Here is a 57,671-nt window from a genome sequence, read left to right on the forward strand (position 1 = left end):
TAAAATTTGTTGTAAATCATCTCTTTCGTTGCTGTTAGTTTGCTGTAAAACTGATTTTATTTTTGGATACAAAATATCTAAAACAGCTAGTATCTTCTCTTCTGTATTTTCTAACAATGTATATCACCCTTATATTTATAATTTTATCTGCAGCTTTTTTTATATTTTCTTTATTTTAATTCTAGAAATATAAGTATCTTCAAACATCAAAATCTTTTCTCAATTTCTTGATAGCAGTACTTCTTGTCTTCGAAATAGATTGCCTAGTTACGTTTAATTCATTTGCAATTTCGATGTCTTTCATTTCTTTCATGTAATAGAAATAAAGAACTTTTTTTTGTTGATTAGTGAGTTTATTTATTGCGTTACTTAGTCGTTCATTTTTTACAAAATCATAGAGTGATATATCCATTTCATCTATATTAATTTGAGATTTTTCATCTTCTATATTGTCTAAGAACGTGTTGTTTCCACCCTCAATACTCCTATCTAAAATTAATTGGAATCTTTGTTGAAGTTTTCTGTACTTAATGTCGTGTTTTATAGCTTTAAAATGTAAATACGTATTGAAATAATTTAAAATCCGAACTTTGTAGTAATATTCTTTGAAGCTATCTTCTAGTTGTGTAATGTATAATGGATCTTCAGTTCTGAGGTACTCTTCATATCGTAACTTGTATTTTTTTTCCTTGAAAAATCTCTTTAAAATTGGGTTTTTGATATTATTTAATGTTATTTTCATATAAATTAATCCTTTTTTTTAAAATATAATAAAAATATAGGTTTCATTTAACTAGAGGTATAGAAGCTTATATATGTAAGAAACATACCCTTGTATTAGAAAGTGCATAACATCTATCTAATCAATGTTTTAAAGCAATACTATCTTTGGTCAGATATTTTGTGCTTCCCCCCAATCTGCTTTCCTTAGTAGATGTACAAATTAAATTTGATTTAAATACAAAAAAAGAGAGAAAAGTTTTTCTCCCTTTTTAAAGTCCTTTCATATGTAAATAAAGCAATAAATAAAGAAAAATTTTCTTTATTTAAGAACTTTTTACCTATTTTTTAAACTAATGATAATCATTAACTATGTCCTAGAAGTTGGAAAACAAAGGGGGAAATTGCTGCTCAATACATTCTTCAAATACGTTTGTAAGTGTTTGAATTTTTTATAGACATTTATTAAAATACACACTTTTTAACAAAAGAGTGTAAATACATGAGTGAAATAATATGGTGGGAGTAACCAAAAAACCGATCACGGTTACAGGACTTGAGGATGGACAGATAAACCTGGTATGAAAGCAGTAACAGGGCCGACAGAATGTAGGATTGAAAAATATACATTTCTTCTTCGCCCATGTAGTGTGAATTTCACTACGTTTTATTTGAAAATATCGAATATTCCAATTATAAATAACGGTTCTCCCAAAAAACTCACAAAAGTCTGATTTGAGAGTTCAATCCCTTAGTATTATCACGAAAATTTTATTAAATGGAATTATTTTGTATACCATGATGGAATGTTTTTTGATGGTTTCATGGCACAAAAAAACAGAAAATGATTGCATCATTCCCTGCTTTTTCTAATGGAAATGGATCAATTAAGATTTGTAAATTTGGAAGGTGATCATCCACAACTAGGATTCGGTAGTCACCTTACCACTTCTTTCTTGTTCAGCAGTTTCATTATTCACAGCCGTTACAACATGTAAGCCATTGAATAGGTCGGTGCTGACTTTTCCAAAATCACTAAGCTACTCTTCATGAAGGATCTGAAACATTGTGTATGCAACTTCAACTAAAAATTCACGTGTTGCATATAGCCTATAATTTTCTCGCTCTTTTATAAGCTCCCATTTGATTGCGGCAGCTACGTATTTCTCAGCCCAGCCGCTTACATTTTTAGAATCTACCTTTCCGTTTCCATTGATTTCTAATCCGTTAACAAAGACATATCCTTCTACTAGCATCTTAATAAACTGTTCTATCGTTACTTTTCCAGTAGGGTCGAACTTATGATTACCCACTCCATTTATAATTCCGACTTTAGAAGCTGCTTCGATATATTTATAAGACCATCTACTTTTTGATATATCTGTAAAGTCTGCATCTTCAAATGAGTCTGTTAAATCTAACCCAAACAATAAAGCGATAATTTTTGCTGCTTGTTCTCTTGTCATGTGATCTTCTAAATGGGGTAACCCATCGGTATAACCACTAAAAATGCCTAATGTTTTTAATTCTTCAAATTTTTGATCTGTTGTTTTTTCTACTATAGTTTCATCTTCTGTATCTTGATCCCCAGTATCTTTATCATTTGAACCCCCTCGGTTCTCACTCCTTTTTATCTTAGAGAATGTTATCTCCGAGATGTTACCTGCATGATCCTCAACTATTAACTTATAAGTAGCATTAGTATAAATGGAATCCCCTAATTTAAAACTTACTTCTATACCGTTTTGCAACAAAGTGACCATTGCGATTCCCTCATCTTCTGAATTTGGTATAATGGTTCCGGTATAAGCTCTCCCATCTAATACCCCCGTAATGATTGGCGCGGTTTTATCGATTTTTATCGTGCGAGTTTCTTTTGATTCATTCCCCGCCTCATCTACTGCTCTAAACCCAATTTCATATGTGCCCTCCTTATTAAATATTAAAGGTTCTTTATATTCATTCCAGCTCCAGACTTCTCCAGCAGAACTTTCAAATAAATTAGAAGGGTCTCCCCAGCCAAGCTGACCTAAACCATTAAATCCCCACGAGTACACCATTCCGTCACTCGCTATTACTACCGTATGAAAACCTCCTGCCGATACTTGTTCTACGGTTTTCCCTCCTGGATCAGACACTGCTTGAGGCAATGTACTCTGATCAGTCTTACCGTCTCCCAGCTGACTAAAGTTGTTTTCCCCCCACGTATACAAAGTTCCATCACTCGTTAATGCCGACGTATAATTAGCTCCTGCTGACACTTGGTTCATTGTTTCTGCTTCTATGCTCGTTACAACTTTTGGTGTTCGTTGTGGAATTCCTCCAGATGTTTCATATCCCAGCTGACCAAGTTGGTTTCTCCCCCACGTATACACCTTTCCATCACTATCTATTACTGCAATATGCTCACCGCCTGCCGATACTTGTTCTATGGTTTTTCCTGATAAACTCATTACTTCTTGCGGCGTTGTTTGATTTTCAGTTATAGCGTCTCCCAGTCCTAACTGACCAAATTCGTTATTCCCCCACGTGTACACCGTTCCATCACTCGCTAGTGCTACCGTATAATCAATTCCTACTGACACTTGTTCTATGGTTTTTCCTTCTGGAATAGAGACTTCTTGTGGTATAAGTTCATATTCTTCAGTTGTTTCGTACCCCAGCTGACCAAATTCGTTACTCCCCCACGTATACACTTTTCCGTTACTTGCAATTGCCACTGTGTGTAAACCACCTGCTGATACTTGTTCTATGGTTTTTCCCACTAGACTGGTTAATTCTTGCGGTGAATTATTATTTTCAGTTGCACCATCTCCTAGCTGACCAAATTCGTTATACCCCCACGTATACACCGTCCCATCACTTGACAAGACCGCTGTGTGAAATACTCCTGACGACACTTGTTCTATGGTTTTTCCTTCTGAAATAGAGACTTCTTGTGGTATAAGTCCATATATTTCCGTTGTTTCGTATCCCAGTTGACCAAATTCGTTGCCACCCCACGTATACACCTTTCCGTTACTCGCTATTGCCACCGTATGCAACCATCCTGCTGACACTTGTACCCCGAGCTCTAACCAAGATATGTCGGAAATACCACTCATTTCATCTGTTCCATTCAAGTTCACGGTAATCGTCTGGTTTGTTGCTGTCCCATCCTCATAAGCTTCCCCATCTGCTTTTAACATTTCCACTTCCAAGGTAGGTGGTGTATGGTCCAGTGAAAAGACTTCTTTAGGAGAAGGTTCTGTTGTCTGAGCACTGTCTCCCAGCCCCAACTGACCCCATGAATTCAATCCCCACATATACACCTTTCCATCACTCGCTAATGCTGCTGTACTATAGCCACTTCCTGCTGACACCTGTGTAATAATTGCTCCTTCATTAACTTCTACAATGATCTTTTGTGGCTCATTTTTTTGTTCAGATGTACCGTCTCCCAGCTGACCATAAAAGTTCCACCCCCACGTATATACCGTTCCATCACTCGCTAGTGCTACAGTATGTAAACCTCCTGCTGACACCTCCTGGATCATTGCTCCTTCATTAACTCCTACCGTAATTTCTTGTGGCTCATTTTTTTGTTCAGTTGTATTATCCCCCAGCTGGCCAGTGCTATTATTCCCCCATGTATACACCGTTCCATCGCTCACTAAGGCTACAGTATGTAAACCTCCTGCTGACACTTTTTCAACAGTTTTTTCCACTAGACTTGTTACTTCTTGAGGTATATCTTGATAATCTCCCGTAGTTTGGTATCCTAACTGACCAGATTCGTTATTCCCCCACGTATACACCGTTCCATCATTCGCTAAGGCGACCGTGTGCAAACCTCCTGCTGACACCTCCTGGATCATTGCTCCGTCATTAACTTCTACCGTAATCTCTTGTGGTTCATTCTTTTGTTCAATTGTATCATCTCCCAGTTGACCATATTCATTTTCCCCCCATGTATACACCGTTCCATCACTCGCTAATACTACCGTGTGATATCGTCCCGTGGTCACTTGTGTGATCATTACGCCATCATTGACTTCTATCGTGATTTCTTGCGGCTCATTTTTTTGTTCAGTTGTATTATCTCCCAGCTGACCAGTGCTGTTATTCCCCCATGTAAACACCGTTCCTTCACTATCTAATGCCACCGTGTGTGAAGCTCCTGCTGACACTTGTATAATTGTTTTTCCTGAAAGATTCTCTACTTTTTGTGGTCTATTTATTTCCTCCCCAACACCGTCTCCTAGCCCCAGTTGGCCAAATTCGTTATTCCCCCATGTATACACCTTTCCTTCACTATCTAATGCTACTGTGTGATTATCTCCGAGCGAAATTTGTGTCATGACATCATAATCGGATTTTAGTAGATCTAACGAACTTGATAAAGCTAAAGGAATAAATACCTTCCCTACTTCAGGAATATCTACTACTTCATTAAAGTCATCCATTGCTTCTTGTAGGGTATTTTCTGCTTCTACTATTTCTTCCGATGCATAGGTTCCTATGTCATCTAATATCTCTTCTGCTGCTGCGATTGCTCCTTGTAATGCAGTTCTTGCTTCTGATGCGGCTTCTCCTTCTTCACTTCCTGTTGGATGAGCTTCTAGCATTTGGTTTGCTTCGTCAATTTTTGTTTGTAAGCTGTTCGTTTCTTCTGTAGATTCTTCCTCGAAGTCTACTTCTTCTAGTAATTCTTCTTCGACTTCGACAAACACTTCTTCCTTAAATGTATCTATTGCTTCCTGCAAGGCCTTTTCTGACTCTGTTATAACTTCAATCACTTCATCTTCTGCAACCGCTTCTGCTGTTTCAATCGCTGCTTGTAATGCTGCTCTTGCTCCTGCTGATGCTTGCCCATCTTCACTTCCTTCTGGATAAGCTTCTAATAATAATTTCGCTATGGTTATCTGTACTTGTAAGTCGCTCTCCTCTTCCAATGCGATTTCTTCATTTTGAACAGAAATCGGGCTTTCATTTCCAAAAGCAATACTGAGATTACTAAAGAGCATCATGAATATAAGTACCCACATTGTCCATTTTTGAGTTCTTCTCTTCTTTAACATCCAAACACTTCCTTATAATCTGTACCATGTTCTACATGTACATCATATTGAGTTTTGTTCATTTCTAGCGCTAGACTTATGTCTTTATTTATTGTTAGTTCACTTAAGTTTGCATTAGCTGTTTAACTCCAACTCCATTTCAACTTCTTGTTTCTGTCTATCGCTTCACCTCCCCGTTTTCTCCTCAAATGTCTTATTAAACCAAGAATTTGTCGATGAGTGACCCATGTAAGTCAAGATCACTGAATTTTAACTCGACTCCATCAGAACCTTTTGTTACAGATAAACGATTATAACAAAAGGTTCTCTCAAAAAACTCTCAAAAAATTAAGTTGAAGCTATTTACCTTCTAAGTCTTGGGAATCTATTATCAATCCAAGGAATACAGTATTAGCGAGATCGTGGAAATGACCGGAATAAGTCAAACAAAATTGTATCGTTACATACGAAAAAACGAAGAGGAACAAACTCATATTGATCTGGTAACACTGCAAATATAAGAATGTGGGTTCGAGTAGAAAATAACAGTGAACTCTCGTTTAAAGTGGAGGTAAGAAGAATTATCGAACAACTCCTAAAAATAATTACAAAACGTAGATCATATCCAACGAGTATATGATCTACGTTCCTTACAATTATCGATGCCTTAGAAAAGACAGTGTATGATATCTTCAGGGAAGTGGATAGTGAAGCTGATATGAGGAATTGTTTTATTTAAATCGTCGCATAAAATGCTGAGTTTCTAATGGAGGGGTTGCACCTAGTTCCTTCTGTAATAATTTAACGTAATCATCATAATAACTTCTTAGAAGATTCAGTTCATCAGGGTCCGAAGAATACAGCTTTAATAACATTAGGTTGAGTTTATCGTGTAGAGGATATAGGGATAGAAATGTTTTTAATATCTTCTCTGCCTCATCGAACTCTCCTTTACTATAATAATAATGTGCAATCTGCTGCGTTAATGAACTGTATTGTTTCTCTAATTGTTCCTCCAAACCTATTTTCCATATATAATCCTTCAATCCAAATAAAGGACCTTTGTATAACTTAAATACTCGTTCACTTTCAACCAAGTTTTCTTCCGATATAGCAGAATGATATTGTAAGTATTCTCGAAATTCATCAACATCACTTTTAACGTTTGACATGTCTAACATATAACCTTCATTAACCTTTTTTAAAGTGATCCATTTACTATGTTCTTTCAAGGTTTTTTTTAATCGGTAAATCGTATTATATAAATTTTGGATCGAACGATGACCATCTATGTCTGCCCATAACAATTCGGTTAATCTCCACTTACTAACGACTTGATTAGGATGAATAAGAAAATAGGCTAACAACTCCTCTGTTTTTCTAGTAGGAAATTTTATGACTATTCGTTTCTCATTCCTAATCTCAAATGTCCCTAAGCAAAAAATCGATTCTTTCTGAATTTGTGATGTTTTATCTTTTATTACACGCATATGGTTATGATTTTTCAATAAACGATTTGTTACTCGTTCAATCTCCTCTGGTGTTATAGGTTTTAGAATATAATCAACCGCAGGGACTTTAAAGGCCTCTATAGCATACTGCTCATATGCAGTTGTAAAAACAATTTGAATATCCTCATCTACTTCAAGTACTTTTTCTGCTAATTCCAAACCCATCATTTCTGGCATCTCAATATCCAGAAAAGCAACATCTGGTTTTAATGATGGCAACTCAGCTAATGCTTGTAGAGGATTAGTAAAACAGCCTACAATGGTTAATTGCTTATTTCTTTCAATAACAATCTTCATTAAGTTTAGAATCAGTTGTTCATCTTCTACAATCATCACTTTCAGCAAAATAGTCACTCCTTAGATCATCACTCTTACATCATTTTAGGTAACCGCAATGTCACCTTCGAACCTTGGTCTATTTCTGAATTCACCTTAATAAATGACCCTGAAATCGATTCTAATCGTTTCTTTATATTCGTCATCCCAATTCCAGCGTTGTTTATTTCACCTTGTTCAAACTGTTTAAGAATATCATCTCGCATCCCCACACCATTATCTTCTATGACTACTTCGATACTTTCATCTTTTTCAAGAATGGTTAAGGTCACCTGACCCTCCCCTTTTTTCCTAAAAAGACCATGGCGGATCGCATTTTCTACAAAAGGTTGGATACACAGAGATGGAACAATAACATCTTCGAGACCTTCATCCATTTGATAACTAAAATCAAAACGATCAAATCTAGCTTTTTCAATTTCAACATACGCTTTTATTAAATCCATTTCTCTATGCAGAGGAATAAACATCGTTTTATGATTCGTACTATAAATCACTCTTAAATATTGACTTAAATGATTTAACAAGTGAGCTGCCTTTTGCCCATCTGTGTAACAACAGGAAATAATATTACTCATTGCATTATATAAAAAATGCGGTTTAATTTGCGCCTGCAAAAAGGCCATTTCATTATGAAACGCATCTTCCATCGAGGCTTTCATTGAAAGCAGCGTTTGCATTCTAGCTAAAATCGTATGACTATCAAACGGTTTGGTAATATAGTCATTCGCTCCAGCTTTAAACCCTAATTCAATGTCTTCTGATCGATCCTTTGCCGTTGCAAATAAGATGGGTAATTCTAACAAGGAATGCGTCTCCCGAATGGTTCGACACAGCTCGATCCCGGACATAACAGGCATCATCACATCCAATATGGCAAGGTCAATATCTTGGTATTTTTCCATCTTTCTTAAGGCTTCTTTCCCAGAAAATGCAGTGATGACGTTATACCCCTGTTTAGATAATAGATTCAATAAGACTTGGATGTTGGTAGATTCATCATCTACGATGAGAATCGTTTGATCATACGTTTTGACGCTATCAAAATCATTTTGTGGTAGTGGAATTGAAGTCGAAGATATATGGGGTTGCACCCGTGTATCTTCACTACCTTTTTGTTCTGAATACTCCGCTTTTGGCAAGGTAAAAGCCACTCTCGTTCCTTGTCCAACTTCAGACCAATCCACCCAGATCTCGCCATTCATTTTGTTAATGAGCTGTCTACTAATATATAAACCTAATCCCATACTTTGATAGCCATCCTGCGGAGAAAGCTGATCCAACTGTTCAAAATAACCAAAGACCTCTTCTTGTTTATCTTCGGGTATTCCGATCCCTGTATCCTCGACATACAAATACACCTTGTCATCTACTCGTTTGGAAGTAACGAAGATTTCCCCATGCTCTGTATGTTTGATCGCATTATGAATCAAATTATATAAAATTTGCCTCAGTCTATTTTCATCTGCGACTACGAAAACTGACTCCTCTATGTTATTTATCAACTGAATAGGTTTACCTTTAATCTCAAAAGCGAGTACATCAATTACGATTTGAGTAGATACTTTGAGATCCACCGTAGTGGATTGCAACCTGAATTCTCCGTTTCTCAAACGAGTAACATCGATTAAATCGTTCACTAGATTGGAGAGTTTGAGCGAAGTATCATGAATGAGCGATAGATTCTCGTTGTATTTCTTTGACATTCTTCCTTCCTCTTCATCAAGCAAAAAGGAAGAGATATTTATAATGCCGTGCAGTGGTGTTCTTAACTCATGAGACGTTTTTGCTAAAAATTCATCCTTTACTTGATCTATTTTCAACAGTTCTTCGGATAATTGTTCATTTCTTTTGAATGCATTTGAAAAACGTAAAGACATTAATAAGGAGAACATTAACAGTAAAATGAAGGGTTCAAAGGGAAAGGAAGTTTTAAAGCTCTGTATCCCTAAAACATATACAAAAGAATTCTTAATAAAATGCACACTCATTGCAATTACCCCTACAATCAAATATATACTACCTTCCATTTTCTTTAAAAAGGCCAAAATCATGACATACACGACGTATGCCATCGAAAAAAACATATATAAATAGACTCCATTCATCATCCAAATTGGAATATATTCAGTAAATAATATTACATATTGAAAAATGATCAAACCTAATGTTACTAGAAACATCATCAACTTTTTCGATGATTCCGTTTTTAATACTGTATAAATATATAATATTAAACATAGACTTGAAGCTATGAGAGATCCAAACTGAAACCTAAGTACAATCCAATCTGGAATGTTAGAAAAGACCATAAAGCCTGCTCCTTCACCATGTGAAGCAATAAATCCCACTGTCGTTAAACAATAAAGTGAAAAGAACAATAAAAAGTGATCCTTCCTTCTTTGAGAATACATGCCAAGGAAGTAAAACCCCATAATAGAGAAAATACTAATGGCAATCCAATCGTTTATCACCAACGTATCCTGATATTGTGAGATTTGCTGTTGCGTACCAAGAATTTGAGAAACAAAAATACCACCAATAGGGAAATTATAATTAGCCACCTGCAACACAATTTCATTGATACCATTATTTATCTTAAAATACCGAATGTAAGGTTCAATACTAGATGAGTAATCATCTGGATCACCACTAGAACCTAATAACTCTCCATTAACGAATAATGTATGTGATCTAAAAATACCACCTATTTGAATTCCAAAAATCTGATCTTCTTCTATTTTAACTTTTAACCGGTAAGTTGCTTTTCCGAAGGCATCCATCGTTTTATCTCCAAGATCATACCTGGTCCAAGATACCTCAGGGACAGAAACAATATGAGGTATTAACTCACCTTGCTCACTTTCATCGAAATCAATAGGCTCTAATAATTGATCGGGATAAAACTCCCACTCCCCACTAAGGGGGACTTTTCCTTCCTCATTAAAATCCCAATCTGACAAATCCAATACTCCATTTTTTGCAATAGGAGTGTCTTGTTTATTTATCGATACAATTAGAGAAATCACTCCAAAGATTGTTAATGATATGAATATTAATAGCAGTATAGCCACTAGTTTAGTTTTCATGTGCCACCTCACAACACCCTATTATACAATAAGGATAGAATCCTATCATACATATATTAATGTTTTTAAAGTTCATTGCATTGTGTTGTTCTCAACCGCTTGAAAGATAGCCTTTTATGCACTTAGCATAGCTAATATAAGTGTTGATGATATCAGGTATAATGTCTAATTAAATGTTTATTATAATGACTTACATCGCTTTAGGGAACAAGATTGTCACTTTCGATCCTTCATCTATTCTTGAACTTACATCAATAGCAGACCCTGAAATCGATTCTAATCGCTTCTTTATATTCGTCATCCCAATTCCAGCGTTGTTTATTTCACCTTGTTCAAACTGTTTAAGAATATCATCTCGCATCCCCACACCATTATCTTCTATGACTACTTCGATACTTTCATCTTTTTCAAGAATGGTTAAGGTCACCTGACCCTCCCCTTTTTTCCTAAAAAGACCATGGCGGATCGCATTTTCTACAAAAGGTTGGATACACAGAGATGGAACAATAACGTCTTCGAGACCTTCATCCATTTGATAACTAAAATCAAAACGATCAAATCTAGCTTTTTCAATTTCAACATACGCTTTTATTAAATCCATTTCTCTATGCAGAGGAATAAACATCGTTTTATGATTCGTACTATAAATCACTCTTAAATATTGACTTAAATGATTTAACAAGTGAGCTGCCTTTTGCCCATCTGTGTAACAACAGGAAATAATATTACTCATTGCATTATATAAAAAATGCGGTTTAATTTGCGCCTGCAAAAAGGCCATTTCATTATGAAAAGCTTCTTCCATCGAGGTTTTCATTGAAAGCAGCGTTTGCATTCTAGCTAAAATCGTATGACTATCAAACGGTTTGGTAATATAGTCATTCGCTCCAGCTTTAAACCCTAATTCAATGTCTTCTGATCGATCCTTTGCCGTTGCAAATAAGATGGGTAATTCTAGCAAGGAATGCGTCTCCCGAATGGCTCGACACAGCTCGATCCCGGACATAACAGGCATCATCACATCCAATATGGCAAGGTCAATGTCTTGGTATTTTTCCATCTTTCTTAAGGCTTCTTTCCCAGAAAATGCAGTGATGACGTTATACCCCTGTTTAGATAATAGATTCAATAAGACTTGGATGTTGGTAGATTCATCATCTACGATGAGAATCGTTTGATCATACGCTTGTACACTATCAAAATCATGTTGTGGTAGTGGGATAGAATTCGAAGAAATATGGGGTTGTACCCGTGTATCTTCACTACCTTTTTGTTCTGAATACTCCGCTTTTGGCAAGGTAAAAGCCACTCTCGTTCCTTGTCCAACTTCAGACCAATCCACCCAGATCTCGCCATTCATTTTGTTAATGAGCTGTCTACTAATATATAACCCTAATCCCATACTTTGATAACTATCCTGCGGAGAAAGCTGATCCAACTGTTCAAAATAACCAAAGACATCTTCTTTTTTATCTTCGGGTATTCCGATCCCTGTATCCTCGACATACAAATACACCTTTTCATCTACTCGTTTGAAAGTAACGATGATTTCCCCATGCTCTGTATGTTTGATCGCATTATGAATCAAATTATATAAAATTTGACGCAGTCTATTTTCATCCGCTACTACGAAGACAGAATCCTCTATGTTGCTTATCAACTGAATAGGTTTCCCTTTGATCTCAAAAGCAAGTACATCAAGTACGATTTGAGTAGATACTTTGAGATCCACCGTAGTGGATTGTAACCTGAATTCTCCATTTCTCAAGCGAGTAACATCAATTAAATCGTTCACTAGATTGGAAAGTTTGAGCGAAGTATCATGAATGAGCGAAAGATTCTCGTTATATTTCTTTGACATTCTCCCTCCTTCTTCATCCAGCAAAAAGGAAGAAATATTTATAATGCCGTGCAGTGGTGTTTTTAACTCATGAGACGTTTTTGCTAAAAATTCATCCTTTATTTGATCTACTTTCAACAGTTCTTCGGATAATTGTTTATTTCTTTTGAACGCATTTGAATAACGCAAAGACATTAATAAGGCGAGCATTAACAATAGAATGAAGGGTTCAAAAGGAAATGACAGGATAAATTTTTCTATCCCTATGCTTACTGAGAAATAATACTGTATCATAGGTATACTCATTGCCACTGATCCAATAATCAAGTATACACTACCTTCCATTTTCTTTAAAAAGGCTAAGCACATGACATACGTTGCATATATCATCGAAAAAAACATATAAACATAAGTCATGATAAGCATCCATGACGGAATATTTCTAGGGAACAATATTTCATAAAGTATAATACCCAAACCTACTGTAATAACAAACCATATCAACCTCTTTGATGATATGTGTTTAAAATATGTATAGATATACAATATTAAGGATAGATGTGCAGCCATAAAACTTACATATCGAAGCCTGGGCATGAGCCAGATTGGAGTGTCAGGAAAGACCATGAACCATACGGCTTCACCGTTAACAGCGTAAAATACCCCCATTGCTAAACAATATATGGAGAAGTACAGTAAGAAGATATCCTTGTTCCATTGACCATACAATCCAATGAAGTAGAGACCCATGATAAGAAAGATACTGATCGTTATCCAATCATTCATCACCAAGGAATCACGCAAGCTTGATATCTGCTCTTGAATGCCAAAATATAAAGAAATGTAGATACCACCACCAAGCGCAAAAGCTTTATTTTCCACCTGCAAAATAATTTCATTGACGCCACTATTCATTGTGGCATAACGAACGTAAGGTAAGCGAGGCGAAGATATAGGACTGTGACCTACTAATTCTCCATTCACGAATAATTTAGTACCATGTAAAATGTCAGTTTTGATACCAAAAGTCTGACTTTTTCCTTCCATTTTGACTTTTAATCGATAGGTTGCTACCCCAATGGCATCCATGGTTTGACCACCAAGATCATAACTGGTCCAATACGCCTCAGGAACAGGAACAATAAAAGGTATTAATTCACCTTGCTTGCTTGCATCAAAATCAATAGGCTCTAATAATTGATAAGGATAAAACTCCCATTCTCCATCAAGGGGAATTTTTCCATCCTCTTTAAAATCCCATTCTGATAAGTCCAATACCCCATTTTCTGCAGTAGGAGTATCTTGTTTACTTGGGGATACAAGTTGAGTCATCACTCCGAAGATGGTTAATGCTATTAATATTAATAGCAGTGCAGCCGCTAGTTTAGTTTTCATGAACTACCTCATAACATCCTAATAATTTTTAACATAAGTTGAGTTCTCTATTATTCTCATATATATATTATAGTTTTTAAGATTCATTGCATAGCGAATGGTATAAAATAACATAATATCATAGAAATCAAAACTTGTATTCGAGATGAAATAGAACAAAAACTCTTATCGGAGTCTCTCGGAGATGTCGTCGTGTTTTCAAGTATATCTCCTAAAGATTGGTGAAAAAGAATCTCAGCATTCAATGCTTTTTTATAGAATTGGATGACCTCATTTCCATTCGTCATCAAATAAGGGCATAGTTGTATTAACATTCATAAATCAACTCCTTTTGTAAGGTGTAATAACATTTAATGATTTGAAGGCTCTATGAATCTATAAATTCTTGTTTTTTTATGCTTCTCTCATATTAATTCTAGGTTTCCATTTTATTCATGAAGGATTTGAACCATTGTGTATGCTGCTTCAACTAAGAATTCACGTGTTGCGATCAACCTATAATTCTCTCGATCTTCAATAAGCTCCCACTGTATCGCTGCAATTACATATTTCTCAGCCCAGTCACTTGCATATCCAGTATTCACTTGTTCAGTCTCGTCTATTTCTAATCCTTTCATAGAAGCATATCCTTCAACTACCATTTTAATAAACTGTTCATAAGTGATATTTCCAGTTGGGTTAAATCGACCGTTGCCTACTCCATGAATAATGCCTGCTTTTGATGCTGCTTCGATATATGGATAAGACCAATGTTCTTTGTCAACATCCGTAAATTGAGCATCTTGGGAGGAGTCTGCCAGATCCAATCCAAATAGTAAAACAATAATTTTAGCTGCTTGTTCTCTTGTCATTTGATCTTCTAGATACGGTAAACCATCTGAATAACCACTAAAGATACCTAATACTTTTAATGCCTCAAACTTTTCTTCTGAGGTTAATTCTTCTTCAATCGTTATTTCTTTTTCAGTCTCATCCTCAGTATTGTCGTCATTGCTGCCACCACTGTTACTTCCCCCACTAGAAGTTGACCGTGGACTCACGGCATTCGACTTCTCTGAAGCTTCACTTTTACCTACGCTATTGATCGCTTTCACTGTAAAAGTGTAAGTTCTACTATTAGAAAGACCCGTAATGGTCATCGGACTCTCTGTTCCAATCACTTTGATATTCCCTGGTGAAGCTGAGACCTCATAACCAGTAATTTCACTTCCTCCATCATCGGTTGGGGCTGTAAATTGAACCGTCGCTTTTCCATTTTTCCCTGCTGTTGCTATGATCTCCGTTGGAGCAGATGGGACGTTTTTTTCTCTTGTGACTGTAATGGTGTATGTTTTTATCGCTATTCCATCTTCTGAGGTGACGATGACTTTGATGGTATTGTCACCTACTTTTAGATCATTAGGACTCCCCTCTATCGTTGCGTTTGCTTTTTCATGATCTATTGTTGGTGTAACCTTAATGGATGTTATTTCGTTGGCTACGAATACTCCATATTCGATGGTGTCCGGATCGAATGTTGGGCTGAGGGTACCTTCACTTACGGTTAAGCCACTTAAGTTTGCATTCATGAAAGCTTCTATTATTGCTCTTGCATTCGCTACTCTTTCTTCTAATGCTGTTTTATCCTCACTATCAGAAAGGGCTAACAATGTATTTTCTGCTTTTTCTAATGCTTCTTCAGCTCTTATCAGATTTGCTTCTTCTGATAAATCTTCCTTCACTGCACTTTCTAACTCCGTGAATACATTATCGTGTAAAATCCATCCAGACACATTCGTTTGGTCAAAATTGTTCCTTCCTACGGCTACCACGGTTCCGTCTGATTTCAATCCTACTGTATGAAACATTCCTGCTGCTACCTGCTCGATATCTTCCCATTCAGTCACATCCGTCTGTCCATGATAGTTATCTCCTACGGCTACCACGGTTCCGTCTGATTTTAATCCTACTGTATGTCCAAACCCTGCTGCTACCTGCTCGATTTCTTCCCATTCAGTCACATCCGTCTGTCCATGATAGTTATCTCCTACGGCTACCACGGTTCCGTCTGATTTTAATCCTACTGTATGAGAACTTCCTGCTGTTACTTGCTCGATATCTTCCCATTCAGACACTTTCGTCTGTCCATCGTCGTCCCATCCTACTGCTACCACGGTTCCGTCTGATTTTAATCCTAATGTATAAAAATATCCTGCTGCTACCTGCTCGATATCTTCCCATTCAGACACATCCGTCTGTCCATCATCGCCCCATCCTACGGCTACCACGGTTCCGTCTGATTTTAATCCTACTGTATGACCCCATCCTACTGCTACCTGCTCGATATCTTCCCATTCAGACACATCCGTCTGTCCATCATCGCCCCATCCTACGGCTACCACGGTTCCGTCTGATTTTAGGCCTACTGTATGAAAGTCTCCTGCTGCTACCTGCTCGATTTCTGTCCATCCAGATACAATCGTCTGTCCATTAGTGTCATTTCCTACAGCTACCACGGTTCCGTCTGATTTCAATCCTAATGTATACATAAAACCTGCTGCAATATTTACGGATGTGGCTCTTGTGACTGTAATGGTGTATTGTTTTGTCGGTCCATTTTCTAAGGTGACAATGACTTTTATGTTATTTTGGCCGACATCTAGATCAATAGCATTGGATTCAAATCCACTTGCCACTGGATCACCATTCACTGTAATCATGGCCCGTTCATTTTCAGCTGTTGGTGTTACTGTAATGGTTTTTGTTACGATTTTTACATTTATATGATAACTATTAGTGAGAACATCAAATGTTGGCTTTAAAGTTCCTTCACTTACGGTTAATTTACTTAAGTATGCACTACCTAATTCGACTCTTGCCTCTACTATCGTCTGTTTTGCATTGTTTACTCTTTCTTCTAATGCTGTTTTATCCTCACTATCAGAAAGGGTCGACAATGTGTTTATTGCTTTCCGTAATGCTTCTTCAGCTATTGTAAGATTTGCTTCTTCTGCTAAATCTTCCTTCATTATATTTTCTAACTCCATGACTACATTATCGTGTAAAATCCATGTTCCCACATTCGTCTGTTTATCACCATTCAATCCTACGGCCACCACGGTTCCATCTGATTTCAAGCCTACTGTATGAGACTCTCCAGCTGCTACCTGCTCGATATCGGTCCAGCCTGACACCTCCGTCTGTCCTTCAGCGTTCAGTCCGACGGCTACCACGGTTCCGTCTGATTTTAATCCTACTGTATGAAACACTCCCGCTGCTATCTGCTCGATATCGGTCCAGCCTGACACCTCCGTCTGCGAATCACCGTTCAATCCTACGGCCACCACGGTTCCATCTGATTTTAATCCTACTGTATGTTGATTTCCTGCTGCTACCTGCTTGATGTCTGTCCAGCCTGACACTTCCACCTGTCTATCGCCGTTCAATCCAACAGCTACCACGGTTCCGTCTGATTTTAATCCTACTGTATGATATCCTCCTCCTGCTATCTGCTTAATTTCTGTCCAGCCTGACACTTCCGTCTGGTAAAAATTATTCAACCCTACGGTCACCACGGTTCCGTCTGATTTTAATCCTACTGTATGATTCCCTCCTCCTGCTACCTCCTCGATTTCTGTCCAGCCTGACACTTCCGTCTGTCTATAATCTTCCCTTCCTACAGCTACCACGGTTCCGTCTGATTTTAATCCTACTGTATGAGCATCTCCTACGGCTACCTGCTTGATGTCTGTCCATCCAGATACATTCGTCTGTCCATCATCGTTCCAGCCTATGGCTACCACGGTTCCGTCTGATTTTAATCCTACTGTATGAGCCCATCCTGCTGCAATAAGGGTTGGAGGAATGTCCGAAACATTGAGCGATTGAGATGTTTTTAGTGATCTGATCTCATTCAAAATGGTCACCGTATAACTAGCTTTTTGTTCTGCCGTTTCATCACTCACCACCGTTACAACACTCACCACTTGGTCATTGATTAGGTCGTCGTTTGTGACTTCATAAGTGCCTGTCAATGTTTTACTCTCATTCACCATAAGGGTTGGAAAGTTTTCATCTATATTTAGCATGTCATTCTTCACAATGATATTGGTGAGCGGTATCGTGCCTTTGTTCGTGACTGTCATGGTGTACTCAATGGTCTGCCCTACAACATAGACCTCATTTTCTGATGTGATTTCCAATTTCAAATCAGCGATATCTATTGCTGCTGCCCTTGTTATTGTCATGGTGTATGTTTTTTCTGTTATTTCATCTTCTACTATCACTTTTATTTCTATTGTTGTGTCCTCATCTGCGTCTAAAGGAATGTTTACCTCACTTCCACTTGGTACTATATCCCCATCTACTTTGATCGTTGCGTTAACGTGATCGACTGTGGGTGTGATCTTAATGGAATCTAGTCCGTTATCTACTTCTACTGCATATTCGGTTTGATTTGGATCAAACACCAAGATACCAGCACTTACTGTTAAATCGCTTAAATTTGCTAAATTTGCGTTTCTACTGAGGTTATCGAGTTGATGGCTTTGACCCGTATCAATCTCAAAATTTTGTTGTTCTAAGGGGATATCTATCCCCCCCATGTCAATATCCCCGCCTAAATTGGCTGGTGTTGTAAAATTTTGATTTATTACACCCTCATCCCCATTTGCCACTAAAGCTTTTAAATTTGCATGATTCAATTGAGGTGCTGCACTTACATGCATCTGTTGTTGAAATACAGGTTGAATAAATAAGACTGTGACTAAAAATAGTGATATCATTTTATAAAACGGATTTTTCACTTATTCTTTCTCCCTTCATAATACGGATCATTCTGTTCAAAAAATAGATTGAATGTAGCAAGACTTTATTCGAAATTGACGAACATTCCAATTATAAATAACGGTTCTCGCAAAAAACTCTCAAAAGTCTGGTTTTTGAACCTCTTAGTCTCATGAAAACGTTCTACTGATTCAACTTTGTTGGCACAAAAAAAGCAGGAAAATACGGTTGTATTATCTCCTGCCTCAATGTAATTTGAATATTTTGTTGCAATCAATTACCTCCCTCAAGCAAGCAATATCTTCAACCGCTTAAGCGATAACCTTCTCTCGTACTTATTTTGTAAGAATGAAAAAATGACCTCGATTCAATACGTTCAAAACCGAAGTCATTTATTTTATTAATTCCTGTAATCTACAAGTATAATCAGATCAGATCAGAAAGATCAAGGAATAACTATTGAACTGATTGATAATTCTGTTTCTCCTGACTCGTTCCCTACTTCATCAATTAATACAACAGTAGCCTCATGAGCAAAATCATAGCTAAAATCAAACTCTACTCGATTTGAATTGACATCTCCCTCATGAGTAATCCCTGAATTTATCACTTTAACTTTTTTTACATTGTTTTCTAAATTAGTGAATACTAATTCTTTTTCTGTTTCATCATAATACACATCACCACTTATTGGAGAGACATCCATTGATTCTCCATTATTTAATGCATTTGGTGCCACAGTATCTACAAAAATCGTATTAGCCGCTGGTTCTGAAAAGTTTCCAGATGAATCGTAAGCATATATATACAATGTCACTCCATCTTTATCATTAAAGCTATCATTATTATATTTCAGATTATAATCTCCTTGTAAATTAACAGCTATTAGAATCAAATCAGTTAAACCGTCAGATAGATCATTATCAGGAGATAAATAGAGATAAGAATATTCAGGAAGTTCAATCGTTGTTTCCGAATCCCTATTGTTAGTCGTTATAGTAACATCATTATTTAAAATAGGTTTGGCTACTTGGGTATCGATTGTTATACTTTCATCTGTTGGAATTGTTTTATCCCCGATTTTTACAGAAATATCATATTCGCCATCAGCCCAACCTGTTAAATCAATTTCAATCCATCCATCTTCGCCAACATTTGATGTTTTCTCTTCACCAGATAAGTTGTGAGTCAAAATAATTTCTACACCATTTATACCTCGATTTGGATTCCCTATATATTCCCAATGAGAGGTAGGGTTCAAATCAATAGCCTCTTTATTAAAAACAGAATCTCCAGAATTCACTAATAGATTTGCACTGATGGTATGATCTGCTTTTTCAGAAATATTATTGGGGTCATCAACATCGATGGCGTAAACATAATAGACATCTTCTAAACTATAAGGAGAAGAACATTGTTGTCCACAATCTTCAAATAAAGGAGCCTCGCCTGTTATATCAAAGTACATATATGAAAGATCAATTACTCCTTCTGGAGATACATTGGATTCAATGATGATTGTTCTATTATCATCTTCATCTTCTAGTCCCTCTAACCCATCCGTAGGATTTCCATCCGTACTTATCACCAGCTGAACTGTATCATTATCATCATTATTTTTAATTGTTGTTGAACCATATCCAGATTGTAGCTCAAATAAGTAAGAATGACCAAAAAACTTTACGTTATTTCCATTTTCATTATCGCTATTTGAATTTAATATTGGTTTTTCTATTGGATCAGATGGTTCTGGTTCTGGTTCTGGTTCTGACGTAGTTCGTGAAGGAGAAGTAGTGACTTTAATCTTTTTCACTTCAATTTCAACCACTATAAAATCATTTAAATCACCCATTAAGTCATTTACAGATCCTTTTTTAATATAAATATATACTTTACCTTCTGGGAATTTATTTTCTTTAAAAGTGAGTGTCAATTCATTCCCATCAATTGAAATCTCACCTTGTTCTTTATCTTTCTCATCAACTGGGTATGCATTACAGGTATGGAAGTAGTTTTTAAAATAATCATCATTTACTTCAATATCTTCGCTAAAAATTAGAGTGACACTTGTCGTTGTTGCATCTTTATAATCAACAACATGTGGTAGTTCTAAATTAGGTTGGATATCAAGCGCGATATATGTTTCATATGCAGAATCGACTAAGAAATTACGGTCTCCATCGATTTTGTAATCCTCTTGTTCATTGATTAATTTCCACTCTAGCGCTTGAGCTACATATTTTTGCGCCCACCCACTTACACTTGGACCCACATAGCCAGATTCATCAATTTCTAAACCTTTGTAATTTGCATAGCCTACCACCAATAATTTAGCAAATTGTTCCTTGGTTACATTATTTTTAGGATCAAATAAACCTTTTCCGATTCCATCAATAATTCCAGCAGCAGTCCCTACTTCGATATAGGGATATGCCCAGTTCCCTTCGATTTTGACATCCGAATAGGTTCCTGTTTCTGGGGGTTCTAGCGGATTAAGTATAAATAATAACGTAATTACTTTCGCCGCTTGCTCACGTAACATATCATCATCTAAATGAGGTAAACAATCACCATAACCATCAAAAACACCTTTTCCCCTCAACACATCAAACTTCTCTTCTACTGTTAACTCATCCACTGCTGAAATATAAGGTACCATTGAAAAAAACATGACAAATGTCAGCAATATAGATATGATTTTTTTCATTTTTTTATTCTCCTCCTAATTCTTGTTCAATTTGATTTTCCGATGTTTAGTTCACTTTTTAGAATATATTTAAAAATCCCAACCGTAGGCCAACACTTCAACACTTACAACTTGACTTCCATATTCTTCTGGTATTTCTGGGTAAGATAGCTCAAAGCCAGCTTCACTACCAGGGTTTAAACCTACATCCACAATCCCCTCTAATATGCCTAAAAGTGTTCCATCCTCAGCATATAAAGCCGCAGCTATATTTATGTTTTCATGCTTTTTATCCGTAGAGTTTTTCACTAAACCCGTAACGTTATAAGGAGCATATTCATCACCTTGGAAACCTTTCACTCCTGAAACCTCCATTAAATTTGGATCTTCTATTGTTTTTTCGTAATCAAAGTTATACGATGTTTCTTTGAATAAACTTGCGTCACTAATGCCATCTAAAAACGTACTTTCTGAAATAAAAGCTTTTTGACCTGGTAAAACAACATCGGGAACTGCATATAACCACGTCGCTGTACCAAGAATTCCACCTTCTTGATCTTTAAAGTTCATTTGAGCTTCACCAATTTTAACTGGCTTATCTCCAGTATTTTCAAATATAGCTGCTGAATGTACCCATACTGTTCCGATAGAGTCCACCCACGCTGCTTCACTTTGTTGTATGATTTCAAGGTTTACACTTTCTTTCTCTTCTTCTTGTTCAACATTCACTGTATTGTCTTTCTTTTCTTCGGTGTTTCCTTCTGCACTTTCGGTTCCTTCTGTATTATTCTCTTTAGTTGATAATTCACCGTTATCACTAATTCCTGATATTTCATCCGTTGAACACCCTATAAGAACTAACGCTAAAGCCATCAATGTTAATAAAACAAATATTTTTTTCATTTTTCTTTATTCTCCTTCTAATTCATGTTCAATCCACGATATGATTTGATATGACTTCTGCTCTGCAGTTTTTGATATTCGACTAAATCCTCCCTCCTTTTTATCCAAACCAACTATTTCTGAAGATAAAGTAAATGCACCCCGTAGAATTGAAAAATATAGGTTTCTTCTTCGCCCAGCGATTTAGCTACGCTTTATTCGAAATTGACGAACATTCCAATTATAGTTAACGTTTCTCTCAAAAAACTCCCAAAAGTCTGGTTTGAGAGTTGAATCCCTTGGTAGTATCATGAAAATTTTGTTGAATGGATTCATTTTGTATAAATTCCGCGTCACCAAAGACACCCTTGCATTAAGCCAACTGCCTACTTCTGTCTTCACAGCTCGGGACTTTCACCCTATAGATTACACCCATGCTGGGCACACTACGAAAAAGAGTCTGGCACACTATTATGTACTAGACTCTTTTTATATTTCTGACCTGAAGTTTAACTTCTTACTGTTTCGATTTATCCGAATTATAAACCGTTTACAAATACTCAGAATTGAATATATCACGTATACCCCTTCAACTAATAATATTCGGAGGTGCTGGTCATGTATAATTTTATAGTTGAATTAACTTTAAAACATTTTGTCAAAGATCATCTGAAACCCTGCTATAATCAATAACCATAAAGCTATAGATACAGAGAATGTCCATAGGGCCCCTCTAAAAAAATCCAATCCATCTTCATATACATATTTGTTTTTCATTTTCTTTTACCAAGTCTCTCTCCACTGATAAACCATCTTCATTCATTGATTTTTGTTCTAGCATTGTCATTTTACTTCCCTCCTAGATATTTGTTTCATTCTTAACACTTCATATAAAAGTCCATCATCTAATGAAGCATGGGATGTATTTTCCACAAAAAAATACTTGCTAACAAATAACATACTAAAATTATTAAGATATAGATTTTATTTCTGCTCAATCATAGAACCTCCTGATATGTAATCCAGAAACCATATCCTCACAAACTTGTTCCCATATTCCACCATTTTTTTCTTTTCAGTTTTACAGGTTCTTCACCAGTGACCATCCTGTTATCAGCTAACTTCTTTGCATTTTCTAACATTTTATATCTTGTGTCTGCTCCGAACTTGTGATGGATTTTCTTATAAGATTGAATTAAATCATCATATTCATCTTCATCCGTCGCAATAAAGTGAGTTAATTGTTGAGCAATAAATTGAAGTGCAAGTTTTTGTGTTTTTTTACCAAATTCTCCTGTTATACTCGCTGCTCCAACTTGAGTGAAAGCGCCTTTCCATACAAGTTGATATAATAGATTTGGATTTTCAACAATGGCTGTGTTTCGTTCAGGTAAAACAATAATGGGTTTTAAACCTATCATTTGAAGTTCGAATATCACTCGGTGTGTATAAAGTGGGATATCGGTTGGAGGCAATGAAATAAAAATATATTGATGGTTATTGTTAAGAGAGAGAACACTATTTTTTATATAATCTTTAACTAGATCTTCATATATTAACACTTGATGACCTGCTAATATTTTTATATTTATGCCTTCTTTTTTTACATTCTCATTTAATTCAGAAATCACTTCTAAAAGGTGTTCTTTATTACTTAATAGGTATTCTTTATTGAAGTGTGGTGTTGATACAATATGTGTAATTCCTCTCTGCTCTGCTTTCTTTAATACTTTTAATTTCCAGAACCAATCTCTAGAGTTACAATCCATCTTTGTTAAAAAATTGCCATTTATATCAATCACAATCATGTTCCGTCACACTCACTTTTTTTATTTATAAAGGATCTATTAGAAACCCACTTTCAACATTCGTCTGACCATATAAGTTGTCTCCAACTGCTATGATGACTTCGTTCGATTTTAATCCTACGGTATGGAAATATCCCGCGGAGACTTGCACAACATCTGTCCATTTAGATACATCGGTTTGGAAAGAAGCACTTCTACCGACTGTGACCACCGTTCCGTCTGATTTCAATCCTATGGTATGTGAATGTCCTGCAGAGACTTGCACGATATCTGTCCATCTAGACACATTCGTCTGGTAAGAAATATTTTTCCCAACTGCAACCACTGTTTCGTCTGATTTTAATCCTACCGTATGGTAGACCCCTGCGGAGATCTGCACGATATCTGTCCAATTTGATACATTCGTTTGGGAATAGCTGTTATTTCCTATCGCCACCACCGATCCATCTGATTTTAAACCTACGGTGTGTCCCCCTCCTGCAGAGACCTGCACGATATCTGTCCAATTTGATACATTGGTTTGGGCATAGGTGTTATTTCCTACCGCCACCACCGACCCATCTGATTTTAAACCTACAGTATGTGAGAATCTATCTGCACATCCTAACCCTGCAGAGATCTGTACAATATCTGTCCACCCCAAAATATCTTCCTGAGATAAGTCATTTTTTTCAGTTGTGATTACAGTTCCGTCCGATTTCAGTCCCACTGTATGATAAATCCCTGCAGAAATCTGTACAATATCTGTCCAATTAGATACCTTCGTCTGTCCGTTAATATTCAATCCAATTGCTTGAACGGTCCCATCTGATTTCAACCCTACCGTATGTTCTCCTCCTGCTGAAATACGGGCTGGATTAAAATCTGAACTACAAAGTAATCTTTCACTTGGTAATGCTGCTCTTGATAACGAGTTCACATTCTTTGCATGTTTCACAATCCTCTCTCCTCGCATATTTATTTCATTCAAGTCACTTAAGGTTGCATTTTCAATATACATTTTTTCTCCACCCATGTAGTGCGAATTTCACTACGTTTTATTTTAAAATAACGGGTATTCCAATTATAAATAACGCTTCTCGCAAAAAACTCTCAAAAGCCTGGTTTGAGAGAAAGTTGGATTAAATCATCATGCTCAGCTTCATCCGTCGCAACAAAGTGAGTTAATTGTTGAGCAATAAATTGAATATGGATTGTTTTTTGAAGGTTCATGTCACAAAAAAAAGCAGGGAATGATTTGCATCATCCCCTGCAGTTTCATTATTTACATCCGTTACAATATTCAAGCCATTGAATAGGTCGACGCTAATTTTTCGAAAATCACTAAGCTACTCTCCATGCAGAAGTTGGTAGATTGTGTATCCTGCTTCAACCGAGAATTCACGTGTTCCGGGTAACTTGTGTTGAAAAATTACTTATTGGTGACCTGCATTTCAAAAATATACAAAATAAATAGACGCTCAATACGTCTATCTCCATTTCATGGTTATATGATTTTTAATCCATTGCTCCAAAATTCCTCTTTTGCAGAAAGCTCTTTAAGCATCTCCTTACTTCTTTCGGGTGCTAGCAATAATAATGTATATGCCGTTTTTAGACGTACAAATTCATTTGGATGATTGATTAACCTAACTATTTCAATTGTAGAATTCATAGACTTTAAATGTCTTCTTATCTCATGTATCCTTAACATTTGTTTATTTAAATTGACTATATCCCCAGCTTTAGCTGCCTCACCAAACTGGGTAGATACCTCTACAAAGTCTTCTATTAAATTATCCAAATTAATCAACTAAATCACCTTCAATATAACTTCAATCTATTTATTCACATTTTAAAAACATGTTATCATACTCCTCTCACAAAATTCTCACAAGAATGTATAAAGAAAAAGTTTTCCGTTTTCATTCTTCTCTTAAAAAAGGTGAGAGCTTAATAATTTACAAATGAAAAAAGAATCCTATGTGAATGATTATCCACATAAGATTCTGGTTTACTATGTTGTTTCAACTAATATTCTCTATCATTTCTATTGAGATTAGTGTACCAAATTATTCTACTTGATCTTCTATTTCTTGTATGAATTCCTCGTACCCCTCTTTATACTGTGATTTATGAGATACGGACGCTTCTTCAATATGTCCAAATGCCCAGTAAGTTGGATTAACATCCGGGAATGTTGGACTGATATTCTCTAGCGGTCCACGATACAACATACGATTGATCAAAACTACTGTTTCAGCACGAGTGATAGGATCATTTGGTTTGAAAGTACCATCAACATAACCATTAATCATGCTATTTCGATACAATGCTTCAATCGCTGCCTCAGCCCAAATTCCTTCAATATCTTCAAAATGCATCTCTATCGGTGCACCAACCTGTAGATCCAAATAACGAGTGATCACAATGGCTAGTTCCGCTCGAGTGATGGCCTGATCTGGACGGAATGAATGGTCTATATATCCATTAAATAAACCTTGCTCTGTTACCACGTTAATATATTCATAAGCCCAATACTCTCTATCAACATCCTTGTATGAAGCATTCGCACTATCATACTTGCCGATCAATCGCGCCATCATAGCAGCAAGTTCAGCTCTAGTTAATGATTTTTCTGATTTGAACGTGCCATCTGGATATCCCATGATGTATTTTTCATGTTCATGTAAACCATAACGATTAGATACCACTTTCAGCTTCACTGATGACTTAGCCGATTCTGGATGTTCAAGTTCTCCAGCATATAGGAAGTCGGAAGTCAGTTCAAAATTTTTCTCCTCGGATCCAATCTTCGGTAATTCAATCATAATTTCATAGCTAATTGCCTGCTCAGGTTCCACATACTTCAGTTCCCAAGAGATTGTTGAATCGTCCATTACTCCGCCATCCGCATCGATGACTTTCACGTCTGATGGGATTTCAACTTGTAATACCCCCTTCTTCAACGTCTCCTCTGATAGATTGATGAAGTCTACTTTTACTGGTGCTTGACTACCTTCAGGGTAGATGCTTTGTTCAACTGAAAGATTCGTTGCAACATCCATTTCATTTACTGGGATAATTACAGTTCCCCCACCATTATTACTAGGCTTTTTCTCCATTTCTATATCATGTCGTACGATAGCAGTTTCCACTGAAATAATCGGACTTGTATAGGTGTAATAACCACTTTTAGTTGATGTTAAATAATAATCTGTATATGAATAAACCATGTACGCATAATTCCCAAAGCTATCACTGTATTGTGGATTATGATTTTTGTTCGGTGCAAAATCAACTAATTCAGGAAGTTCCACCTTCGTATCTGGTGTAATACCATTATTCCTATTCCTTTTTGTATCCGCATAGTATAGAACGACTTTCGCATCTTTAATGATTTCACCCGTCTTTTGATCTGTAATAACACCATAAGGATCAATCAATTCCTCAACAATGTTTAACTGACCATTATTGTTCACACTGACTTTAGGCAGAGAACCATCTTTACGTTCGTTAATAATGATCTCTTCACCGTCGTCATGTACATAACGTACTTCTAATGCATAATCTCCTATATTAATATCTTCAGCGTTGAAAATCCCGTCTTCATCTACTGGGAATCCTTTCGGTTGTCCCTCTGCGTCCAAAATGTATTGATCAGATGAATCCTTTAGATAAACTTTCAAGTTGTTATTAACAGGAGGTGTTAGTCCTGATTCCCCACTGGATTCTTTACTTCCGATCACCCCAGTGATAGTCTTCGTGGAATCAAAATCTTCCTCACCTTTACCCGTTACTTCACCAACTTCAGCACTTTGATGAAATTCAACTTCCTTTGTTTCATTATCCAACTCAATAGTTTTAATAATAGTAACATCATACTCAACATCACCACGTGGAATTGCGATAGAATATTTACCTTCTGAGTCAGTTTTCGCTTCTGCAGAGAAATCTATGTTTCCATCACCATCAAAGTCTTTTGTAATTATGACTGTTACTCCCTCAATAGGATCCGGATTTCCATCACCGTCCAAATCTTCGTTTTGTGTGACAATCCCTTTAACTGATCCCGGTTGGAATGTCACTATGATTTCTTCAATCGCAATTAATCCATTGTATTCTGCTCTGGCTTGGACAACTATGCTTTGAGATAATACCCCTTCAATTTTTTCAGAAGTATAAGTTACAAATGCTTCTCCTTGTCCATTCGTTTGTGATATTGCTGTTTGAAGATCAAACGAATTCTCAAATGAACCTCTTGGCGCTGAAAATTCAACATCTACTCCTGGAATAACTTTTCCATCTTTATCTTTCAACAAAGCTTTTAATTCTGATGTAGATTTACCATCACCTACGATAGCACTCGGATCTGCAAATAACTCTAAACTAAATTCCACTAATTCAAAATCACGAACTATTTTCTGATCTTCTACGTTTTCTGGTATCGCATGAATGGAGCTTTTCTTTATACCATAACCGGATTTTTGAATCTCAATTAAATAAGTATTAGTTCTGATATTTTCAAAAGAATATTTCCCATCTACTCCTGTATGAACTTCCGCTATTTGAATAGTCCCGGCTGAATCGTACAAAGTAACCTTAGCATTTTCAATAGGTTCCTTCGTTTCTTGATCAGTAATCGTTCCTTCCAAGTCAATTGTTGTTCTTACGTGGAACTTATTATCTTCAGAGATACGACTCTCTTCCTCAGTCTGTACCACATTATCATTCTCATCATAAGCATTGAACGTTACTTCGTATTCATCTTGTAAAATATGATCTGATAAGTAATATTTGATGTTAGTCCAAACTTTTTCATTATCTAAATCAACTGTACTCGCATTAGATAAATTCAATTCTACTTGTTCTATAGTTTCATGACCATCGCTTATAAAAGTATATGTTGCAATTACTTTCTCTGCATCTAGTGAACTTACTGCTGATAGTTTTAATGGGTTTCCTGGCAACACGATTATAGGAGTCTCATCTCCTTGTTCACGATCTCCTACCCAACCGTCTAGATCTTGAAATATAGTAATACTTATCTGTGCATCTATCTCTGCATAAGCCTTGCCATCCGAACCATTCCAACCAAACGTTGTGCTTCCATTCCAGTTTTTCGCTGGGACAAACGTTAAGTTTTCTAGCTCACTAATTTCCTGTCCTTCAGTAACATTCACATCCCCTAACTTCAATGTGCCTATATCAGTAGATGGTAAGCTTGTAAGCTTCACTGTGGCTAAACTATCTCCATCTATATCCTCAAACTTACTGCTGAAGTCTGTGAATTCGAAGGAGATTGTACTTCCTTCGGTTCCTTCTTTTGTAATGTTTGATACCGTTGGTTTATCATTTTCTGCACTTAGTTTGATCGTTACTGTTGCTGGATCTTCCGCATAAACTGTTCCATCCGAACCATTCCAACCAAACGTTGTAGTTCCGTTCCAATTCTCTGCTGGGACAAACTTGAGATCTCCTAAGTCACTTACTGCAATCTCCTGCCCTTCAGTAACATTCACATCGCCTAACTCTAATGTGCCTATATCTTCAGATGGTAAGTATGTTAGCGTTACTGTAGCTAAACTATCTCCATCTATATCCTCGAACTTACTGCTAAAATCTGTGAATTCGAAGGTGATTGTACTTCCTTCGATTCCTTCTTTTGTAATGTTTGATATCGTTGGTTTATCATTTTCTGCGGTTAGTTCGATCTTTACCGTTGCTGAATTATCAGCATAGGTCATACCATCCGAACCGTTCCAACTAAACGTTGTGCTTCCGTTCCAGTTTTCCGCTGGGACAAACTTGAGATCTCCTAAGTCACTTACTGGAATTTCCTGTCCTTCAGTAACATTCACATCCCCTAACTTCAATGTGCCTATATCTGTAGATGGTGAGTTTGTTAGTGATACTGTGGCTAAATCATCTCCATCTACATCTTCAAACTTGTTACTAAAGTCTGTGGACGTAAACGTGATTGTACTTCCTTCGGTTTCTTCTTTTGTAATGTTTGATACCGTTGGTTTATCATTTTCTGCACTTAGTTTGATCGTTACTGTAGCTGGATCGTCCGCATAAGCTGTTCCATCCGAACCATTCCAACCAAACGTTGTAATTCCATTCCAATTCTCTGCTGGGACAAACGTTAAGTTGACTAACTCACTAAAAGGTATTTCTTGTCCTTCAGTTACATTCACATCCCCTAACTTCAATGTGCCTATATCTGTAGATGGTGAGTTTGTTAGTGTTACTGTGGCTAAATCATCCCCATCTACATCTTCAAACTTGTTACTAAAGTCTGTGGACGTAAACGTGATTGTACTTCCTTCGGTTCCTTCTTTTGTAATGTTTGATACCGTTGGTTTATCATTTTCTGCACTTAGTTTGATCGTTACTGTTGCTGGATCATCCGCATAAGCTGTTCCATCCGAACCATTCCAAGTAAACTCAATTTCTCCGTTCCAGTTTTCCGCTGGGACAAACTTGAGATCTCCTAAGTCACTTACTGGAATTTCCTGTCCTTCAGTAACATTCACATCCCCTAACTTCAATGTGCCTATATCTGTAGATGGTAAGCTTGTAAGCTTCACTGTGGTTAAACTATCTCCATCTATATCCTCGAACTTACCGCTAAAGTCTGTGAATTCGAAGGAGATTGTACTTCCTTCGATTCCTGTCTTCTCAATGTTCTCTACTGTTGGTTCTGATGGAATTATTATCTCTACTATTGTTTCAGCAGTATCCCCACTATCCAAGATAGCCGTTATAGTTGCAAATCCAGTTTCATCAGAAACAAGAATTGTTACTGCCTCACCGTTTTCATCAGTTGCCAAACTATCAGGAGTTACGTACCCAAGATTGGTTTTAAAAGTAACTTTTTCATCTACGACTACATATGGATTGCCATCCTCATCGTTAGCTGTTACTACTGCGGTAATTTCAAATTGATTATCTTTTAACTTTTCTACATTTGTTATTTCAATTGTTGGAGCTTGTTCATAATCATTATCCCCGTGATCTATTGGATTATATTTATTATCAAAATACCAAGAAGTAATATAATGTGCTTCATATTGTGGACCAGTTGCAGAGGTGAATCCAATAAATGCTTGATCTTCACCTATAATATCACCTAATGTAACACCATTATCATGTATATCACCTTCAAAATTACCGGTTAGGTCAAAATTCCCACCTAAATTAATACTCCCATCTTCATCAAAAGAATACTGAGTTAAATTATCAAGGTTATAGGATAAAATTGCTGAATCAGGCCTGTTATTACTTTTTGCAATTCTTACTTCAATCGTATTATTACTGCTCTCTCCATAATCTATCCAAACATGCACTTCAGAGCCATCATTAAAATTTATGAAACTTTCATCTATTGATTGTACTGCTACAGATCTAATGTGTCCTCCTACATTTATTCCAATATGATTATTACTATTTTGTTCACCAAGATCATCAGGTACTACCCACTGATCATTATTATGAGTATCAAATTCAACTGCTAAGCTTTTTAATATCGCTTCATTTCCATCTGTACCATCATCTAATCCTCTATTAATTTCTGCGTAACCTATCCCGCCACCATCATTTAACTCTCCACTGGAAATAGGCTGAATTACAAATGCAAATCCATCAGCACCTCCGGTGTCTGTATGATCTATACGAAATGTAAAATAAGTACTAAATGAATCTGCATCCCTTATATAAATTTTATCTTCAATAAATGCGCTACCCGCTTGCTTCTCACTATTCTCAGTAAGACGAAGTACTGGAGGAGTATCAGGATTATTATCATCATCTACCGCTGTTGGAGAATTATTATTTTTACCAGTAAAATCAAAACGCTCTGTATCACTAAAATCTGCTTGAACTGCTGTTATGATTTTCACTGGTTTAGCATCTATAACAATATCCTTAAGATCTGACAGTGAATTACCACCTCCAATAATTGGAAGCGTAACATTTGCACTGTTATCTAAATTGTCAAGAATCGATCCATTATTTAATTCCAAAGCACCAGTACCTGTGTACTCAAGATCAGGTGTCAAATCACCTGTTTCAACGATATACTCAAAGGTTAAAGTATTTGTACCCGTTCCAGAAATATATTTCGCATAACGATCAATGTCTCCAGTTTCCAACTCCAGCTTTGGTTCACCTGTAACGTGAACGATTGCATCAAAGATAACATCGATTAATATAAGCTCACCTTCACCATAAGTACGATTTTCATTTGAAGAAGTTACTTTTTCAATTTCAGGAGGAACTATACCTACACCTTGTTCATGGTAAAAGGTAGTGCTTCTCACCTGTTGCAGTACCCCTGTTGTATCATTAAACAAGTAACCATTCACTATATATGTTCCTGTCGGCGAATCCGTATTATACTTCATTTCTGCTGTCTCAGTTATTTCATCTGGATTAGTATAATAGTAATGCTCTAGAAAAACATTGTTGCTTTCCGGATCAATGATATTCAATTCCAATCTATAATCATAATCTTTATTTGATTGACCTGTCACCACTGCATCAAAAGTAACTTCGTCTTGTCCATTGTTTACATTCTGCAGTTTCAAATCTGTAAACTCAAAATCCTCCCCGGATCCACCATCAATAAGTAGTTGCCCCCATCTCACCTGCAACCTCCACTCTGCAGTATTACGATCGTCATCAACTTCAATTTCGACCAAGTTATCCCCTTGATGAACTAAATCAGGGTCGAGTACAAAACTAGTTGTACTTATTTCGTTATTAGCACCACTTAAAAAACCAACAGATTCACCATTGAAGAAGACTTCATCCTTCTCGTCCCCTTCACTATTTGTATACTCTTCATCAACATCATAAGCATATATGATTAATGTCGCACTTTCCTCAGGAAGCTGTCCGTTAACATTTATATTAAACTCTATAGGGTGATTAGGACTATTTACGTCTATCCAATCACTCCCCCTTATTATGTCCTCGTTCCACTCATTCCCTTTCTTCAAACCCTCTCCCATATCATGGTCAGGAGAACTAGTACCATCATTATCTTCATTATCAGTACCCGTAACATAAGTAGCTCCGGAAGAATTAATTTGTGAAAACATAGGAGCTTGCTCCAACATTTTACTTAATTCCAAGACTTCTACCATAACATTACTGACATTAGTTACCCCATCAACCGTTACAGCTAGACTGTGATCTCCTACATCGTTTAAGAAAATAGGAATGTCTGCAGTTCCTTCTGAAAAGTTGACTACACCGCTGAGAATCGTCCCATCTGCCCCCTCTTCAATATCATCACTTACCACTGTCACTTGTATATCTCCAGTTAAACGATTGCCCTCTGCATCTTGTGCATCAATAATATGTAGAATAAATATTTCTGTTGCTGTTGGATTATACACACTAGAAGTTACAGTCATATCACTTTCATCAGACGTTTGAATATCATCACTAACTTCTTCGTTTTCTTCACTCAGATCCTCTTCTTGAGAATCATCAGCTTTTTCTTCGTCTATACTTCTGCCTCCCTCTGAGGAAAGATCGGTATCAACGTTAGCAGTCTCGTTTATAGGTGTTTCAGTTACATTACTGTCTTCCGCAGATACCATACTTACATGGGGTAAAAAACTCATGAATAACATAGATAAAATAAGTACACAAGATACAAATTTATTTTTTTTGTGATTACTAAATAACAATTTAATTACTCCTTTGTAAAATATTTAGAACATATTTTAAATATCCTTCTAGTTCTTTTGATCTATCAAATAATAAGTTTAAAAATACTGTGGATCAGTTTTACGTACCTAAAGTCACATTCAGCCACCAAAATATGAATGTATAAAACCATGGTCACATCCAGCCACAATATTACTCAAAAATTTTTAAAAAAGCACTCCTATACTTTACTCTTCCTAACTTTAAAACATTTTCCTCATATAATGATTCGCCACCTTATAGTATTGTTATCTCTTCATGCAAGGAACAATAAGTATTGTTCCTTGCATTTATAATGTATAGCACCATAGTCACTTAAAGCCACATCATTGCTTAAAAAAATAATAATAATTAATTTGTTTATACAAAAAATTCATGGTTTTGTTGGTTGTTTCTATGAATCAACATATCCTAACTTCAATATTCTAAACATTAAAATTATAATTCTTTATATATTACTCACCACCTGTAGATTTATCTGCTTTTAAAACAGGACTAAGATACTATTGTTTTTCATTTGAATAGGTTATAAAATTATTACATACCTAGAGTCACATTCAGCCACATTATTGCACAAAAAAAATAGTATATTAATAATATTCTTTAAACTTACTTAAAAAGGGAGCAGATACATGTGTTAGGTGATCGGCTAGTTTCATTAAGAAAAAAATTGAATTTAACTCAAAAAGATGTTTCAGAAAAGTTGGATATATCAAGATCTACCTACGCGCAATATGAAATTAATCGAAGAGTTCCAGAATTTGCTACACTAAATAAATTAGCAGATTTTTTTGATGTATCACTTGATTATTTAGTAGGAAGAAAAAATCCACAACTTTCCGATGATAAAACTTCTGCAATTATTAAAGAAGTGATGAGAGAATTTAACATCGATTTAACAAATGAAGAAGATCAAAAAAAATTCCATGAAGTGATCAAATTGTTATGGGATTCAAAAAAGAAATAATTACTCCATTAAATCCAAGATAAAGTCTAGCAATTTATTTTCATCGATTTCATCTAATATTTCCAATGATGCTAGAATTTCTTTTGCTTGCTCAACATTATTATCCACGTTACATTCCTCCTCAAAAAAATCCCCTTCTGCCTAAACAAAAGATTGTTTATATACTATATTTGATGTTAGTTAAACTCTTGTAAGATATCCTATTAGATAATACCAAAGTCCCCTCACAAAATTCTCACAAACTCGACCAAATTCGATCTTATCTTCTATTTTTCAAAGAAAAAAAGAACAGAATTAAAAAAATCTCCCTGTTCTTATATATGTTTATACCTTCTGTGTAAATAATTTTACCAAATGTATAAATTAATTATTTATTTTCCTAAATATCCTTTGAGCTTCTAGTGGTGGTGCAACATCAAGCTCTTCATTTAATAATTTCTCATAGTAGTAATAATGCTCTTTCAAGCGATTACTTTCGGTGTAATAAGTTGAGTAGATTTTTAAGAGCATCAAATTCAACTCTTCATGAAGAGGATACATCGATAAGTAAAGATTAATCTTGTGCTCAGCTTGATCAATACTCCCAGTTTTAATGTAATATGCCACTAAATTTTGAGTTAACTTGGTATGATGATCCAATAATTCTTCCTTAAAGTTCAAACCCCATTCACAGTCCCTTGACCCAAACAAAGTACCTTTATATAAAGAAAAAACCTGCTCACTTTCCTTCAAATTTTCCATTGTCACTTCTGAATGCCTTATTGTATAGTTTCTTAACTCTTCAGCATCAAAAAAAACGTTCTGCTCTTTTTTTAATAAATATCCATTATTTAATTTTTCAATTTGAATTAAAATGTTATTTTCTTTCAACGCTTTTTTTAATCTATAAATCGTATTATGCAAGTTATGAATTGCACGACTTTCTTCCATATCAGGCCAGAACAAATCAACTAATTTCCACTTTGAAATGGTTTGATTAGAATTCATGAGAAGATATGCCAAAAGTTCTTCCGTTTTTTTTGTAGGCCATTTTATTACCGACCCAGTACTCGCTCTCACTTCGAAGGTCCCAAAACAATGAATGGATACGCTCTGAGTCTCAACTATTTGTTTGGATTTAGACACTAATAGATTGTGTGTTTTTAAAAGACGATTTGTAATACGATTAATCGAATCTGAGGTGATTGGTTTTAGTAAATAATCAACGGCGTGAACCTTGAATGCATCCAAAGCGTACTGCTGATAAGCTGTTGTAAAAATGATCTGGATATTTTCATTCATTTGCAGCATTTTTTCAGCCAATTCTAATCCATTCATTTTTGGCATCTCAATGTCTAGAAAAACAACATCCGGTTTCTTTATTAGAAAATGATCCAGTGCCTCAACAGGACTTGTAAAACTCCCTACAATCGATAAATGATTGTTCTCTTGAATAACCATTTCCATCAATCCTAATATTGGAAGTTCATCTTCAACAATCATTACTCTAAGCATAGCCTTCATCCTTTTTTGATTCTAACCAAAGTAATCTACCGTTATACACATAATTCAATAAATGGAACATATATATTCATTCCTTCTATATATTGGTGGCTTTATGCCATAATGTCAAGTGTGATTAACTAAAATGACTCATATCTTATTAAAAAAGTAAGAAAAACCATCCAAAATATCATCGGACGGTTGTTGATGCAAGTCGTATTTTATCCATCTTTTGTTTAGGTAAATTTATCTTTACTATTGTTCCTTCTTCTAAGGTTGATTTTACTTCAATATTAGAACCCTTAATGGATTCGAGTCTTTTTTTGATGTTCGTCATTCCTATACCTGAATATTTCACTTGTCCATTTTCTAATTGTTTTAATATCTCACCGGGTATACCTACTCCATCATCTTCTATAACTATACTTATATACCTTCCATGATCACGAATTGTTAAAGTCACCTGCCCTGCCTCATCCTTTTCAAATAGACCATGACGAATTGCATTTTCCACAAAAGGTTGGATACACAAGGGTGGAATAAGCAATTTTTCTAGCCCTTTATCTATATCAACATGAAAATGAAAACGATCAAATCTAGCTTTTTCAATCTCAACATAGGCTTCTACTAACTTTAATTCTTTTTCTAATGAGACTAACGTTGTTGTATGGTCAGTATTAAAAATAATACGCAAATACTGACTTAACATGCTCAACAAATGTGCGGCTTTTTGCCCATCTGTATAACAAAAAACGATAATAATACTAATTGCATTGTATAAAAAGTGAGGCTTGATTTGAGATTGTAAAAAAGCCATCTCATTTTGAAATGCTTCTTCTATGGATGTTTTCATGGATAAGAGTGTTTGAATCCTAGCTAAAATTGTTTTCGCATCAAACGGTTTTGTAATATAATCATTGGCACCTGCTTTAAATCCAAGCTCAATATCTTCTGGTAAATCTTTTACGGTTGCGAATAATACGGGTAATTCGAGTAACGAGTGGGTCTTTCTTATTTTTTCACACAAATCAATACCTGACATTTCTGGCATCATCACGTCTAATATTACCAGATCAATTTGTTTGAATTTTTCTAGTTTCCTCAACGCTTCTTTTGCAGAGAATGCAGTGATGACATTGTACTTATGTTTGGTTAATACATTTAATAATATTTGAATATTGGATAGTTCATCATCCACGATGAGTATCGTATGTTCATGTCCATTTAAGATATCAAAATCATGTTGTGAAGAAACCACTTTATTCAGTGGGATACTGACCTGCTGGTGTAAAATTCCCTCCACTCTTTGTTCCGGACAATCTGCTTTTGGTAACACAAAACCGAATCTAGTCCCTATTCCTACCTCAGACCAATCCACCCAAATCTCACCATTCATTTTTTCGATAAGCTGTCGACTAATATATAAACCTAGTCCCATACTTTGATAACCATTTTGTGGAGACCACTGGTCTATCTGTTCAAAGTAACCAAAGATCTCTTCTTGTTTTTTTTCTATGATCCCTATTCCTGTGTCTTCTACATAAAAATAGATTTTGTCATCCATTAGTTTAGAAGAAACATTGATTTGACCTTTTTCTGTATGTTTAATTGCATTCTGAATAAGATTATATAATATTTGTCGGATTCGATTTTCATCTGCAATAACAATAGAGACTTCATCTATTTCATTCTTGAGTTCTATTTGTTTACCTCGAATCTCAAAGGCCAATATATCAAACACAATTTGAGTGGATACTTTCAAATCGACTTTTGTGAGTTGTAACCTAAATTCCCCATTTTTCAATCTAGTCACATCTATGAGATCATTCACTAAGTTAAATAACTTCATGGACGTATCATGGATCAATGGAAGATTTTCCTTTTGTTTTACTGAACTTTCCACATTTTTTTCATCAAGTAAAAATGATGAAATATTAATAATTCCATGTAAAGGTGTTTTGAGTTCATGTGATGTTGTAGCTAGAAATTCATCCTTCACTTTATCAACGATTAGCAACTCTTGAGATAGTTGTTCATTTTTCTTGAAGGCATTTGAAAATCGCAAGGACATCAATAAGGAGAACATCAACAAAAAAACAAAAGGCTCAATTGGAAATATAGATAACAATACATTTTCATATAGGATATCATAGATAGCCATAATATATTTAAGTACATATCCACTCATTGCAATCGCACCAAAAATCATATAGAAACTACCTTCCATTTTTTTTGATGCTGCTGAAATCAACACATACGTAGCAAAAACATGTGCAAAAACTATAAAAATAGCGATGGGTATGTGCATCCAAAGTGGTACAAAATTTGGAAAAAAAATATAATACAGTACCATGATAGACCCTATTATTACTGCAGTCCATACAACCCTCTTTGAGGCAACATCTTTAAATGCATTATAGATATATAAATAAAAGGAAATACATCCAATCATACCTGTATTTAGCTGTAACCTCAGAAAAGTATTATATGAAGTATCAGGAAATATCATATACCATATTTTTTCACCATGAACAGCAGTAAATAATCCAGCGAGTAAACAATATATGGAGAAAAACAAGAAGAATAAATCCTTCTTCCTCTGTGAGTATATTCCAAGAAAATAAAGACCCATGATAATAAAAACACATGTCTGTACCCAATCATGCATCATGACTATATCTCTAAAATAAGAAATATGCTGTTGCTCCCCAAAGTTGATAGAGTTGATAATTCCTCCACCAACTAAATAATCATAATTGGCCACTTGTATGATGATCTCATTGAACCCTTTATTTAATGTAAAATAAACAACATACGGTCTATTCGTAGGTATGTAGACATCTTCTTCACCTGGATCTCCACTGGAAGCAACTACCTCCTCATTAATGAAAATCCGATTAGACATATGAATAGACGATGACTTAATACCAAAAACTTGATTTTCTTCATCAATACTAATTTTTAAACGGTAGGTTGCTTTTCCATATGGACTCATGGATTGACCATCGATATCATAAGTGGTCCAATTCGCTGGAACCTGAACATATACAGGAGAAAGGTTATGACTCATATCTTCCATAAAATCATTAACGTCTAATAATTGATCAGGGAAAAATTCCCATTCTCCGTCAAGTGGAACGATTCCTCCATTTGAGAAATCCCAGTTTGTTAAATCTAATACTCCTTTCTGAGCTACAGGTGTATCAACTTCAAACTGACTTGCAACAAAATTTACTACTCCAAAATTGATCACATATGATGATATAATAATCCCTAATATGATTGCGCCTTTTTTCATCACGCTATTCTCCCTACTAACCCTTATAAGATCATCTTCCAGATTCTTCGTGTTAAAACATTCTTATTAATATATCAAAACCCCCTCACAAAATTCTCACAAATTTCGACAATGACTATGAAAAGGAATCTATAATAGTAACTTTTTTCAAGATAAAGATAACCTTGCTTTCAATGGGAGTTTTTATATCTTCTGCTGAAAGTTAGATGACCTTATCAGGTGAAAGAAGGCTGTTTCCTCCCTCTTGAAGAAGATGGTCTAACAATTAAAAGCCATCCAAAAAAAATCATTGAATGGCAAAAAAAATAAGTGAAATCAATTAAAGAACTTAACCTATATGTTGTTTTCTTCTTTTTGTTCATTATCTATTACTAGATCATATTTTACCTCAGAAAAGTTATGAACAATCAACTCTCTATTCATTGTATTTCCTGTTTTCTTATCAACTACTCGGCGCCAAATCTCATTCTCGCGATAGTTTTTCCCATCTTTTTGAATGAATTTATGATTCTTTTCCTCAATGTGATAGGAGTATTTCCATTCCATATCACTATGAACAGCTCCCTTAAGTTGTTTCTCTGTTAACCATAACTTTATTTGAAACTTTTGATTCGTTGGATTATAAAACTTAAAATCAATATAATTGTAAAAAACACTTGCTCCACTACCAAACGGAAGAACTCTATGATCGTCAGGAAATGGATCAAAGCTATGATGATGTCTCTCCACCACTTTTAAAGGTGTGTGTAAAACCAACCAATACAATAAATTTGCTAATTGACACACACCTCCACCAATCCCAGTACTAACCTGTCCTTGAGATAATAACAAACCTTCTATGAATCCTTTTTTAGCAGTTGGATTGCCAATCAGCTTCCAAAATGAAAATGTCTCTCCAGGGTTGATCACTACCCCATCCATCTTATTGATACAGAGGTTTAAATTCACAATTTTGTTTTCTTGTAATCTTGTATCTGAGGAACCTAACCTTCTTCTCAATAAAGATTGATGTTTTTTCAAAGTAAAAGGTAAAGTTTGTTCTAATATCTGAGTTGTATAATTCTGAGAGTTCGACATATTTTTAAGATGTCTATTAAACCTTAACTGAAAGATACGCACCTTGTATAATGAGGGAAAATAAGAAAGTACCTTTCTCTTTAATAAAAAAAACATTGCATTGTCTCCGTTTCTATAATTTTCTTTTACATCAAAAAAAATACTTATAGTATATAGTCTTAAAAACAAACAAAGTATATCAGAAGCCCCTCACAAAATACTCACAAATTTTTACAATGACTATGTAAGGAATCTATAATAGTAACTTATTTCAAGACAAGATAAAAGGAAGTTATAATTTCTTATGTACATTAAAAAGCCATTCAAAAAAATCATTGAACGGCAAAAAATAAGTAAAATAAAGTTTTTTAATAAACATCCATTAAAGAAACTTAAGCAAGTCACTCAAAATCCATCTTATGTTTAGGTAAATCTATCGTTACTTTTGTTCCTTTATCTAAGGTTGATTCTACTTCTATGTTAGCTCCCTTAATGGATTCCAGTCTCTTTTTAATGTTTGTCATTCCTATACCTGAGTTCTTCAAATTTCCATTTTCAAACTGATGTAATACATCTTCAGATATACCTACTCCATCATCTTCTATAACTACACGAATAAACTCTCCATGATTATGAATGGATAAAGTAACCTGCCCTATCCCATCTTTTTGAAAAAGTCCGTGTCGAATGGCATTTTCTACAACCGGTTGGATACATAATGATGGAATATGTTCCTCTTCAAGTCCTTCATCAACATGATATATGAACTCAAATCGATCAAACCTAGCTTTTTCAATTTCCACATAAGCTTTAATTAAACTCATTTCTCTATCAAGTGGTACAACCATTGTTTTATGATCCGTATTAAATATAATACGTAGATACTGACTTAACATATTTAGTAAATGAGCTGCTTTTTTACCATCCGTATAACAAAAAGCAATAATGTTACTAATCGCATTGTATAAAAAGTGGGGTTTAATTTGGGCTTGTAAAAACGCCATCTTATTTTGAAAAGCATCTTCCATGGATGTTTTCATAGAAAGCAAGGTTTGGATTCTTGCTATGATCGTCTGTGAGTCAAAAGGTTTGGTAATATAGTCATTTGCTCCTGCTTTAAATCCTAGTTCAATATCTTCTGGTAAATCTTTTACGGTGGCGAATAATAAAGGTAATTCAAGTAACGAATGGGTCTCTCTAATTTTTTGACATAATTCAATACCAGACATTTCAGGCATCATCACATCCAGAATAGCTAAATCAATTTGTTCAAATAGCTCTAATTTCCTTAATGCTTCTTTTCCTGAAAAAGCCGTAATCACATTGTATTCATATTTGGACAGTATATTTAATAAAAGATGTATATTTGATGGTTCATCGTCTACGACTAGTATCGTCTGCTTATACTGTCTCACTATGTCCAGATCATGCTGTGATGTTATAATTTTAGTAGAATTTCCAGTGGATAGAGGTCCAAAATCTCTTCCTTCTACTTTATGCTCCAAATGTTCTGCTCTTGGTAACGTAAAACCAAGTCTAGTCCCTTTACCAACTTCAGACCAATCCACCCAAATCTCACCATTCATTTTTTCTATGAGTTGTCGACTAATATATAAACCTAATCCCATACTTTGGTATCCGTTTTGTGGTGACAAATGATTTAGTTGTTCGAAGTAACCAAAAATCTCTTCTTGTTTTTCTTCCGGCAATCCTATTCCTGTGTCCTCAACATAAAAATAAATCTTCTCATCACTTAATGTAGAAGAAATAGTAATATAACCGGCTTGTGTATGTTTTATCGCATTATGAATTAAGTTATATAGAACTTGTCTAATTCGATTTTCATCTGCGATAACTAAAGTCGATTCATCAATTTCATTGATCAATTGAATTTGTTTCCCTTGAATCTCAAAGGTTAATATGTCAAAAACAATTTGTGTAGATACTTTTAAATCTACCTTTGTGAGTTGAAGTCTAAATTCTCCATTTTTCAATCTAGTCACATCAATAAGATCATTTACTAAGTTAGATAATTTCATGGATGTATCATGAATCAATGAAAGATTTTCTTTTTGTTTTGTTGACATCCCTGCATCTTTTTCATCTAATAAAAATGACGAAATATTGATAATCCCGTGCAGTGGTGTTTTTAACTCATGTGAAGTTTTAACTAAAAATTCATCTTTCATTTCGTTAATAATAAAAAGTCTTTCTGATAAATTTTCAAGATTATTGAAAGCATTAGTATAGCGAAGTGCTAAGAAAATATTCATAAAGATCACAAATACAATTAAACTAATATTCATAAAAAAATATTGGTAAAAAATAAAACTGAGACCTTCAAGAAGAAGAGTAAACATAGCACCTAATAATAATAATAATTCGAAGTTTTCTAAATGATCATTTTTCCTTTTTAAAAATAACCAACATAGCCTATAAAAAACTAAAAAAACGATAAACATAGCATATACCTTAGCAACTATATCCAGATGTATATATATCGAATAAGGTAATACAATAATTGCTATTACATAAAACACGAATGGGATACACATGATCCGAATTATACGATTTGAAAATAGATGTGGTATGATTTCAAAAACAAACAAAATAAGTAGAGGAACACCAGAATAAACTGAGATATATACTAATTTATATATCATTTCAGTTGATATGAATGGAAATAAACTTATCAATGACATCTCATTAATACAAAAATATACAAAAAGAACAGAAAGAAAGAAAAGACCACTGTAAAGATAAGTTTTCTCCTTCATTCGAATAAAATAAATACTTAAATGAATTAAACTAATAACTAATAACATTACAATAATGGAAATATCTGTGGCAAACAAAACATATTCCAATCTTGAGATATCTTCTTGAGTTCCAAATTTTATTTCTTCGATAAAACTACGATCTAGATAATTATATTTTGAAACTTGAATCACAATCGTCATTTCATTCTTATCTGTTTGAAAATAAGTTGCATGGGGCGCACTGCCTAAAATATGTTTCTCTTTATTATCAGCTGGCAAACCACTCTGACTTTGTAATTGATCATCTACAAATAACTTAGAGGCAGTCATGACATGTTCCATCTTTAGTCCGTATCCGCCGCGAGGAAACTGATCACCTAATTTTATCGTTAGCCGATACGTAGCATGTCCTTCTCTCTTGAATTCTCTGGGAAATTTAGGAATTATTTCAAATTCTTTTAATGAAAATTTGTCTTTAGCAAAATCTTCAGGTTTAAGGAGTTTATCCTCATAATATTCCCATTCTCCATTCAGACTCACTAGTCCATCTTCAAAATTCCATGAAGATAAATCTAACACTCCATTATCTGCCACAGGGGCTGATGAATTTGATAGAGTAGCATAATTCATCATTACGAAGAAAAAGATGCATAACAAAGATATAACAGTTAATCCTACTACTTTGATTTGTTTTTCATAGTTTCTCAATTCGGCTCACCTTGTTCTTACCCATATACATTTTTTGTTATAAGTATATGGATACTATACTGGTTTAAAGATTTCATGCATCATTAATTAAATATAGCTGGTTTTCTTTTTGTTTTGTAGTTAGAATGATTGCAGAAATAAGTGTTTAGTTAAATCTATCGTTACTTTCGTTCCTTTATTTAAGGTTGATTTAATTTTAATATTTGATCCCTTAATGGATTCCAGTCTCTTTTTAATGTTTGTCATTCCTATACCTGAGTTCTTCAAATTTCCATTTTCAAACTGATGTAATACATCTTCAGATATACCTACTCCATCATCTTCTATAACTACACGAATAAACTCTCCATGATTATGAATGGATAAAGTAACCTTCCCTATCCCATCTTTTTGAAAAAGTCCATGTCGAATGGCATTTTCTACAAACGGTTGGATACATAATGATGGAATATGTTCCTCTTCAAGTCCTTCATCAACATGATATATGAACTCAAATCGATCAAACCTAGCTTTTTCAATTTCCACATAAGCTTTAATTAAACTCATTTCTCTATCAAGTGGTACAACCATTGTTTTATGATCCGTATTAAATATAATACGTAGATACTGACTTAACATATTTAGTAAGTGAGCTGCTTTTTTACCATCCGTATAACAAAAAGCAATAATGTTACTAATCGCATTGTATAAAAAGTGGGGTTTAATTTGGGCTTGTAAAAACGCCATCTCATTTTGAAAAGCATCTTCCATGGATGTTTTCATAGAAAGCAAGGTTTGGATTCTTGCTATGATCGTCTGTGAGTCAAAAGGTTTGGTAATATAGTCATTTGCTCCTGCTTTAAATCCAAGTTCAATATCTTCTGGTAAATCTTTTACGGTGGCGAATAATACAGGTAATTCAAGTAACGAATGGTTCTCTCTAATTTTTTGACATAATTCAATACCAGACATTTCAGGCATCATCACATCCAGAATAGCTAAATCAATTTGTTCAAATAGTTCTAATTTCCTTAATGCTTCTTTTCCTGAAAAAGCCGTAATCACATTGTATTCATATTTGGACAGTATATTTAATAAAAGATGTATATTTGATGGTTCATCGTCTACGACTAATATCGTCTGCTCATACTGTCTCACTATGTCCAAATCATGCTGTGATGTTATAATTTTAGTAGAATTCCCAGTGGATAGAGGTCCAAAATCTCTTCCTTCTACTTTATGTTCCAAATGTTCTGCTCTTGGTAACGTAAAACCAATTCTAGTCCCTTTACCAACTTCAGACCAATCCACCCAAATCTCACCATTCATTTTTTCTATGAGTTGTTGACTAATATATAAACCTAGTCCCATACTTTGATACCCATTTAGTGCTGACAACTGATCTATTTGTTCGAAGTAACCAAAGATCTCTTCTTGTTTTTCTTCCGGCACCCCTATTCCTGTGTCCTCAACATAAAAATAAATCTTCTCATCACTTAATTTAGAAGAAATAGTAATATAACCGGCTTGTGTGTGTTTTATCGCGTTATGAATTAAATTGTATAAAACTTGTCTAATTCGATTTTCATCTGCCATGACTAAAGTTGATTCATCGATTTCATTAATCAATTGAATTTGTTTCCCTTGAATCTCAAAGGTTAATACGTCAAAAACAATTTGTGTAGATACTTTTAAATCTACATTCGTTAGTTGTAACCTAAATTCTCCATTTTTCAATCTTGTAACATCAATAAGATCGTTCACAAGGTTAGATAATTTCATGGATGTATCATGAATCAATGAAAGATTTTCTTTTTGTTTAGTTGATATTTTTGTCTCTTTTTCATCCAGTAAAAACGACGAAATATTGATAATCCCGTGTAGTGGTGTTTTTAATTCATGTGAAGTTTTAGCTAGAAATTCATCTTTCACTTTGTCCACTTCTAGTAACTCTAAGGATAATTGTTCATTTTTCTTAAAAGCATTTGAAAAACGTAGGGACATTAGCAAAGAGAACATTAATAAGAGGACAAAAGGTTCTATAGGGAATAAAGATAGCCATACTGTTCCGGTAAGAAATGCGGTAATATACTTAAGTGCATACCCACTCATTGCAATCGCTCCAAAAATCATATAAATGCTGCCTTCCATTTTTTTTGAGGCTGCTGCAATCAATATATATGTAGCATACATATGTGCTGAAAGAGTATAGAGGATAATGAGCATATGCACCCAAAACGCTAAAGAAAAGGGGAAAAATATAGTATATAACAATAAGATAAAACCTACTGCAATACCTATTCTTACAAATCTCTTTGATATCATTTCTTCAAATGCAGTTGAAATATATAAAAACAAGGAGATACTAGCCGACATGACTACAAAAATCTGTATCCTTATCATGATATAGTATGGAGTATCAGGAAAGAGAAAATACCATACTTTTTCTCCATGAGCAGCTCCATACACCCCATAAGAAAAACAATATATGGAGAAAAACAACAAAAATAAATCTTCCCTCCTCTGAGAAAACAAGCCTATAAAATATAGACCCATAATGATGAAAACACTAGATAACACCCAATCATGCATCAATGTTTTATCCCTTAATTGAGAAATATGATGTTGTTCCCCGAAATAGATGGGGTTCACAATTCCTCCACCAGCAAAGAAATGATAATTTGCTACTTGTACGATAATTTCATTCATCCCTTTTTCCATCGTGAAATATGCAACATAAGGAGTGTATCCAGGTGAATATTTTTTTTCAGCGTTAGGATCACCACTGGAACCAATGATATCCCCATTGACGAAAATCCGATTTGACATGCGTATAGATGAGGTTTTTATACCAAAAATTTGATCTCCACCATCAATTTTAATTTTTAAACGATAGGTGGCTTTTCCAAACGGACTCATGGACTGATCGTCGTTGTTATATGTGGTCCAAATCGCAGGAACCTGAACATACATAGAAGAAAGATCAAGCTCCTGATTCCCCTTAAAATCATCAGCATCTAACATTTGCTCGGGGAAAAACTCCCACTCTCCATCTAGTGAAATGATCCCTCCATCTATCGAATCCCAAGTAGATAAATCCAATATTCCTTCCTCTGCTATTGGTATATCTTTTTGAGTAAACTGGCTCGAAACAAAATTGAATATTCCAAAAAGAATGATATATATTAAAATGGTAATCCCAAATATGATTACACTTTTTTTCATGTTCCGCTCCCTTCAGTTATTATCAGATATGTCCTCGGATACACTGGACTGTCAAGCGTTTGCTGCGATAATTTAAGTATCTTTTTAAAATTAACAAATGTGATTTACAATTAATATAGTATATCAAATATATCAACTTATTGTAGAAGGGAATGGATAACAACTAATCCATAATTAACCTTAATTGAAAACGTGAAAAGGGACTGTCATTAACTCTTAGGACAGTCCTTAATATCTTCCAATCACAATAATTTAATTAATCAATTCAAGTTTTGTTAAAAATCGATAGATGATGACTGCAAATATAAAATCTAACGAATCAGCCCTTTTAATTTTTTTTCTAAAACTTCAGGTTCAACTGATCCAAGCACTTTATCCACAATCATCCCATCCTTATCAATAAAATACGTAGTTGGAATGGCTTGTACAATATATACATCAGAAACCTCTGCATCTTCATCCATCAATACAGGAAATTGAAATCCATATGTTTGAGCAAATTTTTTGGCACTTTTTAATGAGTCCTCAGCTGTAATATTAATTGCAACAATTTCTATTTCTGGTTGATACTTGTCATATAATTTTACAAGCTCTGGTGCTTCTAATTTACAAGGACCACACCATGAAGCCCAAAAATTGATAATCATTGGTTTTCCTAAATTATTGTCGAATTTATAAACCTCATTATTTTGTAGTGTTTTCAAAGAAAATGTTGGGGCTTCTCCTCCAATTTCTGCAAACAATTTATTTCTTAATGCTACACTCCGAGCCTCCTCTTCTCCATTGAAAACAAATATACCTAGGGTGACCACGCTAAGTAAAAGCCCGATAATGATCCATTTTTTCCTCACTGTCCATCTCTCCTTTAGTTATACGTATATTTTTATATACCAGATCCCTATATAATGTATTTTTTCCATCATTTGTCCATTTTATTAATATTTTATATACGATATGATAGTTTATATAACACCAAGGAGATGACATCATGAGAAAAAAAATAACATCTTTACTTGTAGGACTTACTTTAAGCGCTTCCATGGCGAGTAACTCGTTTGCTGCCACATACTCAGTAAATTCTGGAGACGTATTGTGGAAAATCGCAGATCGTTATTCTCTCACAGTGGCTGAATTAAAATCATTAAATAATCTATCCTCAGATGACATTTTTCCTGGACAATCGTTGATAGTTTCAAAAGATAACAATCAATATACAGTAAAAGCTAATGACACGTTGTGGATCATATCACAAAGATTTGGAATTAATACACAAGTTTTAATGGATGCTAATCCTCACGTTTCAAACCCCAACAATTTAAGAATTGGACAAGTAATCTATCTTCCAAATTCAAGTGCTCGCAGTAGTTACATAGTTCAAGCAAATGATACAATGTGGATTATCTCACAAAGATTAGGGATTAACACACAGGTTTTAATAGATGCCAACCCTCAAATTTCAAACCCTAACAATTTAATCATCGGTCAAACAATCTATATTCCAAGTTCAAGCTCAAATTCAAACAATCAAACAAGATCTCAAAATCAACTAAACATATTTGAAGATGGTATGTTTCCTCTAAAAACAGGGACATATAAAACTTATGTAAATAGTTATGGAGATGGTAGAAACTATAATCCTAGTGGAACTGGTACTCGCAGCCATGAAGGGATAGATATTATGGCGAATAAGGGGACACCTATCTACAGTGTACTAAATGGAAAAGTAGTTAGATATGGTTGGAGCCAATATGGTGGCTGGAGACTGGCCATTCAAGTAGATGATTCGACTATATTTTATTATGCTCACATGTCCAGTTATGCAAGTGGTGTGGGAATAGGTGCTGAAGTGAAAAAAGGGCAAATCATTGGTTATGTAGGAAGTACAGGTTACGGTCCTGAAGGGACCTCAGGAAAATTTGAAAATCATCTTCATTTTGGTATATATAAACTACCCAATTGGAGTTCAATCGACCCTTATCCATATCTTAATAATTGGGATTAATCATTCAGAAACCCTCGTTGAGTTCAGGCGAGGGTTTTAGAATATTCAAATAAGTTCAAGGTCATTTTGAATCAATTGATCTAACGTTTCTCTTTTTACAACTTCAACTGATTTTCCATCTTTCACAAAAACCATAGCAGGTCTAGTTATACGATTATAATTGTTTGCCATCGCATATCCATAAGCTCCCGTACAAGGTACAGCTAAAATTTCTCCATTTTTCACTTTTGGTAGTTTAATATCATGGATTAACATATCTCCACTTTCACAACATTTTCCTGCAATCGATACAACTTCAACTGGATCATCATCAACTCTGTTAGCAATGAATGCATTATACTTTCCTTGATACAAAGCTGGTCTAAGATTATCCGTCATTCCACCATCAACTGCTACGTACTTTTTGATCCCTGGTATCTCTTTTTCTGATCCAATGGTATAAAGTGTAGTTCCTGCTTCACCTACGATACTTCTTCCTGGTTCAATCCAAATCTCAGGAAGATCATCCAAATGACGATCATTACATTCTCGTTTCACAGCTTCTACAATACTATCAATATATTCCTCTGCTCTTAAAGGATTATCATCATCTGTATAACGAATTCCGAATCCTCCGCCTAAATTAATAACTTGGGTATCCACACCAAATTGATGTTTTATTCTATCCATTAAATCAAAAAATCTTTTCAGTGCATAAAGGTACCCCTCTTTTTCAAAAATCTGTGACCCTAAATGACAGTGGAATCCTAAGAAACGAAGGTTTTCTCTCTCATCTAACAGCTTAATTGCATCAAGAGCTTGACCGCTGATCATATCAAACCCAAACTTTGAATCCTGTTGACCTGTTTGAATATATTGATGTGTGTGTGCCTTTACCCCTGGCGAAATTCGAAATAAAATGGAAACAATTTGGTTGTGTTTTTTAGCTAAACTATTCAATAAATCTAATTCATAAAAATTATCAACGACATAACAACCAATTTTTGCTTGAAGAGCCATTTTAATTTCTTCTGGTGTTTTATTATTTCCATGAAAATGAATACGGGAAGCTGGAAAACCTGATTTCAACGCAGTGTATAATTCTCCAGCTGAGACAACATCTATACTTAATCCCTCTTCTTTTATAACTTGGCAAATAGCTATGTTACTTAAAGCTTTACTTGCATATGCAATATTAAACTTTACTTTATGTTTTTTGAAAGCATTGATGTATGAACGAATATTGTCTCTAATCAATTTTTCATCATATACATACAAAGGTGTGCCATACTGGGTTGTCAGGTTGATTGCGTTACAACCTCCAATCTCCAACTGTCCCTGTTCGTTACTTTTGCTCGTTCCACCTAAAACCATTTCTTCTCTCCCCCTATTATTCATATTTTATTGAACTCATTTGTATTTTTATACTTACTTTTGATATATAATATACTTAATAAGCTTGATTATTGAAATGTAAGTTATAAATAAAAATTTGTATTTTAGTACATGGACAATAATATAAGAATTTTGAAATCTTACTGTTAATTGTGAAAAAATACTTATGTTTTAACTTTTAAATTCTTTTAATAAGGTGGAATAAAATATGTTGCAAGTTCATGTAAACTCATTTGTGGTCACTAGATATTTTGCGAAAATCACATGTGAACCAGAGTGGAAATGGATAAAAAGAGATGTGCCTCTTCCCCACTATGACCTTTTTTATGTCTGGGATGGTCAGGGAAAAGTCATTGTGAATGATCAAGTTTTTCAAGTTTCTAAAGGCTCATGTTTTTTATTTCGACCAGGAGACTTTACAAGTGCAACACATGATCCACAAAACCCATTAACCATCTCTTATATTCACTTTTCATTGAAGAAACAACCTGAACAAATACCAGTTCGATATCGAGTAATTAAAAACAAAATGGATTTTCAAACGATCTTAACCTCTTATGTGCGACTGATGTTAAATGAGCAGGATTATGCAATTGAAGAAGCACAGCTCATTTTAAAACAGTTAATGATCCATCTATTACGATCTGATCAAGATTCAGGAGATGACGTTCAACAAAAACAACATCATTTAAAAGAGTCTATTTTTGAAGTTGCCAATTACATTCATGAACATCCTAGCGAGTGGTTTTCGTTAGAGGAATTAGCTAGTAGAGCTCAAATCTCCCCAAGATATTTTTCCTTAAAATTTAAGGAGTTAATTGGAAAATCAGTTCGGGAATATATGATAGAATCAAGAATTGAACGAGCGGAGTATTTACTTTATTACACAGGTATGAATGTAACAGAAGTAGCAGGTGCGCTTGGCTATGAGGATATTTATTTTTTCAGTAAACAATTTAAGAAATATAGAGGATATAATCCTTCTACACTAAAATAGATGGATATATAGAGATTATATGTAAAAGCAGGTCAAATTGATTTGAATTGAAAGGAGAAAAATCCTTACTCTAATTTGGACTTTCCATCATATGAAGTGTTTTTCTAATTCTAAATCCTCCTTACCTCTAATAACTATTAAGTAAGAATTTTAATACAAGCTTTTTTAAGAGGAGGTAAAAGGAATCATGGAAAATTTAATTAGTGAAATTTCAAGTTTTGTTTGGGGACCACCACTTCTTGTATTACTTGTTGGAACTGGAATATATTTGACCATTCGTCTAGGGCTTTTGCAGCTAAGATTATTGCCATACTCTCTAAAACTTGCTTTTACTAGAAATCAAGATAAAAAATCTGAAGGGGATATCTCTCACTTTCAGGCACTTATGACTGCTCTTGCTGCAACGGTTGGGACAGGGAATATTGTCGGAGTAGCAACAGCAGTGATGTTAGGTGGACCAGGTGCTGTGTTTTGGATGTGGATGACGGCATTATTTGGAATGGCAACAAAATATGCAGAAGCGATTTTAGCCGTAAAATATCGTGTAAAGAATGCAGATGGAGAAATGTCAGGTGGACCTATGTACTACCTTGAAAAAGGTTTGAAACAAAAGTGGCTTGCCATCCTTTTTGCACTATTTGGTGCAGTTGCTGCATTTGGCATTGGGAATATGGTTCAATCTAATTCTGTTGCAGGTGCACTAGAGTCTACTTTTTCTATTTCACCATTGCTCACAGGACCTGTATTAGCCTTGTTAACTGCTTTAGTCATTATTGGAGGAATCAAAATCATAGGAAAAGTTACAGCCTTCTTCGTTCCAATTATGGCACTTTTTTATGTGGGTGCTGGTTTAATCATCATTATTTTAAATGCTGAATTAGTTCCAAATGCAATTGCTCTTATTTTCACAGATGCCTTTACGGGGCAAGCAGTTGCAGGGGGTGCACTTGGTGCTGTCATTCGCTGGGGGGTTGCTCGAGGTGTATTTTCCAATGAAGCTGGTTTAGGTTCTGCTCCAATTGCTGCAGCCGCAGCCAAAACGGACTATCCAGGTCGCCAAGCTCTTGTTTCAATGACACAAGTATTTATCGATACAATTATCATTTGTTCAATAACAGGAATTGCCCTTGTTATGGGGGACTTATACAAAGGGGATTTAGAAGGATCCGAGTTAACCACAAGCACATTTGAATTGTTCTTAGGTTCATCAGGATCTATTATTGTTACCATCGGTCTAGTATTCTTTGCCTTTTCTACGATTATAGGATGGTCTTATTACGGAGAGAAGTGTTTTACGTACTTAATTAATCATCCTGCTATGAAGTATTTATATCGTGCGTTGTTTGCTCTAGTAGTTTGGATTGGTGCTGTGTCGACTTTAGAAACCGTTTGGGGCATTGCAGATATAATGAATGGATTGATGGCGATACCAAACTTAATTGGACTGCTCGGATTATCTGGGGTAGTCGTTTATGAAACGAAAAAATTCTTGGAAGTATTAAAAGAAGAAAAAGAGAAAAAATTAAGTGGTCAAACGTAATTATAATCTATTATTCTTATAGTATTGTCAGCTTAGGATGTATTGAGGGAGATTTCCACCACAAATAAGGTCGATCGTATACTTACGATCGATTTTTTTTAGAAAATATAAAAGGCACCCTTTCAAAGAGTGCCTTCATATATCTATACTTTAAGATAATTATTTTTAACTAACTTTTGATACCAATAGTAACTCTCTTTTGGTGTTCTCTCTTGCGTTCGATAATTCACATGGACTAGTCCAAAACGCATGCTATAACCGTATGCCCATTCGAAGTTATCCATCATAGACCAGCACATGTATCCTTTTACATTCACACCAGATTCAATAGAACGATGAAGTTGTAGGATATGTTTTTTCAAAAATGAAGTTCTACCCTCATCATTTACAATACCATCTTTAGGCTCATCATTATAACATGCCCCGTTTTCAGTAATATAAATAGGGATTTGTCCATACCGATCTGTTATGAATTTTAAAACATAATACAACCCTTCAGGATAAATGTCCCAACCAATATCTGTTTTATCACGACCAACATTAATACCCTCATTGTCTAATATATCAGAGTCTTCCTTAAATTTCACAACTCCACCTGTATAATAATTAATGCCAAGGAAATCAATTGGCTGATGAATAGCTTCCATATCTCCAGGTTGAACGTTCATCTTCACGCCTTTTTGTTCAAACCAATCGACCATAAATTGCGGATAACTTCCTTTAAACACAGGGTCCATAAACCACTCAACATACCAAGCCCTGCCTCTATTGGCTGTATCAATATCTTCTTGCTTATTACTGAATGGTTCATTCCAAGTCACGTTAGGAGCATATCCAATTTGTCCTTCTACTCCTAGCTCTCTATATTTGCTGACTGTTTTTCCGTGTGCTACCAATAAATGATGAGCAACATCCACTGCTGTCTGTATATTTTTTTTACCTGGCGCATGATTGCCATAATAGTTGGACAAGAAAGCACTGCACCACATCTCATTAAAAGTCATCCAGCTTTTAATTTTACCTGCAAATTCTTTAAACATTGTCTCTGCATAATTTACAAAAGCGTCAATGCTCTCACGATTCTCCCAACCACCTTGATCTTGCAAAGCTTGAGGCAAATCCCAATGATATAATGTACAATAAGGTTCTATACCATTTTCCAATAATTTATCTACGAAATTGTGATAATACGCTAAACCTTTTTGATTGATTTCACCAGTTCCATTAGGAAAAATTCTCGGCCACGAAACAGAAAATCGATACACTGTGATCCCTAGTTGTTTCATTAATTGTATATCTTCTTCATAACGATGATAACTATCACAAGCTACATCACCGTTGTCTCCCTCAAATACTTTACCAGGAATTCGAGAAAACGTATCCCAGATTGACATTCCTCTTCCGTCTTTATCATAAGCCCCTTCAATTTGGTAGGCTGCTGTTGCAGTACCCCATTTAAAGTCTTTTGGGAATTGTAATATTGTCATTTTTCCACCCCATAAAATCATTTATTGTTCAGCAAATGAAAATAACATGTACATTTTCATATACTTTAAACTGAATTGCAAATCTGAACTTTATTATAATGAATATTAGGTAGTAATGATATTGCCATATTAGGTTTTCATTTATGCTATTTTGGGATTCAATAACCTGGAGAAGAAAAGCTTTGATATTAATAACTACTACTTTTATGATAGACAAAAAGTGTGTGAGTTGGTACTACATGAATTAACGGGAATTTAGGGTCTTATTTATGTGAATTCACTATCCTAAATTAAAATAAGTGGAAATTTTGGTCTTATTTAACTCATTTTAAATCGATTTTTGCATATTTGCATAAAACCATTGATATAAGACCGTTATTTCCCGCTATTTTAATAAAATCCATAAAAATCATGAAATAAGACCATCAGATACCTTTATATTCTTAAATCTACATGGTTTTATATATCTATTTGCTCAACCTCAAATTCACAACGATATCTCTCAACTCCAGGGAATTTTTCACCTAAGCTATATACTGTAAAACCACTACTGCGATAAAAATCTACTGCATCGTCGTCTGTTTCAGATATGACTTGAGTTGGTTTTTTTAAGTTTATCATCGCATTGATCATTAAGCTTCCAATTCCTTTATATCGTTGGGGTGGTGAAACAGCGATATGTTTTAACTCCATCTGGGTTTCATTCATTTGGAAACCTATGATTCCCACTACCTTGTTTTCCTTTTCAAAACCATAAATTTCAACATCATTTTCGTTTTTATAATTTTGAATTGTTTCTTCTAATCGATTGGAATCAGAGAAAGTACAAAGTGCAAGTAACTCAATAATTTCTGACTGGTCTAATTTATCTTTTACATTTATCATTCCATTTGACTCCTTTGGTTTTTATCAAGTAAGGATGAGGGTATACAAAAGTTGATTTATCTAATCTGATTTGTTACTGAATCTATGTTACATTTCACTATAAAATTTTAATGCCTTCTCATCTGTTTCTTTAATAAATGTTTCTTTTCCATTCGAATATCGCTCTGGATTGTTTGAAAATTTACTTGCTAATTCTTCTTTTAAATCTTCATATTCTTTTGCAACTTCAGGATGAGTTATTAAATAATCGCGGAAAACAAGATGTCTTTTTATTTGTTGATCACCTATTTGAAATACATGTACATGATGTGATCGATAATTTTCTCCACCTTTAGGAAAATATCTACGACCTGGTATACCAAACTCTCCTCTTGCTTCATAGCCGATAGCTTCCATTTTTTCATTGCATAAATCTATTTCTTTAATATTTTTAACTACTGGGATGATATCAATGATAGGTTTGGCTTTTAAACCAGGTACGGAGGTGCTGCCTATATGATGGATTTCTAATAATTGATCTCCGAAAACTTCTTTTATTTTCAACGCCTCTTCTTGGAACTTGTTTACCCAATCAACCTGATAAGGTACTACTTTAATTGTCCTCATGGTACTCTCCCCTCCCATTATTTTTAAAACATATAAAAAATTAATGTTTTATAGTCATTCTTCTAGCTGTGATTCCTTGAATGATTTTAGCATACGTTTGATTTCTTTCAAATCAGTTGCCATTTTTGATGTATCCACTGCCGTACGCACCACATGTTCCGTAATTACTATAAAACCTACAGTTAATCCCGCTAGAATTAGTAAAACAACAAAAATATTCATTTGAGTTCACCCTAACTTAACTTATTAGTTATCCCAGTCTTCTTTCAACAAACCATAAACAACATGATTGATATAACGATTATTTACCCATTCTGCCATGCGCATCATTCCTTCCTTTTCAAAACCAAGTCTTTCAGGAATGGCCCTGCTCTTCAAATTGTTTACTCCCGCACGTATCTCTATACGATTTAATTGTAAATCTTTAAATGAGTAGTTTATCATTGCTTTGCAAGCTTTGGTCATAATCCCTTGCCCTTGAAGAGATCCATCCAACCAATATCCAATAGATGTTTTTTTATTTAACCAATCTAGTCTATGTAAACTTATACACCCTACAATACGATCATGATAAAAAATACCACAATCAATCCCATCATTGTTTGCAAGCTTTTGTAGTGCTGCTTCAATGAACCCTTTTGTATGATCTATTGTATTTCCTTGTACCCAAGGTAACCACTCAGCTAAATAATCCTGATTACAGCTAACTAGATCAAAAAGTTGTTCAGCATGTCGAAGCTCTAATATTCTTATATCCAAGTTATCATCAATGATATGTTTAAACATGATGATTCCCACTCCAATCGTTAACTATCACGTAATTTCAATCCACATGAATTACATTCTTTATTGTTCAAAAACACTTGAGTTCCACAAGCCGGGCAGCTTTCTTTAGCTATTAATAGTCCACATTTAGGACACTTTTCTTCATTTAATAGTATTTTTTTATTGCAACCAGGACAATTATCATATTTTACAGTTAGAAGATACTCATCTTCTTCCTTCCGACTTTCTTCTTGTATCAATCTACTCTTTTCTAATTTTCGATTTAACTGTTTTAATGTTTCAGTTAGTTCTGAGTTGTTGATTGCAGATTGGATCACTATATAAAGTATGAAAAAGAATAAAAACGTAATTATGATATAAATTAATCCCATGATCATTTCACCTCATTCATAAACTAACCCATATTATAACATTATTCTTATACCCCCTTCTCACAAACATCCAAAATCCCCATCTATTCTATTAACTATCATAGAATGACAATGAATAAAATTAGGAAGCAATTGGGAGAATAAAATAAGTATTTCAACAATAAATATTCAATTCATATAAGGAGAAAACAAGATGGCAAGAATAGGAACAAATTGGAACCCTGAGGATGAGCAGTTTTGGGAATCTGAGGGAAAAAAACATGCAAGACGTAATTTATGGATTTCAGTACCAGCACTCCTTTTGGCATTTGTAGTATGGCAAATTTGGTCTGTTGTTGCTGTTCGTTTAAATGATGTTGGTTTTAATTTTTCTAGTA

At 34.8% G+C, this 57,671-nt stretch carries 31 protein-coding genes (2 of these 31 running past the window's edge); 5 read left to right on the forward strand and 26 right to left on the reverse strand.

Going from position 1 to position 57,671, the window contains the following annotated elements; translation table 11 throughout:
- The 13 genes from EPK97_RS10415 to EPK97_RS10495 all read right to left on the reverse strand — a co-directional run.
- A protein-coding gene (locus tag EPK97_RS10415; RefSeq protein WP_162036558.1) for a hypothetical protein crosses the window boundary here: on the reverse strand, positions 1-117 show its 5' portion. It extends 90 nt beyond the left edge of the window; only the first 117 of its 207 coding nucleotides appear in the window; it begins with the start codon at positions 115-117; the stop codon falls past the left edge of the window.
- Between the two features lie 82 nt (positions 118-199).
- Complete coding sequence (locus tag EPK97_RS10420; protein WP_162036559.1) at positions 200-742, reverse strand: sigma-70 family RNA polymerase sigma factor; 543 nt, start codon at positions 740-742, stop codon at positions 200-202.
- A 1,018-nt stretch (positions 743-1,760) separates the two neighbouring features.
- On the reverse strand, positions 1,761-5,780 hold the full coding sequence (locus tag EPK97_RS10425) for an RCC1 domain-containing protein (protein WP_162036560.1): 4,020 nt from the start codon (positions 5,778-5,780) through the stop codon (positions 1,761-1,763).
- 710 nt (positions 5,781-6,490) lie between these two features.
- Entirely contained in the window at positions 6,491-7,606 is a 1,116-nt protein-coding gene (locus EPK97_RS10430; protein WP_338075699.1) for a response regulator, read from the reverse strand.
- Between the two features lie 35 nt (positions 7,607-7,641).
- Complete coding sequence (locus EPK97_RS10435; protein ID WP_162036562.1) at positions 7,642-10,695, reverse strand: hybrid sensor histidine kinase/response regulator; 3,054 nt, start codon at positions 10,693-10,695, stop codon at positions 7,642-7,644.
- Between the two features lie 190 nt (positions 10,696-10,885).
- Complete coding sequence (locus tag EPK97_RS10440) at positions 10,886-13,930, reverse strand: ATP-binding protein (RefSeq protein WP_162036563.1); 3,045 nt, start codon at positions 13,928-13,930, stop codon at positions 10,886-10,888.
- Between the two features lie 428 nt (positions 13,931-14,358).
- Entirely contained in the window at positions 14,359-18,714 is a 4,356-nt protein-coding gene (locus EPK97_RS22575; RefSeq protein WP_420826786.1) for a cadherin-like beta sandwich domain-containing protein, read from the reverse strand.
- A 425-nt stretch (positions 18,715-19,139) separates the two neighbouring features.
- Positions 19,140-21,401, reverse strand: coding sequence for an S-layer homology domain-containing protein (locus EPK97_RS10470; RefSeq protein ID WP_162036564.1), 2,262 nt, complete (start codon positions 21,399-21,401; stop codon positions 19,140-19,142).
- Positions 21,402-21,470: 69 nt separating this feature from the next.
- Positions 21,471-22,283 carry an FxLYD domain-containing protein gene (locus EPK97_RS10475; protein WP_162036565.1) on the reverse strand — a complete coding sequence of 271 codons (813 nt, stop codon included), beginning with the start codon at positions 22,281-22,283 and terminating at the stop codon, positions 21,471-21,473.
- Positions 22,284-23,299: 1,016 nt separating this feature from the next.
- On the reverse strand, positions 23,300-24,070 hold the full coding sequence (locus EPK97_RS10480) for a tyrosine-protein phosphatase (RefSeq protein WP_162036566.1): 771 nt from the start codon (positions 24,068-24,070) through the stop codon (positions 23,300-23,302).
- Between the two features lie 25 nt (positions 24,071-24,095).
- Complete coding sequence (locus EPK97_RS10485; RefSeq protein WP_240903774.1) at positions 24,096-25,070, reverse strand: RCC1 domain-containing protein; 975 nt, start codon at positions 25,068-25,070, stop codon at positions 24,096-24,098.
- 486 nt (positions 25,071-25,556) lie between these two features.
- The gene (locus tag EPK97_RS10490) at positions 25,557-25,862 is read right to left on the reverse strand and encodes a DUF2019 domain-containing protein (RefSeq protein WP_162036567.1); all 306 of its coding nucleotides are present in this window, start codon (positions 25,860-25,862) and stop codon (positions 25,557-25,559) included.
- A gap of 259 nt (positions 25,863-26,121) precedes the next feature.
- Positions 26,122-33,753, reverse strand: a complete 7,632-nt coding sequence (locus EPK97_RS10495) for an S-layer homology domain-containing protein (protein ID WP_162036568.1) — start codon at positions 33,751-33,753, stop codon at positions 26,122-26,124.
- A 653-nt stretch (positions 33,754-34,406) separates the two neighbouring features.
- Between EPK97_RS10495 and EPK97_RS10500 the strand changes: the two genes are divergently transcribed.
- A complete protein-coding gene (locus EPK97_RS10500) occupies positions 34,407-34,739 on the forward strand; it encodes a helix-turn-helix domain-containing protein (RefSeq protein ID WP_162036569.1) in 333 nt (110 codons plus the stop codon).
- 363 nt (positions 34,740-35,102) lie between these two features.
- Here the strand turns inward: EPK97_RS10500 and EPK97_RS10505 are convergent, their stop codons facing one another.
- The 6 genes from EPK97_RS10505 to EPK97_RS10530 form a co-directional block, all read right to left on the reverse strand.
- Positions 35,103-36,233, reverse strand: a complete 1,131-nt coding sequence (locus EPK97_RS10505) for a response regulator (protein WP_162036570.1) — start codon at positions 36,231-36,233, stop codon at positions 35,103-35,105.
- A gap of 178 nt (positions 36,234-36,411) precedes the next feature.
- Positions 36,412-39,519 carry a hybrid sensor histidine kinase/response regulator gene (locus EPK97_RS10510; protein ID WP_162036571.1) on the reverse strand — a complete coding sequence of 1,036 codons (3,108 nt, stop codon included), beginning with the start codon at positions 39,517-39,519 and terminating at the stop codon, positions 36,412-36,414.
- A 333-nt stretch (positions 39,520-39,852) separates the two neighbouring features.
- Positions 39,853-40,596 carry a VanW family protein gene (locus tag EPK97_RS10515; protein WP_162036572.1) on the reverse strand — a complete coding sequence of 248 codons (744 nt, stop codon included), beginning with the start codon at positions 40,594-40,596 and terminating at the stop codon, positions 39,853-39,855.
- A 380-nt stretch (positions 40,597-40,976) separates the two neighbouring features.
- The gene (locus tag EPK97_RS10520; RefSeq protein WP_162036573.1) at positions 40,977-44,042 is read right to left on the reverse strand and encodes an ATP-binding protein; all 3,066 of its coding nucleotides are present in this window, start codon (positions 44,040-44,042) and stop codon (positions 40,977-40,979) included.
- A 120-nt stretch (positions 44,043-44,162) separates the two neighbouring features.
- Complete coding sequence (locus EPK97_RS10525; protein WP_162036574.1) at positions 44,163-47,246, reverse strand: ATP-binding protein; 3,084 nt, start codon at positions 47,244-47,246, stop codon at positions 44,163-44,165.
- Positions 47,247-47,557: 311 nt separating this feature from the next.
- Positions 47,558-48,097, reverse strand: coding sequence for a redoxin domain-containing protein (locus EPK97_RS10530; protein WP_162036575.1), 540 nt, complete (start codon positions 48,095-48,097; stop codon positions 47,558-47,560).
- A gap of 137 nt (positions 48,098-48,234) precedes the next feature.
- On the opposite strand from EPK97_RS10530, the gene EPK97_RS10535 reads away from it, so the two are divergent.
- On the forward strand, positions 48,235-49,248 hold the full coding sequence (locus EPK97_RS10535; protein WP_162036576.1) for a LysM peptidoglycan-binding domain-containing protein: 1,014 nt from the start codon (positions 48,235-48,237) through the stop codon (positions 49,246-49,248).
- A gap of 45 nt (positions 49,249-49,293) precedes the next feature.
- Here the strand turns inward: EPK97_RS10535 and lysA are convergent, their stop codons facing one another.
- Positions 49,294-50,601 carry a diaminopimelate decarboxylase gene (gene lysA / locus EPK97_RS10540; RefSeq protein WP_162036577.1) on the reverse strand — a complete coding sequence of 436 codons (1,308 nt, stop codon included), beginning with the start codon at positions 50,599-50,601 and terminating at the stop codon, positions 49,294-49,296.
- Between the two features lie 229 nt (positions 50,602-50,830).
- On the opposite strand from lysA, the gene EPK97_RS10545 reads away from it, so the two are divergent.
- Positions 50,831-51,619, forward strand: a complete 789-nt coding sequence (locus EPK97_RS10545) for a helix-turn-helix domain-containing protein (RefSeq protein ID WP_162036578.1) — start codon at positions 50,831-50,833, stop codon at positions 51,617-51,619.
- Between the two features lie 187 nt (positions 51,620-51,806).
- Positions 51,807-53,159 carry an alanine/glycine:cation symporter family protein gene (locus EPK97_RS10550; RefSeq protein ID WP_162036579.1) on the forward strand — a complete coding sequence of 451 codons (1,353 nt, stop codon included), beginning with the start codon at positions 51,807-51,809 and terminating at the stop codon, positions 53,157-53,159.
- Between the two features lie 143 nt (positions 53,160-53,302).
- Here the strand turns inward: EPK97_RS10550 and EPK97_RS10555 are convergent, their stop codons facing one another.
- The 6 genes from EPK97_RS10555 to EPK97_RS10580 form a co-directional block, all read right to left on the reverse strand.
- Positions 53,303-54,646 (reverse strand): GH1 family beta-glucosidase, encoded by a 1,344-nt coding sequence (locus EPK97_RS10555; protein ID WP_162036580.1) that lies wholly within the window; start codon positions 54,644-54,646, stop codon positions 53,303-53,305.
- 459 nt (positions 54,647-55,105) lie between these two features.
- Complete coding sequence (locus tag EPK97_RS10560; protein WP_162036581.1) at positions 55,106-55,531, reverse strand: GNAT family N-acetyltransferase; 426 nt, start codon at positions 55,529-55,531, stop codon at positions 55,106-55,108.
- 87 nt (positions 55,532-55,618) lie between these two features.
- A complete protein-coding gene (locus EPK97_RS10565) occupies positions 55,619-56,137 on the reverse strand; it encodes a GrpB family protein (RefSeq protein ID WP_162036582.1) in 519 nt (172 codons plus the stop codon).
- A 54-nt stretch (positions 56,138-56,191) separates the two neighbouring features.
- On the reverse strand, positions 56,192-56,359 hold the full coding sequence (locus EPK97_RS10570) for a hypothetical protein (protein ID WP_162036583.1): 168 nt from the start codon (positions 56,357-56,359) through the stop codon (positions 56,192-56,194).
- A gap of 24 nt (positions 56,360-56,383) precedes the next feature.
- Positions 56,384-56,923 carry a GNAT family N-acetyltransferase gene (locus tag EPK97_RS10575; RefSeq protein ID WP_162036584.1) on the reverse strand — a complete coding sequence of 180 codons (540 nt, stop codon included), beginning with the start codon at positions 56,921-56,923 and terminating at the stop codon, positions 56,384-56,386.
- Between the two features lie 20 nt (positions 56,924-56,943).
- The gene (locus EPK97_RS10580; RefSeq protein WP_162036585.1) at positions 56,944-57,294 is read right to left on the reverse strand and encodes a double zinc ribbon domain-containing protein; all 351 of its coding nucleotides are present in this window, start codon (positions 57,292-57,294) and stop codon (positions 56,944-56,946) included.
- Positions 57,295-57,487: 193 nt separating this feature from the next.
- Between EPK97_RS10580 and EPK97_RS10585 the strand changes: the two genes are divergently transcribed.
- A protein-coding gene (locus EPK97_RS10585; protein ID WP_162036586.1) for a NarK family nitrate/nitrite MFS transporter crosses the window boundary here: on the forward strand, positions 57,488-57,671 show its 5' portion. 1,112 nt of this gene lie beyond the right edge of the window; only the first 184 of its 1,296 coding nucleotides appear in the window; the start codon lies at positions 57,488-57,490; its stop codon lies off the right edge, out of view.

Origin of the sequence: Chengkuizengella sediminis, from assembly GCF_010078385.1 — a bacterium.
In the GTDB taxonomy this organism is placed as follows: Bacteria; Bacillota; Bacilli; order Paenibacillales; family KCTC-33759; genus Chengkuizengella; species Chengkuizengella sediminis.

Excerpts from the sequence above, each read along its gene's own strand:
- EPK97_RS10475 (WP_162036565.1), bottom strand. The coding sequence starts at position 22,283 with ATGAAAAAAATATTTGTTTTATTAACATTGATGGCTTTAGCGTTAGTT.
- EPK97_RS10545 (WP_162036578.1), top strand. The coding sequence starts at position 50,831 with ATGTTGCAAGTTCATGTAAACTCATTTGTGGTCACTAGATATTTTGCG.
- EPK97_RS10440 (WP_162036563.1), bottom strand. The coding sequence starts at position 13,930 with ATGAAAACTAAACTAGCGGCTGCACTGCTATTAATATTAATAGCATTA.
- EPK97_RS10420 (WP_162036559.1), bottom strand. The coding sequence starts at position 742 with ATGAAAATAACATTAAATAATATCAAAAACCCAATTTTAAAGAGATTT.
- EPK97_RS10555 (WP_162036580.1), bottom strand. The coding sequence starts at position 54,646 with ATGACAATATTACAATTCCCAAAAGACTTTAAATGGGGTACTGCAACA.
- EPK97_RS10505 (WP_162036570.1), bottom strand. The coding sequence starts at position 36,233 with ATGCTTAGAGTAATGATTGTTGAAGATGAACTTCCAATATTAGGATTG.
- EPK97_RS10510 (WP_162036571.1), bottom strand. The coding sequence starts at position 39,519 with ATGAAAAAAGGCGCAATCATATTAGGGATTATTATATCATCATATGTG.
- EPK97_RS10560 (WP_162036581.1), bottom strand. The coding sequence starts at position 55,531 with ATGATAAATGTAAAAGATAAATTAGACCAGTCAGAAATTATTGAGTTA.
- EPK97_RS10470 (WP_162036564.1), bottom strand. The coding sequence starts at position 21,401 with ATGAAAAAAATCATATCTATATTGCTGACATTTGTCATGTTTTTTTCA.
- EPK97_RS10565 (WP_162036582.1), bottom strand. The coding sequence starts at position 56,137 with ATGAGGACAATTAAAGTAGTACCTTATCAGGTTGATTGGGTAAACAAG.
- EPK97_RS10550 (WP_162036579.1), top strand. The coding sequence starts at position 51,807 with ATGGAAAATTTAATTAGTGAAATTTCAAGTTTTGTTTGGGGACCACCA.
- EPK97_RS10515 (WP_162036572.1), bottom strand. The coding sequence starts at position 40,596 with ATGTCGAACTCTCAGAATTATACAACTCAGATATTAGAACAAACTTTA.
- lysA (WP_162036577.1), bottom strand. The coding sequence starts at position 50,601 with ATGGTTTTAGGTGGAACGAGCAAAAGTAACGAACAGGGACAGTTGGAG.
- EPK97_RS10425 (WP_162036560.1), bottom strand. The coding sequence starts at position 5,780 with ATGTTAAAGAAGAGAAGAACTCAAAAATGGACAATGTGGGTACTTATA.
- EPK97_RS10525 (WP_162036574.1), bottom strand. The coding sequence starts at position 47,246 with ATGAAAAAAAGTGTAATCATATTTGGGATTACCATTTTAATATATATC.
- EPK97_RS10435 (WP_162036562.1), bottom strand. The coding sequence starts at position 10,695 with ATGAAAACTAAACTAGTGGCTATACTGCTATTAATATTCATATCATTA.
- EPK97_RS10580 (WP_162036585.1), bottom strand. The coding sequence starts at position 57,294 with ATGGGATTAATTTATATCATAATTACGTTTTTATTCTTTTTCATACTT.
- EPK97_RS10485 (WP_240903774.1), bottom strand. The coding sequence starts at position 25,070 with ATGTATATTGAAAATGCAACCTTAAGTGACTTGAATGAAATAAATATG.
- EPK97_RS10570 (WP_162036583.1), bottom strand. The coding sequence starts at position 56,359 with ATGAATATTTTTGTTGTTTTACTAATTCTAGCGGGATTAACTGTAGGT.
- EPK97_RS10480 (WP_162036566.1), bottom strand. The coding sequence starts at position 24,070 with ATGATTGTGATTGATATAAATGGCAATTTTTTAACAAAGATGGATTGT.
- EPK97_RS10535 (WP_162036576.1), top strand. The coding sequence starts at position 48,235 with ATGAGAAAAAAAATAACATCTTTACTTGTAGGACTTACTTTAAGCGCT.
- EPK97_RS10575 (WP_162036584.1), bottom strand. The coding sequence starts at position 56,923 with ATGTTTAAACATATCATTGATGATAACTTGGATATAAGAATATTAGAG.